Raw genomic sequence first — 56,433 nt, forward strand, 5'->3', positions numbered from 1 at the left:
CCCAAGCAGAACGGACAAAGACGATGAACTGGTCATTCCAACTCTACAGCGCCCGCAATTTCCAGCCCTGGGAGGGCGTGCTCGCCACGCTGGGCAAGCTCGGCTACACCGAGGTCGAGGGCTTCGGCGCGGTCTACGCCAATCCGAAGGCCTTTCGCGCCGAGCTCGACAGAAACGGCCTTGCCATGCCGACAGGGCATTTCTCGATCGACGCGCTCGAGGGCGATTTCGACGGCGTGCGCAGGACCGCCGACACGTTGGGCATCAAGCTGCTGATCTGCCCTTACCTCCTGCCAGACGCGCGGCCTTCCGATGCGGCCGGCTGGCGCGCCTTCGGCGAGCGCCTGGCGAAGGTCGGCGAGACCGCGAAAGCCGCCGGTTACGGCTTTGCCTGGCACAACCACGATTTCGAATTCAAGAAACTCGCCGACGGATCGATACCGCAGGATCTGATCTTCGCCGCGGCGCCCGAGATCGGCTGGGAAATGGACGTTGCCTGGGTGGTGCGCGGCGGCGACGACCCGCTGAAGTGGATCGAGAAATACGGCAAGCGCATAGCTGCCGTCCATGTCAAGGACATTGCCGGGGTAGGCGCGGGGCTGGACGAAGATGGCTGGGCCGATGTCGGCCACGGCACGATCGACTGGGCCGGCCTGATCAAGACCCTGCGCGCCGAGAGCGGTGCAAAATACTACATCATGGAACACGACAACCCGAACGACCTGGAGCGCTTCGCCCGCCGTTCGATCTCTGCCGCCAAGACCTATTAGGAGCAACGGGCATGGCAAGGAAATTAGGCATCGGCGTCATCGGCTGCGGCAACATTTCGAAGGCGTATTTTTCGCTGGCGCCGCTGTTTCGCGGCATCGAGATGCGCGCTTGTGCCGACATCAACATGGACGCTGCCAGGGCGCGGGCGAAGGAATTTGCACTGCGCGCCGAAACGGTCAACGCGCTGCTCGGGGCGGATGACATCGACATCATCGTCAACCTGACCATTCCAGCCGTTCACTATGAGGTGTCGAAGCAGGTGCTGGACGCCGGCAAGCACGTCTATTCGGAAAAGCCGTTCGTGCTGTCGCTCAAGGAGGGCCAGGATCTCAGGGCGCGGGCGCAAAAGAAGGGGCTTCGCATCGGCTCGGCGCCCGATACCTTCCTTGGGGGCGCGCACCAGCTGGTGCGTGCGCTGATCGACGAGGGCCGGCTCGGTAAGATCACCAGCGGTACCTGCCATGTCATGGGTCACGGCATGGAGCACTGGCACCCCAACCCGGATTTCTTCTTCCAGCCCGGCGCGGGGCCGGTGCTGGATATCGGGCCCTATTACATCACCAATCTGATCCAGCTGATTGGACCGGTGAAGAAGGTCGCGGCTTTCGCGACGACGCCGGCTAAGGAGCGCATTATTTCATCGAAGCCGCGCGCGGGTGAGAAAATTCCCGTCAACACACCGACGACGATCCATGGCATGATGGAATTCGAGAACGGCGCGGTGATCACGCTCAACGCCAGCTGGGATGTCTGGGCGCACGGTCACGCGCCGATGGAACTCTATGGCGAGGCCGGCACGGTGTTCGTACCGGACCCGAATTTCTTCGGCGGCGAGGTGCGCTTCACTGACGAGGGCAAGCCGGTCAAGAAGCTGCCAAACTGGAAGCATCCGTTCGGCGTACCCAACGAGATGCACGGGAATGGCATGATGGCCAACTACCGCACGGCGGGCCTCGCCGACATGGCTCTGGCGATCATGGAAAATCGCCCACACCGTTGCTCGATGGAACTGGCCTTGCATGCCGTCGATATCATGACCGGAATTCTGCGCTCCGGCGAGACTGGCAAATTCGTCGCCATGCGCACCACGTGCGAGAGGCCGGCGGCGCTCGGTGTCCAGCAAGCCAAGGAGCTGCTGGCAAGGAAGACGTAGCCATCTGTTTCGTCCCTCTCCCGGTTCCTGCCGGGACAGGCTAAGAGAGAGGAACAGAGCCTGCCCGCACCGTTTCGTCGGCGTCGGCCAACCGGCTCGCTGCGTTCGAGGATTTCCAATGCCCTATACTCCCGCCGAAAACCGCTACGAGAAAATGATCTACAATCGCTGTGGTCGCTCGGGGCTGAAGCTGCCGGCGATCTCGCTTGGGCTATGGCATAATTTCGGGGACGACACGCCGCACAAGACCAAGCAGGCCATTGTTCGCAAGGCATTCGATCTCGGCATCACGCATTTCGACCTCGCCAATAATTACGGCCCGCCGCCCGGCTCGTCGGAGACCGCTTTCGGCGAGATCCTGCGCACCGATCTTGCCGGCTACCGCGATGAACTGATCATCTCGACCAAGGCCGGCTATGAGATGTGGGCCGGCCCTTACGGCGAATGGGGCGGGCGCAAATATATGCTGGCCAGCCTGGACCAGAGCCTCAAGCGAATGGGTATCGATTATGTCGATATCTTCTATTCGCACCGTTTCGATCCCGACACGCCGCTGGAAGAAACGATGGGAGCCCTCGACCACGCCGTGCGCTCGGGCAAGGCGCTTTATGCCGGCGTGTCGTCCTACAATTCGCAGCGCACGCGCGACGCCGCCGACATACTGAAGCAGCTTGGCACGCCTTGCGTCATCCACCAGCCGAGTTACTCGATGCTCAACCGCTGGATCGAGGATGACGGTCTGCTCGATACGCTGGACGGACTTGGCGTCGGCTCGATCGTGTTCTCGCCGTTGGCGCAAGGCATGCTGACCGACAAATATCTCGGCGGCATCCCGCAAGGCAGCCGCGCCTCCCAGGGCAAGTCGCTGAAGACGGCGTTCATCAACGACAGGACCGTGGCCAACATCAAGGCGCTCGACGCCATTGCCGGCAAGCGAGGCCAGACGCTGGCGCAGATGGCGCTCGCCTGGGTGCTGCGGAGGGGCAGGGTGACCTCGGCGCTGATCGGCGCCAGCCGGCCTGAACAGGTCGAGGATTGCGTCGGCGCGCTCAAGACGCTCGACTTCAGCGACGCCGAACTCGCCGAAATCGATACCTATGCGCGCGAGTCCGACATCAACCTGTGGGCGGCTTCAGCCGAACGCAAAGGTCCGGCGAGGAAGTAGAATTCATCAGGAGCCGGCAAACAAACGGCGGGAGACGCTCCCGCCGTTTCAAGTCGATGCGCAAATATCGCGGCTCAGGGTGTCTTTGGCTTCTGGGCGGTTCCCAGGCCGGGCTTCGGCTTGACCGGCGCCGGAGCGGACGACTTCACCTTGCCCTCGATCCAGCCGGTGTAGTTGGCCAGCCGGGTGTAGATGCCATAGGCGTCCTCATGGCCGCAGGCAGCACTTCCATCGGCCGGGCCTTCGCCCCAGCTCACCACGCCGACCTGAACCGGGCTGCCCTTTACGGCCATGAACAGCGGACCGCCGCTGTCGCCGTTGCAGGCATCGCGCACGCCGCTTGTGGTGCCGGCGCAGATCATGTTGCTGGTCAGCGGGTCGTTCATGTCGGCGGCGATCGCGTTGGCGGCAGCCTCGATGCCCTTTTCCGAGTAGCGCATGCGCCGGGACAGATCGCTCAGTGCCGCCTTCAGATCACGCGCATAGATCGCCTTGATGCCGGTGTTACAGGCGCTGTTGGGCTGCAGGTCGAGATCGGCGACCATCAGGGTGGTTGGAAAGGTGCCGTCCTGCATCTTGCCCCAGCCCGTTACGGTCGTCTTACCCTTGTCAGGCGTCGCTTCATTCGCAAGCTTGATGGTCGGTGCATCGGCCGGGCCGGCAAGCCGGAGCAGGCCAAGGTCGTTGTCGAGCGTCTGTTCGCTGTAGCCCTCGTGGACGATGACCTCCACCACCTTGTGGCGCTTGCCTTCGCTGAGATCGGTCGCTCCAGTCAACACGGTGATCGAATCGGGTGAAACGGGCTCACCGTTATCCTTGAGACAGTGCGCGGCCGTTAGAACCCATTGCGGCGCGATCAGGCTGCCGCCGCAGAACTGCGCGTTTGCCTGCGACGCGGGGCTTTCGTCCAGCCTGTCGGTGGTGAGCAGCGCGACCTGGAACGGATAGGCGCCTTTCTCGGCCTCGGTGCCCCCATAGACGCGATCGGAGCCGTCGGGGTTCTCGGCCGCCGCCTTTGCTCTTGCCTCAATCACCCGCTTCATGGGCGAGACCGCGGCTTCGGGCCTGGCGGTATCGTCGGCCCGGCTGGCGTCGGGGATGGTGAGGGCCGAGACTATGGCAAGCATCGACGCGGCTACGAGCGGCCTGAACCGATTGGTTATGTGCACCTGAGACCTCCTGAGACAGTGTTTCGAGCAGGCCGGCGTCGGACAATGCGCAGCGAGGCGATGCCGGTTTCGATATCCGGACGCGCGCCGAAGTCATTCGACGCACGATCGGTCCGAACCGAATCCCACCTTTTTGCCGCCCGTGCCCGCGAGCAGAACCCGCGCAGATCCTATAGCCCCCCACGGGCTACCTGGAAGCGATTTGTCATTGCCAATCTAGGATTATTTTAGGCAGTATACCGTCGCTGGGGTTTTTTGGCGGGGGCCTTGAAATGACCTTGCAGAACAACGATCGGACTGGTGGCCGGTGAGGAAACTCATTTTCAGGTCTCACCACGATCTCGACAATATTTCTGTATTTTGATCCAGTCCTTGCTGACTTTTGGGAGAGTCTCACCATGACAAAACTGACAAACGCACTTATTGCGTCCGCATTGCTTTCCACCGCAATGTGGGCGGTTCCGGCGTTCGCCGCCGACCCTGGCTCCGCCAGTCCCGGTAATGGCGAAAGCACGCGGGACGCGGCTTCAGGCGACTACAAGCCCGGGCGGGCAAAGCCTATCGCACCACCGAAGCTGACCGACGAGGACAGCCGCGCGGCGCCGCTGGCCGACGAGGCGACGGCCGTCAAATCCTATGGCGTTGTCGGGCGTTCCGCCGATGGCAAGGAGATTAAGGTCGAGCCGACCGAGGCATTGCGGGACCTCATCATCAAGGAATTGAACGCGCCGGCCAATGGAGCAGAAGGAGCTCCTCGCAAGACCGAGGATCCAGACCTTGGCGAAGGCGAAGCCGGACGCCAGGTTTTCGGGGCCGATGACCGGGTGCAGGTCAAGAACACGAAGACCTATCCGTTCTCGGCGATCGGCTACCTCGAGGCCAAGTCGAAGAGCGGCTATGGCAGCTGCTCGGCGACGTTGATCGGTCCTCGCACTGTGCTGACCGCGGCGCACTGCCTCTACAGCAACGAGGACAAGGACTGGCTTTCCGACTATCTGTTCGTGCCTGGCCTCAATGGCAGCACCGCCGATGACGCACCGTTCGGCGCGTTCGAGTATGAAAGCGCCTATGTGCTGCAGGGGTTCATCGACAACTACCAGGGCTATTATGGTTCGGTCATCCCGTGGGATCTCGGCATCGTCACCCTGAAGCAGGATGTCGGCACCAATTTGGGCTGGCTGGGCTATGCCAATTATGAGGATCTGGGCGACTTCACCGCCAACCTCGTCGGTTATCCCGGCGACAAGCCGACGGGCACGATGTGGAAGGCGAGCTGCGAAGTGCATGCCGAAAACATCGCGCCGGAATATTTCCAGTATGACTGCGACACCTTCCCGGGGTCCAGCGGCAGCTCCGTCTATGCCTATGACAACAACTCCAAGCAGCGCATCGTCACGGGCGTCAATGTGGCTGAAAGCCCCGATGCGAACACGGCGGTCCGCCTGAACGCTGCCAACGTCGAGTGGATCAACAGCCTTTATAAATAGGCGCCGAGGCAACGCGATATCGGACAAGGGCGGCGGGTCGATCCCCCCGCCCTTTTTCGTTGCACGCATGCGATGGGGCTTCCCTTGCAAGAGGTCGGATGGCCGACTACGCTTGGCCGGCAAAGGGGTTGGGGTATCCATAGGGGGCTAGGGGATGGCGCGCGCAAGGGCAGTGTTGGGGATAGCTGCAATTCTGGGCGGACTGATCCTTTCGCCGGCCTTTGCGGACAAGGCCGGCGCACCCGCCGGCGGGACGTGGGCGCAAAGGGTCCAGATCCTGTACCAGTCCGATACGCGCTCGGTGCTGAGGAGGTCGGTCCGCGTCTGGGACTTCCATCCAGAAAGGAACCTCGACTTCATCTGGGAACCGGCGGCCGGCCAGTCACCCGACCGGACGATCGCCGAGGACGGGACGATCAACGGCAGGGGCAGGCTGGTCTGGCGCGTCCGCGGCTCCGCGAGCTACGACCCGAAGACTGTCTATTCCAGCTATTTCGGCGAGATCAGGGATGGCCGGGCGGACGGCCAGGGCCGGCTCGAGATGCGCTCCGGGGAGATTTGGGAGGGTCATTGGCGAGCCGGCGTGCTCGATGGCGCCGGGATCCATGTCGACGCCGACGGCAATCGTTATGAGGGCCAGTTCGCCGCCGGCCTGGCGAACGGGCAAGGCCGGCTGACCATGGCCACCGGCGAGATATTTGTAGGTCCCTTCGTCGACGGCCAGAGGAACGGCAAGGGCCGGACCCGGCTTGCCGGGGGGACGGTCTATGAATCGCAATGGGTGATGGGCAGGGAGGTCGACGGCTCACGCCCCGATATATTGGCCGACGCGAAGGTGGGCGGCCTGATCAAGGCGCAGACCGGCGGCGGCGCAGCCGACAAGGTCGAGATCGGTGTCGCGGTCGACCAACGCATGACGCAGCAGGCCGACATGCAGTACCAGCACGTGGTGCGCGACGAGGACATCGCGATCTATCCGCAGGCGGATGAGTACAATGACAGCTGGAACGGCACCGGGGAGATCACCACCGGCAATGTCTATGGCGGATTGGACTGGGACGACACGCCGGCCTTCGCCGAAGTCGACCTGAAGACTACGGATAGGTCCAAGGTCAAGCTCGACAGGCTGGAGATGAAGGTCGCCGCCAGCGACGCCTATCGCAAGCCGATGCTGTCGATATCCGAGCATTTCGGCTGCGTCGGCTTCCGCCCGGATTTCTCGATCATCAACAATGGCTGGGGTGACGCCAAGGACATGAAGATGTCGATCCAGTTCACAAACGTGGACGAGGAGGGCAATCCAACCGGCGACCCAAGCCGGATGTTCACAAAGGACATCGGTAGCATCGGCGACGGGGCCGACGTGTCGATCAAGAGCGTTTTGACCGAGGCCGGAGTCGATACGGCAAGCCTGGAGACGGGGCGTTTTCCGTGTCCCTCGGTCGACAGTCTCAATGTCTGCCGCAGCCAGCTGACCAACAAGATCAAGTTCGGCCAGGTTGCGGACTATCTCGGCAGCATGCAGCAGGCGCTGACGCTGAACGCGATCGGCAAGTTCGACTATTCCTGGGCCGATGACGAAGGCCATGTCTATCAGCAGAGCGAGCCGTTCCGCACGCAGATCACCATGGCCGTCTTCGAGACGCCCGAATCGATGGCCGAATGCGGCGATGGCGGCGGCGGAACTCCGGAGGCGATGCGCTACCAGAACATCGAATTTCCCATCGGCAAGCATGACTACACCATCGCCATGCCGATGCGTGGCAACAAGAACGTCAGTTCCTACACGGCGCGATTGAAAATGTGGTCGTCCATGTCATCGATCCACCGTTTCAGCATCGCGGCCCACTTCGCCGACGGCAGCGTGCGCGAAAGCAAGCCGGTGACCTTCTTCTATTTTCGACCGAAACAATCGCTGTTCGAGACCAAGACCGAACCGGCCGCCTGCTATCTGCCGCGTGAAATGCTTGGCTGCGGCTAGGGTGTATTGGATATCAGCTGATGCCCGCCTGCCGTGACTCGCAATTCGCCCAGGCGCGCGCCTACTTCCGGCCCATCTCAAAATAGTTCGGCAGCGGGATGAGCCTGGTGAAGACCGTGCCCTGGGCGAAGACGCGCAGTTCCAGCATCGAACCCGAGGAGCGCTCGGCTTTCTGGTCGAACAGGAAATTGCCGAGCGAATAGACCTCCGCGACATCGCCGCCGGCAAGCGGCACGATCGCGTCGCTCGACACATGGGGATGGCCACCGGCGATGACCAAAGCGCCGCGCAGCCGCATCTCGTCGGCCAGCATGGACTCGCGCGCCGATGGCTCGGTCTTGTATTCGCGGCCCCAGTGGACGAAAGCCACCACCGGCCGTTGCGCATTCTCGTGCAGCAGCCGGTCGAGCAGCGCCGGGGTCAGCAGGTCGGTGTTCTTGGAACCGTTGGTGTCGATGTCGGTCAGACCGATAAGATCGACATCGGCAAGCGCGAGCGTCTCGCCCTGGCCGAAATGCGGGATGCCCGCACTGTCCAGTGCGCGCAAGGTCTCGGCATAGCCGGAAGGGCCGAGATCATAGGCATGGTTGTTGGCGAGACTGACGCCGGCGACGTGCAGCCGCTTCAGCATAGTGGCAGCAAGGTCTTCCGGCATGGCCAGCGTCATATCGTCGATGGCTTCGGGCACGTTGGGCAGGATGACGCCTTCGAGATTGACGATCAGAGGCCGCGATCCGGTCAATGTGAGGATGTCCTCGACGATCCTGTCGGCAACGCCGTCGCGGATCAGGATCTTCTTCATGGCGCGGCCGAAATTCACGTCGCCAGCGAGGTAGTAGATCCTGTCCTTTGACCGGGCCGGATTGTTGAAGCCGGGACCAAAGGCGCCGAAAAACGCCACCACATAGCTCGTCGTCCGCTCGACATAGTCCGACGTGTGTTCCTGCGAGTTCTCATTGGCGACCACCAGTGGCTGGGCCCCGAACAATTCGCGTTGCAGCCTGGTCTGGATGTAGAGCGCGCCGACGGAATCTGCATGATCGGGCTGGCGAAGCACCGCTATGCCGTCAAGCGAACCGGCGGCCAGCATGGTCAGGGATTGCTGGTCGAAGCGGCGAGCCTCGTGCTGGGGCAGGTAATGCGAAAAATCCGTCGATTCGACGATCAGCGTGTCCTGGTCGACGATCGGTTTCAGCGCTTCGGCGAGCCTGTCCCAGTCGCGGCGCTTGGCCTTCACCGACATCGCCACCGGCACGATGCGCGCTTCGGGGAAATAATGGTGCAGGAACGGCAACAGAGCCCGCACGCCGTGCTCCTTGTCGAACAGGCAGGACTCCTCCACCATGTCGCCGTTCGTTTCGAGTTGGCGCACCGCCTGAATGTCGGTCACGACGGGGCCAAGCACGGTGTCGAAGCCCCGCGACGTCGTGGCGTAGAGCTTGTGCGTCTTGTGGAAATGGTCCGGCGCCAGGATGACGATGCGCTTGTAGCGATAGCCGGATGCCGCGTGGAAACCGAGCGCCACGAGGTCAGCCGCCAAAAGATGATGCGGCACGGTGATGCCGGTCAGCCGCTGGTTGGAGGGCGGGACATCGGCGACCGCTGTCATTGCACCTTTGAACAGCGCGGCGTCGTCGTAGAAGGGCGGGAAGTTTGCTGTGCTGGGTGGGCAGACGACAGGGGCGGCGAAGGCGGGCAGCGAGAGGGTGAAGACGAGGCACAGCATTGCGATAGCCGTGAAAAAACGCGCGAGAAGGCCCCCCTCTATCCTGCCGGACATCTCCCCCTCAAGGGGGGAGATTATTCTCCTCACCGGCGGGGCATCGTTGGAAGCATTGAGAGTTGGCGAAGGCTGAGGTGGCAGCCGATCTCCCCCCTTGCGGGGGAGATGTCCGGCAGGACAGAGGGGGGTGCCTGGGCGCAGCCCCCTCATGGCTCGGCGAGCACGATGTTCTCCACGCCGCCGACATAGTAGAACGGCTTCTGCTTCGAGGAGGTCAGCCGCATTACCTCGCGCGATATGAAGTCGGCGAGGCCGAAGAGGGTGACGCCGCCATCCGATGTCCTGGCCTTGCCGCGCAAGCCTTCGAGAACCGAATAGGTGAAGACGCCGTGGCCGAGTTCGGGCAGTTCGGCGGCGGTGTTGTTGGCGGCGGTGGCCGAAAACACCACGATACGGGCATCCTGCGCGTCCTTCTCCAGGCGCGGATTGAAGGCGTTGGCGGCGTGGCAGGTGTCGAGCAGCATGAAGCGCATGCCCTTGGCCCGCTCGACCGATTTCTGGATGTCTCCCCAGTCGACAAGCGAGGACCGCTTCCAGCGCTCGACGTCCTGTTTGCGGCCGTCGGTGGGGATGAAGTAATAGTCCTCGTCGATGTTGATGCCATGGCCGGCGACGAAGATGATGGTGGTGTCCTGCTCGCCCGGCCTGTCGAGGAAATCGGCAAGCTGGTCGTCGATCGTATCGGAGTCCGGCTCCATGATGTTATCGGCGCTGGCGACGGCGTAGGTCTGCCTGGCTTTGTCGGGCTTCCCGTCCAGCGCTTCGCGGTTGACCAGCACCAGGGTTTCCATCGACGAGAACAGCGGCGCCGATTTCCTGGAAATCACGTCGAGGAACTCGGTGGCGTCGTCGACGGAATAGCGCAGGTCACAGGCCCGGCCCGAGCAGGCATCGGTCAGGAACGGATATTTGTCGACGCCGATGACCGCGACATAGAGCTTGCCCTTGGCCTGCGCCTTCTCGGTCTTCCTTGCCAGGGCCGTCACGCTGCGCTCGGTCAGATATCCAAACTCGTTGGTGCCGGTAACGCGGATCGTGTTCTCGCCGTTTTCGACCGGTATCTCGACAATGGTGCGGTCGCCATCGACCGAGCGGGTCGTGATGTCGCCGACATTGCGGCTGTTGGACAGGATCGAGAAGCCGGTCACATCGGCGCCGGCCTCCTTTGCTCCCGTGATCTCGACCGCGACATAGCCATCCCGGACCTTGCTCTGGTCGTCGGCGACGCGGACCCCGAATTCCGGCGGCTTGCGCTGCAGCAGCTTGCGCAACTCGTTGTCGACCCCCGGCCGCATCTCCTTGACCGCCTGCTTGGCGCTGCGCAGGATGATCGCGCGCCGAACCATTTCCGGGCTCCAGAGGTATTTCTTCAATTGACCGGCCCGGATGAAGCGGCCTTCATGATCGCGGCCCTGGTTGACCTGCCAGCCGATCAGCTTGTCTCCCTCGTCTGAGGAGTAGTAGTAGCCCTGCGGCATCCAGGCGATCCATTCCGAGCCGGCAAAGAACATCGACACGATCAACTCGTGCGTCTTCAGGTTCCATAGCCTCAGCGTCTGATCGGCGCTGCCGGTGACCAGCAGGCCGGCCTCGGGTGAAGCGACCAAGGCGTTGATCTCGCCTGTATGGCCAATAAATTCACCGGAGACTTTTGCGGTCGCTGTCCGGTATTCAAGCAGCGTCCCATCATTGCCGCCGGTGATCAAACCGAGCCCGCCGCCGATCAGCGTATAGGCGGAATGGACAAAGCCGTTGGTGGCGTCGTTCTCAATGCTACGAACCACCTTGCCGGCATTGGCGATCTCCAGCACCGCGTTTTCAAGCGCATTCTTGCCGCCGGGGGCGGCGTCAAGCGCCCATTGGCCCTCTCCCAGGGAGGCGCGGGCAAACGAGCCGGCTCCCCCGATCGGCTGGGGCGCGTCGAAGAACCGCTCCGTTGTCGGAAGTTCCAGCTTCTTGTCCAATATGCCCTGTTCTTCGGGACAGGCCACGCGGGCGGGGCACGCGTTAGCGTTGCCCCAGGCGATGACACCATTCGACGCATCGATGCCGACGGCGGTCACTGGTTCCCCCAATCCCTGCAGCAGGGCCTTGCGTTCGCCGGTCGCCGGGTCCCAGACCTGAATGGCGTTGCGCGTCCCGCCGGCTGTCGCCACCAGCGAGCCATCGGCGTTGGCGGTGCTGGCGCGGACCGTGCCGTCATGACCGGCATAATCCCGCGCCTTCTCGCCGGTCTCGATGTTCCAGACGGTGGAGCGATGCCTGTCGGCGCAGCGGTAGCCGCAGGACGCGACCAGGCGAGCGCCCCCGGCGAAGGTCAACGAACCGATGAGAAAATCCTGCTTTGGCATGGCACGCGCCAAGGTGCCGTCGGCGGCATGCCAGATATCGACCTGCCCGTCATTGCTTCCGGTGGCGAACAGGCCGCCGTCCGGTGACACCGCCAGCGCCATGACGCTGATATCGCGCAATGGCTCGGCCTCGGCCGGCAAGGGGATCTCCTCGCCCTTTTCCACGTCCCAGAGGCGAATGCCATTGTCGGTGGTGGCGGCCGCCAGGCGCGTCCCCGCGGCGGCGAAGGCGAGCTTGTCGATGTGCCAGGAATCGGCGTCAAGTTTCTTGTCCAGGGTCCATCCAGTGGCGGACTTGTCGTCCTGTTTCCACAGGTAAACGACGCCGTCGGCGCCGCCGGCGGCCAAAATCCTGCCATCGGGAGAGAAGGCCAGGTCATAGATTGCGTAGTCCGCGGCTTTGAGCACTGCCTTGATCTTGCCTGTGGCGAAGTCGAAGAGCCTGATGTCGCCATAGGGCGGCTGGTCGCCGAGGCTGGCGCCGAAATAGCCTCCGGCGGCGATCGTCTTGCCATCGGGCGCGACGGCGACCGCAAAGATCTTGCCGTCGCTGCCATTGCCGAGATAGCCGCGAATGGTGCGCAGCGTCACCCCGCTCTGCCAGTCCCAGATGCGGATGGTCTTGTCATCGGAGGCGGAGACGATGTCCTCGCCGTCGGGCGTAAAAGCGAGGTCGGTGACCTGCGCGGTATGCCCCCCGGTATCCAGATCGAGATGGAAATCCGGCGTATCGCCGGCACGCGCAGGATTTATGGCGCCCAGGCCGAGCATCGCCAGCCAGCACACAGCAAGACAAAACGCCGGACCGGTCTTCATGGCTCGATCCTGTCGTCAGTTCGGCGAGGATGATGATGCAGTGCCGACATATTTTTCGACGGCCTTGGCGAAGGTGGTCGAGCCGGCCTTGCGCTGCCGATCGATGTAGCCGGCAAAGTAACTCCAGAACGAGACCGCGTAGTCATGGAAATAAGCGTCGGCGACCTCGCGCGAACAGACATTGCCTTCGACGCAAAAGGAGAGGCGGTTGAGGAAATAAAGGACCTTGTCGAAATCGGCGGAGAATTCCCCCAGCGGCTCGTCGCCGCCCGTGGCGGACATCGCCTCGATGCCGATGCGCTGCCGGTAAACCTTCTCCTCGGCGGCGGTCGGATTGGCGCCGAGCAGCGAGCTGTATTTTTCGTTGAGCGCCGCCAGGCGAGCTTTCAAAGACTGCTGGGCCTTCTGGTAGTCGGGCGTTTCCCAAAGCTCGACCAGGCCCATGGACTGCGAGACGCGTTGTTCCTCGCGCGATTGAAGATACTGCACCACCGAGAAAAGCGCCCCGATGATCAGAACGAAACGCACGCCAAGGCCGGCCCACGCGTCGATGATGGTGCGCCAGTCACCATCGGTGAACGGATTGGCATCCTTCTTCGGGACCTCGACCGGCGGAGGCGCCTTCTTCCGCTCCGGACGACCGGAAATCGCCAGGCTCATCTCGGGCGATGCCTGTGCGATCGGCTCGCGGGTCGACTTCGGTTTTGGCTCTTTCATCCGCAACGCCCCAGATCGATCTTGGCCGAGGGGTCGAGCACAAGGCCCGGCTCCTTGAGCTTCTGCCGCAGGCAACCGAGCTGCTGGCGCGAGATCATGAACTGTACATCCGGCTCCACGGTGCCCTTGGTGGGCGAGGGCAGGGCTTCCACCACGCCGCGCGACGCGCAATTGCTGAGATCCACCGCGACGGCCTCGTTCTTGCCCGTGGCAATCTGGTCATATTGATCGAGGAAGCAGCTCGCCAACTCGGAATTGATGACGATTTCCTTGGCGCACAATCCGCAAGGCTCTTCCGCCCACGCGTTTGACATGACGAGCATGGCGCTTAGGCCGCCAACCGCGCCAATCAGCTTCAAAATAGAGTTTCTCACGATAGGCCTCGCTTGCTTGATCGAGCTGTCATGCGTTCAGTTGGAAATGTTCACCGATCCTGCCCGCCGTGCAAGGGCTGGCACCAGATGCCACGCTCAGGCGCGTGGCACCGTCTCCATCGGAAAGATCATCACGGCTCCTTTCGGGCCGCTCTTGTCGGCAAGCCGCATCACGGATCGGGTCGCGGGCGCCATGCCGATATCGGTCAGCATGTCCGAAAAGCTGGCCGAGCCCAGGCCGCGCGTCATCGCTGCGACGCCATCCTGCGCCAGGAAGCTCAGATCTTCCTTCTCGCTCTCCGGCGGGGCCTCGGTCAGCACGGCGACCATCCGTTCCATGCCGAAGCTGGTATCCGTGAAGGCGAGCAGTCCTTCCTCGAGCGTCGCCTTGGGGGCGAGGCGTTCGGCGACGATGTGGGTGATGGAATAGTCGCTGCCGACATACAGCACGTTGATATCGACAAGTTGGTCCGAGCTGTTCCTGGCCAGCACATGCACCTCGTCACCCGGCGAGACCCGAGGGACCGTGGATGGCTGCAAGGGCTCAAGGTCGTCCCTGTCGCGGCGCTTGACCTGGAATTGCACGTCGACGTCCTCGGGCTTGTAATCGGAGGCGGCCGCCAGCCGCGACAGCCCGGTGGCGCGGAAGATGGTGCGCAAGTTCCTTGTCACCGCATCGACCAGCTTATGGCGGTCATCGGCGTGGATAATGACCAGCGGTGGTTTGCCGCCATCCTTCAGCGTCACGTCTCCCGACGCCGGCAGGAACCAGAGCGCCGGCTTGTCGGTGGCGTCCTTGGCGGCGCCCTCGATGGCGTTCTCGCGCATCACCGCCAAGCGCAACTCGGCGCTCTTGCCTGGGCCGACCAGCTCGATGTTGAAGCCCGTTTCCTTGGCACCAGCCAGTTCGTCGAGAACCGAATTGACCAGCGCGGTTTCCTGCTCGAGTCCTTTTGAGGAGGCCGGGCGCGCCACGACGAGCTTGTAGTCGACGGCGATCTCGGCGACACGGGCGTAGGCATTGGCCGGAATGTCGGCGAGCTTGAGCGGCGGTTTCTTGTCGAACTCGGCCGGTTTGAGCCGGCTTTCCAAGTTCTTGGCCGACCGCACTTCGAGATAGCCGACCGCATCGGACAATGAAGACAGCGCCGAAGGCAGGATGGCGAGCTTGCTGCCGGGCGTGAGCCTATGCAGCAGTCCGGCGCCAATCGTGATATCGCCGTCCTTGATGACAATGGGCCACTGCATGACCGCGTCCGTCCTGTCGGTGCCGAAGACGCGTGCGTCGAGTTCGCCCTCGAACAGCGGCGTCGGCCGGGTGCGGCTGTCAGCCGAATATTGCTGCAGCACGGCCTGGCCGAGCTGGCGATAGGTGACGGCGGGATTTTCGGCCAGTTTCGACAGGATGGTGAAGGTGAACAGGCCGAAGCGGGGTGCGTCCGTCACCCCCTTGGGCAACGGCATTTCCGGCGTCGTCTCGATTGTCTGGGCGGCATAGAAGGCGACCAGCTTGCCCTTGGTGATCGCCGCGGCCCCTGTCGGGCTCAGGTTGAAGGCAGGCTTGCGCGCGCCATCCTCATCCAAACCGCGCGATGCGGTGGCGACCGTGTCTTCATAGGCCTTGATGGCCGCAGCCCTGTCGGCTTCGTCGCCGCCGACCAGATCGGCGAATTCGACCTTTCGTTCCAGTTCATCGTCGACTTCGACGGCGCGTGTCGCGGTGCCGGAATGGCAGCAATCGAAGACGGCCCATACGAAGGCGCCCTTGTCGCGAATGGCGTCGAGCGCGTCGCCGATCTCGTTATCGACCAGGGCATTCGGCACGCCGGCCTCGCGATTGACCCATTTTTCGATGTCGACGGGCAGGAAGATCTCGTCGAGCCCGTCGGTTTCGTCGCCCTTGACCCGTTGCGGCTGCTGGGCCCCATGGCCCGACAGATGCAGGTAGACGAAATCGTCCCGCTGCACCTTGGCGGCTAGATCGGCCAAGGCTGCCTTGATCGCCGCATGGGTCGGCAAGCCCTTGGCGCCGGGCACGTCCTTGGCCAGCAGGGTGACGTTCTCCGGCGCAAACCGGACCGGGTCCGGCACATTCTTCAGCAGATATTCATGCACCAGGCCGGCATCGTTCTTCGGCCCGATAAGCCAATTCCTCTGCGGCAGGGCAGGATATTCGGTGCAGGCGATCAGAAGCGCATGATAGGTGCGCGATGCCGCTCGGGCACGGAATGAAACCGTGCCAGCAGCCACCAGCGCGGACGTGCCGACAAGCAGCGTCCGGCGTGTCAATTTGATCATTAGTGCTTCCCCAAGCCCGATCGAATTCCCAAGCAAGGCCACCCTTGCGGAGAATTTTGTCAGTATTTTGAATTGTGCGCCCGCGATCAAGCCCGTGCCGGGCTTTAATCCAGCCGGTCAAGCCAAATCGCTCACATTCCTTACGGGCTACGCAAGAGCAGCTAGCACTGACGTCGGCGCGCCGGACGGCATTCAGCCCAAATGACAACGGCGTCATCGCCTTTGTCAGGCGCGGACAGTAGCAAAAATACAGGTTCGTCGCTATCTGAGGAGATAGGCGATGATCGCAGGCTACGCCGGGCAGGTTGGACAGGATAATGGGCTCAAGGGAAGTTCTGACGAAGAACCAGCAGTGCGTACTCGAGAAACTCGAGGCCGCCAGTGGGCCGCTCAGCGCCTACACCTTGCTCGACCAGTTGCGCGAGCGCGGCTTCCGCGCACCGCTGCAGGTCTACCGTGCCCTCGATACTCTGGTTAAGTCGGGCTTTGTGCACCGGCTGGAGAGCATCAATTCCTTCGTCGCCTGCGCCGAGCCGCATGACCACAGCCATTCGATGACCGCATTCGCCATTTGCGACACATGCGGCCAGGTGAACGAGATGTCCGACCATGATGTCGGCCACAGGCTCGACGATTGGGTCCGCTCCACCGGATTCGCCGCCAAGAGGGCGGTCATCGAGTTTCGCGGGACGTGCGCGAAGTGTTTGGCGCAAGCGGCCTAAGGCCGCCCTTCGTTATCCTAGGGTCAGCGCTGCATTGATTGGCTCCTTGCTTCGCCCTTGGATAACGAAGCGGAGGAGCCTCAATGCGCCTCGTCCCAATTGCTGGCGGCGCGGGCGTCGACATGGAGTGGGACCGACATCGAAACCGCCGGCATTGCCGCGTTCTCCATGACATGGCGAACGACCGGGATGGTCGCCTCGATCTCCGCCTCCACCGTCTCGAAGATCAGTTCGTCATGCACCTGCAGCAGCATGCGGGCCGAAAGCTTTGCCTCTTCAAGCGCATCGTCCATGCGGATCATTGCGCGGCGGATGATGTCGGCGGCCGTACCCTGCAGCCGGGCATTGATCGAGGCCCGTTCGTTGAAGGCACGCAGGGACGGGTTGGAAGACCTAATATCGGGGTAGTGGATGCGGCGCCCGAAGATCGTTTCGACGAAGCCATGCTCGCGGGCATAGGCCTTGGTCTCCTCGATGTAGTCGCGGATGCCGGGAAAACGCTCGAAATACTTCTTGATGTAGGTGCCGGCCTCTTCGCGTGGGATTGACAGCTGGTTAGCCAGGCCGAAGGCGGAGATGCCGTAGATGATGCCGAAATTGATCGCCTTGGCGCGACGCCGGACTTCCGACGGCATGCCTTCGACCGGTACGTTGAACATTTCGGAGGCGGTGATGGCATGGATGTCGGCGCCGTCGGCGAACGCCTGCCGCAATTGCGGGATCTCGGCGACATGCGCGAGCACCCGCAACTCGATCTGGCTGTAGTCGGCCGAGACCAGCCGGTGGCTCTTGTCGGTTATGAAGGCGGTCCTGATCTTGCGACCCTCGGCCGTGCGGACCGGAATATTCTGGATGTTCGGATCGGATGATGACAGACGGCCCGTCGTTGTCGCGGCGAGGGCAAAAGACGTGTGCACGCGCTTGGTGTCGGGATGGATGAAGCCCGGGAGCGCATCCGTATAGGTCGACTTCAGCTTGGTCAGCTGCCGCCAGTCGACGATCTTGCGCGGCAGTTCATGGCCTTCGGCGGCCAGATCCTCCAACAGTTGCGCCGAGGTGGACCATTGCCCGGTCTTGGTCTTCGAGCCTCCGGGCAAGCCCATGCGCCCGAACAGGATGTCGCCGAGCTGCTTGGGCGAACCGATGTTGATGCGCTCGCCGATCAGCTGGTAGATTTCCTCTTCCAGCCGGGCAGCGCCCTGCGCCAGTTCGCCGGAGAGCCGTGACAGGATCTGCCGGTCGACCGAGATGCCGCGCTGCTCCATGCGCGCCAGCACCGGCACCAGCGGGCGCTCGAGCCGCTCATAGACCGATACGAGGCCCTTGGCGGCAAGCCGCGGCTTCAGCACCAGCCACAGCCGCAGCGCCAAATCGGCATGCCCGGCGGCGTAGGCAGTCGCCTTGTCCATTTCCACCTGTTCGAAGCCGACGGAGCTTTTGCCAGACCCGGCCAGTTCCTTCAGCGTGGTCGGCGTGTGGCCAAGCCATTTTTCCGAAAGGGCCGCCAGTCCATGGCCGCCCGACGTGCCGGCGTCGAGCACGTAGGAGATCAGCATCGTGTCGTCGAAGGGCGCGATTTCGATCCCGTGGCGGCTCATGACGACGAGGCTGGATTTCAGCTCCTGCGCGATCTTGAGAACCGACCTGTCTTCCAGCAGCGGCTTCAACAAGGCGAGCGCTTCGCGCACCGGGATTTGGTTGTCGATCGCCCCGCCGCCCAGCAGATCCCCGCTTCCGCTCCTGTGCGTGAACGGCACATAGGCGGCTCGGCCCGGCGCGATGGCCATGGCAAAGCCGACGAGTTCGGCCCGCATCGGATCCGAAGAGGTGCCTTGGGCCTCGAAGGCTAAGACACCGGCTTCCCTTGCCTCTGCGATCCATGCCTTGAGTGTCGCTACATCGCGAATGGTGGTGTAGGCAGACGTGTCGATCTTGCGGGCCGTTGCCGCTTCCAACCGCAGGGCCGCGAGCAGGGAAGGGGCGTCGCCCTGCCTCGGCGTCTCAGCACTGGCCTCATCCGGATCGGCCCCGGGCCGCGCTCCGGCCCCGACGTCCGGCCCATGCGCATTGTCGGCGCGCTCGACGGTGACGGAGACCGCCTGGACGCCGCCGGCCTCGGTGCCGGTCGCTTCCGCCACACGGCGCGTCAGCGAGGTGAATTCCATGGTTTTGAGGAAGCCGATGAGTTTTGGCCCATCCGGCGGGTGCAGGATGAAATCGTCGAGCCCTTCGCTCACGGGCACGTCGTCCTTCAACGTCACCAACTGGCGCGAAATGCGCGCCTTTTCGGCATTGGCGATGATCGATTCCCGGCGCTTTTCCTGCTTGATCTCGCCGGCCCGGGCCAGCAGCGTGTCGAGATCGCCGAACTGTTCGAGGAGCTGCGCCGCGGTCTTCGGGCCGATGCCGGGAACGCCGGGAACGTTGTCGACGGAGTCGCCGGTCAACGCCTGCAGGTCGACCATCTTTTCCGGCGTCACGCCCCATTTCTCGATGACTTCGGGGATGCCGATCTGGCGATCTTTCATCGGGTCATACATGCCGACAGTGGGGCCGACGAGTTGCATAAGATCCTTGTCGGAGGAAATGACGGTGGTGTCGCCGCCCGCTTCACAGGCGAGCTTGGCATAGGTGGCGATCAGGTCATCCGCCTCGTAGCCTTCGATCTCGACGCAAGGCAGGTTGAACGCCCTTGTCGCTTCGCGGATAAGGCCGAATTGCGGGATCAGGTCCTCCGGCGGCGCCGAGCGGTTGGCCTTGTAGTCGGGGTAGAGATCGTTGCGGAAGGTCTTTGAGGAATAGTCGAAGATCACAGCGAAATGCGTCGGCACGATGCCGACCTCGGTGTTGCGGGCATCGAGCATCAGCTTCCACAACATGTTGCAGAAGCCGGAAACCGCGCCGACCGGCAGGCCGTCGGATTTGCGGGTCAGGGGAGGCAGCGCGTGGTAGGCGCGAAAGATATAGCCGGAGCCGTCGACAAGGAAGAGATGATCGCCTTTTTTCATGCTCGCAGGGATAGCGCGGCAAGACGGCTTGGTCCATGCCAAAGGCGCCTGCGGCCGTCGGTTCGGGCAACACCCTGACACGCTCTGACAGGCCTGTTTGCTCACGTCCATGTTACGAAACTGTAATTTTCGTGCCCTTGAAACGCCACGGTCCCAGACACAAATAGACGTCATCGGCAGTTTTCGCCGAGTCCGGAGCAAGGCCCGTCCCCCGCCTATCCCGGACAATTGCGGCAGCCTATCCCCCTCTCCGGGCTGCCGCATCGTTTCGAGTAGAAGGCCGCCGTGGTTCCCCCTCCACCACGGCGGTCCTTTTTTTGATATCCGACAGCTTTGGCGGCCTTGGTCCAATCGTCCCGGGCTTTTCGTTTGCCCGCCCAGCCTTTACGGTCCGGCATCAAAAGCACCGTGTCGAAAAGGCTCCAGAATGTCCCCAGTTTCCCTCGTCCTCGATCGGCTCGACAGCAATCTCGACCAGAGTCTGGAACGCCTGTTCGGCCTGCTTCGGATCAAGTCGATCTCCACCGACCCGGCTTATGCCGCCGCCTGCCGCGAAGCTGCCGAGTGGCTTGTCGCCGATCTCAAGCAGATCGGGTTCGACGCCGCCGTTCGCGATACCTCAGGCCATCCAATGGTCGTGGCGCATCATGACGGCCCAGCCGGCGCGCCGCATGTCTTGTTCTACGGCCATTATGACGTGCAGCCGGTCGATCCGATCGAATTGTGGGAAAGCGATCCGTTCGCCCCCGCGATCAAGGAGGTCGGTCCCGGTCACAAGGTGATCACCGGACGCGGCTCGGCGGACGACAAGGGCCAGTTGATGACCTTCGTCGAGGCTTGCCGCGCCTGGAAGCAGGTGCATGGCAATCTGCCGTGCCGCATCACCATCCTGTTCGAGGGCGAGGAGGAGTCCGGCTCGCCTTCGCTGAAGCCTTTCCTGGAAGCCAATGCCGAAGAGCTCAAGGCCGACTTCGCGCTGGTCTGCGATACCGGCATGTGGGATCGCAACACGCCGTCGATCTGCGTCGGGCTGCGCGGCCTGGTCGGCGAGGAGATCACGGTCAAGGCCGCGGACCGGGATTTGCATTCCGGCCTCTATGGCGGCGCCGCTGCCAATCCGATCCGCATCCTGGCCAAGGTTCTGGCCGATATTCATGACAAGGACGGCCGCATCACTATTCCGGGCTTCTACGAGGGTGTCGAGGAAACGCCATCGCAGATCCTGAAATCGTGGGAGACGCTCGGCGAGACGGCCGAAACCTTCCTTGGGCCAGTCGGACTGTCGATCCCGTCCGGTGAAAAGGGCCGCTCGGTGCTGGAACTGACCTGGGCGCGGCCCACGGCCGAGTTCAACGGCATTATCGGCGGCTATACCGGCAAGGGCTTCAAAACGGTGATCGCGGCGGAAGCATCGGCGAAAGTGTCCTTCCGCCTCGTCCACAAGCAGGACCCCAACAAGATTCGCGACGCTTTCCAGAAATTCGTCGAGGAACGAATTCCGGCCGACTGTTCGGTGGAATTCCACCCGCATGGCGGCTCGCCGGCGATCCAGCTTTCCTACGACTCGCCGTTCCTGGCCAAGGCCAAGGATGCGTTGTCGGACGAATGGCCGAAGCCGGCCGTGACGACCGGCAGCGGCGGCTCGATCCCGGTGGTCGGCGACTTCCAGACCTATCTCGGCATGGAATCCCTGCTGGTCGGGTTCGGCCTCGACGACGACCGCATTCACTCGCCAAACGAGAAATACGAACTCAGTTCCTTCCACAAGGGTCAGCGGTCCTGGGCTCGCATTCTCGACGCGTTGACGCGCTGAGCGGCGTTTTCCTGTTGATTTTTGGGAGGATCGCAGCGAGGACGGGCCATGAGATCAAAGCATTTCGGCGTCCCTGCGTATCGCGGGACGCCGCAGGCTCGACCGGAGAAGACAATGGCCGATATCCGTTTCCACAAGCATGATCTGCCCGACCTGTCGCGCTACAATGTCGAGGCGGTGGCCATCGATACCGAGACGCTCGGATTGAACCCGCATCGCGACCGATTGTGCGTGGTTCAGATCTCGCCCGGCGACGGCACCGCTGACGTCATCCAGATCGCGCCGGGTCAGAAAGAGGCGCCGAACCTGGTCAGCCTGCTGAAGAGCCAGGGCGTGACCAAGTTGTTTCATTTCGGCCGCTTTGACCTCGCCGTGCTCTACAATGCGTTCGGGGTGATGCCCGAGCCGGTGTTCTGCACCAAGATCGCCTCGCGGCTGACCCGCACCTATACCGACCGGCACGGGCTGAAGGATATCTGCCTGGAGCTTCTCGGCGTCGGCCTTTCCAAGGCACAGCAATCCTCCGACTGGGCGGCGGAGACGCTGTCGCCCGAGCAACTCGAATATGCCGCTTCCGACGTGCTTTATCTGCACCGGCTGCGCGACGTGCTGGCCGGGCGTTTGGCGCGCGAGGGGCGAAGCAAGGAGGCCGACGCCTGCTTCCGCTTCCTGCCGACGCGTGCCAAACTCGACCTGATGGGTTGGGACGAACAGGATATCTTCGCCCACAGCTGACGGGGCAGCCAACCGTCTGCGCTGGATAGAGAAGCCGGTGAACTCCGTTCGCCCGCTTGTGATGGTCGTGAAAGGGAATGAGATGGAAGATCGAAAGCCCATGTCGAGCGCGCCGACCGATGGCTCCAAGGTCACGGTCATGTGGAAGGACGGTGACGGCGTCGTGAATGAATCCATCGCGCAATATCGCGATGGCGGCTGGTGGGTCTATACCGCCAGCGACACCCAGAAAAAGGTCGAGCCGACCAGCTGGCGACCGGCAGCCGGCGACGATGATGATCAGTAGGCGCGCCGCTGGCAAGGCCGGCCGCTTTCGCATAGCCTGAACGCGTTGTAACCGGGGCCGATTCGGAGCTTCCCGCTCCGCGCTCGCCCACTTGCTCGGAGGAACTCGCCATGGGCGTCGAAAGCCTGCTCGTCTTCATCATCATTGGTGCCATTGCCGGCTGGCTAGCCGGTCTCATCGTGTCGGGTTTCGGCTTCGGCCTGATCGGCAACATCATCGTCGGCATCGTCGGCGCGTTCATCGCCGGCTTGCTGTTCCCGCGTATCGGATTCTCCATGGGCGGAGGCGTTCTCGCCGCGATTGTCCACGCCACCATCGGCGCCATCATCCTGCTGGTGCTGGTCAAGGTCCTGAAGCGAGCGTGAGGCTCGACAAACGAAAGAGCGCGCCATGAAGCAGAACACACTCTATCTCCTCCTTGGCGCGCTTGTCGTCGTGGTCATCGCGCTCGGCATCTATGTCTACCGCGAACAGACCAAGCCCCAGGGCGTCGAACTCAAGATCGACGACAAGGGCATTTCGATCCAGCAGAACTAATTCGCCGGTGTCTGGTGGATCCGGAAGGGCGTGAGATGGCAACCTCCGATGTCCCGGAGGACGATGACGGGTCCAGGATCACCGTGGCCGAATGGGAGAGGCTGAACCGGCCGCCCCGACGCGCAGCGTTCCTGCGTTATCACTGGCGAACCTTTCGGTTCCTGAGGACACCGGCGACGGTCAGCGAATTGCGGGGGAAACAGCAGGCGTTCCGCGAGGCGGTCATCGCCAGCGTCGCCTTCAACCGGCCTGACGTGATCGAATGGCAGATCCACCTCGTGCGTCGGTATCTGGCCGAGCATGAAAGCTATATCGTCTTCGACAACAGCAAGAAGCAGCAGGCAAGGGACGCGATCCGCGACCTTTGCCGTCGCCATTCAGTCCCCTATGTCGCCCTGCCTGCCAACAGGCTGGTGGTGAGCCGATCGCACGGCCAGGCGCTCAACTGGATCGTGCGGAATTTCCTGCCGCGGTTCGGGCCGAAAGTCTTCGGCTTCATCGACCATGACATCTTCCCGAAAGAACCGTTTTCGGTGGCCGAGAAGTTGCGAGGCAAGAGCGTCTACGGCAGCGTTCGGCGCGACACGCCCACGCCCGGCGGTTGGTTCCTGTGGCCGGCCTTCAGCTTCTTCGACGGAAGCCTGCTGCGGTTGCCGCTTGATTTTGCACCGAGCTACGCGTTTCGCATGGATTCAGGCGGCGGCAACTGGCCGGTGCTCTACAGGTCGATCGATCCGGCGCTGGTTCGGTTCGCTGAAGTGACACCGGTTCGCCACGGTGTCGGAGATGATACATCCCAAGACTTCTTCATGTCGATCGATGGCTGGCTGCATGTCACCAACGCCTCGAACTGGAGACGACAGGAGATTGACAGGAGCAAACAACTTGTTGCCTTGCTGCGGCAAGCCGGCGGTCCAGACCAGCCGGACGTCAAATTCGAGCCGATTTGAAACGATCGGGGATAGGGCCTGATCTTCGATGGCAGCCAGCCTTGATAGCAAGCGTAACCAGGGACTGCGGCCCGAGATTCAAGGGTTGCGCGGCTTGGCCGTCGCGCTTGTGGTGGTGTTCCACATCTGGCCCGCAACGCTTCCCGGTGGCTATGTCGGGGTCGACGTGTTCTTCGTCATCTCTGGCTTCCTCATCACCGGCCTGCTTGCCCGCATGGCATTGCTCGAGGGCCACATCTCGCTGATGGCTTTCTATTCGCGACGTGTGCGGCGATTGCTGCCGGCGGCGCTGCTTACCCTCCTCGTCGCGCTTGCCGGAACGCTGGTCCTGCTGTCCAGCGCGCGGTGGGAGGAGACGGCCACGCAGGTCGCCGCGAGCGCTCTCTATGCGCAGAACTGGCGGCTCGCCTGGCAGGCTGTCGACTATCTCGGCGCCGAAGAGGCGGCGAGCCCGGTGCAGCATTTCTGGTCGCTGTCGATCGAGGAACAGTTCTACATCGTCTGGCCGATGCTTATGATGGCAGTGCTTTGGCTGGCAAGCCGCTTCAGACTGTCACCGAGAGGCGCATTGCTGGGGGCGCTGGCCGTGGTCTTCGCCGGATCGCTGTCGGTCTCGGTGTTCGTCACCCGCAGCGATCCGGCTGGAGCCTATTTCTTCACCCACACGCGGCTTTGGGAACTGGCGCTCGGGGGCCTGCTGGCGCTGGCGGCTCCCGATCTTAATGGGGACACCGGGCACAAGGCGGCATTGCCGCTTCGCGCCGCCATGCAGGCGGCGGGTCTTGCCGCCATTGGCGCTTCGGCGCTTTTCTTTTCCGCCGCGACGCCCTTTCCGGGTGCGTATGCATTGCTGCCGACATTGGGAAGTGTGCTGGTGATAGCGGCCGGCGACATCCACCCAGGCCGGTTCCGCGGGCTCCATTCCGCGGTGCTTCGCTTTGTCGGCGACCGGTCCTATTCGATCTACCTTTGGCACTGGCCGCTGATCGTTTTCTATACAGCGCATCGTCCCGTCATCGGGCTGGCGGCGGGCCTTGGCCTGATCGTGCTGACGCTGGCGGTCTCGCATCTGTCCTACCGGTTCGTCGAGCAGCGCTACCGCCGGCCGCGGTCGGACACGGAATGGAAGCCGCTCGCCCATGGCGCGCTCGCCGTCGCGGTCTGCGTGATGGCGGCGGGCGGTCTGAACTACGCGCTCGACAGGCAAGCCATCGATACCAGCCTGATCGGGACATCGGACTATCCGGGACCCGCGGCACTGCTTGCCAACGCTGTCGTTCCGCCCGGCGTTGAATTGCTGCCCTCGCTTGGCCAGCTGAAGCGTGACGTGCCGATCGTCTACCGGCTGAAGTGCCATCAGGAACAGAGCAGTATTAGAGCCGTAGGCTGCATGCTCGGCGATCCAAACGGCACTACCACCATCGTCGTCGCCGGCGATTCACACGCCGCGCAGTGGATTCCGGCCATCGATAGGATCGCCAAGGATCGCAAGTGGAAGCTGATCACCTTCACCAAGGCGGCCTGCCCATTTACCCGCGCGGCGGTGAAGGACAACGGCAAGCCTTACGAGGCTTGCGCGAAATGGCGCGATAATGTGCTCGCCGAGATCAGGCGACTGCGACCGGATCTGATGTTCACCAGTCAATCCCGCTATTCCAGCACTCCGGAGCCGGAGATGATCGAAGGCCTGCGCAGCATCTGGGCAGAGTTGAACGAACAGGGCGTGCGCGTCATCGCCATCCGGAACACGCCCTATGTCAAGTTCGACCCGGGCGACTGCCTTGCGGCCGATCCCGCCAAATGCGTCACGGTCCGCAAGGACGTCGAGGCAGGCAATGTGCTCGCCGTTGCCGCTGCTCCATTGCCGGGGGTTCGTGTCGTCGACCTGAACGATGCCCTGTGCAGCCGGGAGACATGCAATGCAGTCGTCGGCAACATCATTGTCTGGCGAGATGTGCATCATATGACGGCGACCTACGCGCTAGCGCTTGCGCCCTCCCTAGCGAAGGCCGCGGGCCTCTAGCGCAAGTTACTGTGCAGCGCCTCGATCTTTGTGACTTAACGCGCCTTTAAACCGCCGCATCTACTCTTCAACCCGGACGCCATTGGGATCGGGGATATCAAGCGCAGAGCATGGCGAACCGCAAAGACAGCCGCATCGAACCCAGCTTCGAAGGACCGTCGCGGGACAGGTCCTCCGGAGGGCTTTCGGTCAGCGAGGAGGATCGCGTCGTGCCGAGCAACCGCAAAGCCTCCGCGAAGCGCAAGCCCGCCAAGGCGAAGTCGTCGCGCGGCCGGCGCGCCAAAAGCCGGCGCGGGCTGATCGGCGGGATCGGCCGGCTCTTGTACTGGTGCTTCGTGCTGGCTATCTGGGGCGGCATCGCGGTGGCCGGCACGGTCATCTATTACGGCGCCAAGATGCCCGCGGCTACCACCTGGTCGATCCCCGACCGGGCGCCCAACATCAAGATCGTCTCGGCCGACAATCAGCTTCTGGCCAATCGCGGCATGAGCGGCGGCGAGGCTGTCGGCCTGCATGAGATGTCGCCCTATATCCCCGCGGCCGTCATCGCCATCGAGGACCGCCGCTTCTATTCGCATTTCGGTGTCGATCCGATCGGCCTTACGCGCGCAATGGTGACCAATCTGCTTGGCGGTCGCTTCTCGCAGGGCGGTTCGACACTGACTCAGCAATTGGCCAAGAACCTGTTCCTGACGCCCGACCGCACGCTCGAGCGCAAGGTGCAGGAGGTGCTGCTGGCGCTGTGGCTGGAGCACAAGCACACCAAGGACCAGATCCTCGAAATGTACCTGAACCGGGTCTATTTCGGGTCCGGCGCCTATGGCGTAGAGGCGGCCTCGCGGCGCTATTTCGGCAAGAGCGCGCGCGATGTGACCCTGTCGGAGGCGGCGCTGCTGGCGGGCCTCTTGAAGGCGCCGTCGCGGCTGTCGCCGGCGCGCGACCCCAAGGCCGCCGAGCAGCGCTCGCAACTGGTGCTGGCCGCCATGCGCGACGAGGGCAAGATCAGCGCCAAGGAACTGACTTCGGCGATGAGCGCGCCGGCGACCCGCTCGCCATCCTACTGGACCGGCTCGGAGAATTATGTCGCCGACACCATCATGGAGGAGCTGCCCGACCTGATCGGCGACGTGCGCGGTGACATCGTCATCGACTCCACCGTCGACCTGAACCTGCAGAAGCTTGCCGAACAGTCGATCCGCAGGCTGATCGACGACAGCGGCAAGAAGCTCAACGTCACCCAGGGCGCGTTGGTGTCGATCGACAATTCCGGGGCGGTGCGCGCCATGGTCGGCGGCTATGATTATTCGACCAGCCAGTTCGACCGCGCCTCGGAAGCGCGCCGCCAGCCCGGGTCGGCGTTCAAACCGTTTGTCTACATGGCGGCGCTGGAAGCCGGCCGCACGCCGGACAGCATCCGCAACGACGCGCCGATCAAGATCGGCAACTGGACGCCCGACAATTACGGCGGCAAGTATTTCGGCAAGGTGACGCTGGCCACCGCGCTGGCCAAATCGCTGAACTCGGTGGCCGCCCAGCTGACCATGGAGGTCGGGCCCAACGCGGTCGTCGAGGCGGCGCACCGCATGGGCATCCAGTCGGACCTGCAGTCAAACACCTCGATCGCGCTCGGCACCTCGGAAGTGACGCCGCTGGAGCTGACCTCGGCCTATGTGCCCTTCGCCAATGGCGGCTACAAGCCGGACATCCATTTCATCCGCCGCGTCACGACGGCGGACGGCAAGGTGCTCTACGACAGCGGCGGCGGCAGCGCGCCGCGTGTCGTCAAGCCCGAGATCGTTGGCATGATGAATTCGATGATGACCGGTACAGTGGAGACCGGCACGGCCAGGAAGGCGGCGTTTGCCTGGCCCTCGGCCGGCAAGACCGGCACCAGCCAGAATTCGCGAGACGCTTGGTTCGTCGGCTACACCGCCAATCTCACCACCGGCGTCTGGTTCGGCAATGATGACGGAACCGCGATGAAGAAGGTCACCGGCGGTGCGCTGCCGGCGCAGGCCTGGCATGAGTTCATGGTCGCCGCCCATGAGGGCGTGCCGGTGCGGCCGCTGCCCGGAACCTGGAAATCCACCCCGGCCGATACGATCGTGCCGGATGAGATCCCGTCGGCCAGCAACAACCATCAGGCGCCGGTCCCGTCCGTGTCCGTCGGCCAGCAAGCGCCGGCGGCGCCGCGGGCGGTTCCCGTCGCCCAGGTTCCGGTGCCGGCCCGCAATGTGGCGCGTCCGGCGCAGACCGTCGATGCCGATGGTCTCGACATGCCGTCCGACGACGGCGCCACCGGCTCGATCAAGCACCCGGTGCCCCCGGGCAATGTCGGCGGTCCGCTGAAGAGGAAGCAAACCTCGATCCTCGATATCCTTGGCGGAGGGTGAGCGGCAACTCGCCTCTCGCCTCGGCGACGGGGTTCGGCTACATCTGCGACATGGCTGAAAACGACACCCGCAAAACCATCGTGCTGACCGGCGCCAGCCGTGGCATCGGCCATGCCACGGTCAAACGGTTTTCGCGCGAGGGCTGGCGCGTCATCACCTGTTCGCGACAATCCTTCGCCGAGGACTGCCCGTGGCCGGCTGGCCCGGAAGACCACATCAAGGTCGATCTCGCCGATCAGGAGGATGTCGGCATCGCGGTGTCGGAAATCCGCCACCGGCTGGAAGCGCATGGCGGCCAGTTGCACGCGCTGGTCAACAATGCCGGCATTTCGCCGAAGCTAGAGGGCGGCAACGGCCGCATGGACTCGATCGATACCCCGATGCATGTCTGGCGCGACGTCTTCCAGGTCAACTTCTTCGCGCCCATCATGCTGGCGCGCGGGCTGTTCAAGGAACTTGCCGCGGCCAAGGGCTCGATCGTCAACGTCACCTCCATCGCCGGCACGCGCGTGCACCCTTTCGCAGGGACCGCCTACGCGACCTCGAAGGCCGCTCTCGGCTCGTTGACGCGTGAGATGGCGCATGATTTCGGGCCGCATGGCATCCGCGTCAACGCGATTGCCCCCGGCGAAATCGACACGGCGATCCTGTCGCCGGGAACGGAAAAAATCGTCGAGACGATCCCCCTGCGGCGGCTCGGCACCACGGCGGAAGTCGCCGACATCATCTTCTTCCTGTGCTCGCAGCAGGCATCCTACGTGACCGGCTCGGAAATCCACATCAATGGCGGCCAGCACGTCTGAGCTCCTGAGTTCAGGCCACCGTCAAAACAGCCTTGCCGCTGAAACTGCGCTGTCGCAGCGCCTCCAGGGCTTCGGCGATGTCCGTCCATGGCACGGTCAGGGCCACACGGGTTTCCAGCCGGCCCGCCGAAACCAAGGCGAGCAGCGAGGCAATGTCGGCACCAATGCCCGTGCCTGATGTGTAGTAAGCGAATGTCTGAAGCCTCGCCCCTTCGTGGCCTGGAACGAACTGGCGGAACCCGATCGGTGTCAGTTCGCCGCTGCTCGAGCCGAACATGACGATGGTGCCGCCCGGCGCGACGCGTTCGATCGCATGGGTGAGGCTCTGGCCGCCGACCGACTCGGTGATCAGGGAAAACGGCCCAGCGGTCAGTTCGATCGACTCGACCACCTCTCGAGCTCCAAGCTTGCGCAAATCCTCGGCATGGCGGGCGGCGGCTATCGCCGTCACCGAGGCGCCTTGTTCGCGGGCGATCTGGATCTGGAAACGACCGACCCCCCCGCTCGCTCCGGTGATCAGAACCCTCTGGCCGGCCAAGTCACCGCCATGGCGCAAGGTCCTCAAGGCGGTCGTGCCGGCGACGGGCAGGGTGGCTGCCGAGACGAAGCTGACGGCTTCCGGCAGTACGGCTAGGCGGTCGGCCGGAACCGCGACACGTTGGGCCCAGCCGCCCTCGTCGACCAAAGCCGCAACCCTGGCCCCCGCGATTGGGCCCGAGCCATCGGCTGCCGATCGTTCGACGATCCCGACGATGTCCTGGCCGGGTATCCAGCCGTCTGGGCGGATGGCGAGCAGGCGCAGTTCGCCGCGATTCAATGACGTTGCGTGGACGGCGACCAGAGCCTCGTTGGGGCGAGGCTCAGGTTCATCCACTTCGGCAAGTTTCAGTCTTGCGGCGTCGTTGGAAGAGATAGCGAGGGCGAGCATGTGGCACCTTTTGCGGCGAGGAGACGCAAGCCTAGCGATTTACCCTGGTGGATAATCCAGATATTAATTCTTCTAATCGCTAAAAATGGTCAGATATGAAACAACCTCTTCGATACCCATGGTTCGATTTCGACGTCGATGATGTGGCTGCCCCGGCGATTGCCGTGCGCGTCGACGTCACAGAAACCAAGGCCGAGGTATCGAAGCACTGGCATCGAAAGGGGCAACTCGTCTTCGCGCTGGGCGGCGGCGTCACATGCCGCGTGCCCAGCGGAATGTGGATGGTGCCGCCTCATTGCGGCGTATGGATTCCAAGCCGCATGGAGCACAGCAACATCGCGACAGCCAATGCCCGCATGGTCTTCGTCTATATCGAGCCAGGCGCGGCAGAATTGCCGGATCGGTGCTGCACGCTTTCGATCTCGCCGCTGCTGCGCGAACTCATCATCGAACTTTCGGACTGTGCGCCGGGCGATGCGAGGTGCACTTTCCTGGCAAGCGTCCTGCTTGCCGAACTGCCAGATATGCCCGTCCAGCATCTGCACCTGCCGATCTCGTCCGAACCGCGCTTGCGGAGGATCGCCGAAGCGTTGGCGGACAACCCCGCCGACCGAAGTACTTTGTCGGAGTGGGCCAACCGCGTCGCACTGAGCGAGAGCAGCCTCGCGCGTCTCGTTCTGAAGGAGACAGGTCTAAGCTTCGGACGCTGGAGGCAGCAATTGCACTTGATCGTTGCGATCAGGGAGCTGGCAGCGGGCGCCAGCGTTCAGCGGGTTTCGGGCGATCTCGGCTATGAGTCGGTCACGGCCTTCATCACCATGTTCAAGAAAGCGCTCGGCAAGCCGCCGGCGCAATATCTCAGCAGCATCGCGCAAAATGGCGGTTCCGCCTTCTTGGCATAGAGGCTTGACGTTGGTCAGGCCGCGGAGGGTTCAGCCGCTTCAGGCTTTTGCCCTAGGACTTCTTCCACAATGCCGCGCGCGATCTCGCGCTCGCCCATGATTACCGTATCTGCGCCGAGCCCTTTGAGATGCTCGACTTCGGCATCGGAATGGGCGCGGGCGATGACATTGATGCCGGGATTGGCGGCTCGCGCGCGCAGCACGATCTGGCCGGCCTCGAAGGCGTTGGGAATGGCCAGGATCAGCCGGCTGGCGCCCTCCGGATTGGCGGCGGCAAACACTTCGGAATTGGCGGCGTTGCCGGAGATGGTTTCGACGCCGTCGGCCTTCAGTCTGGCCAATGTCTTGTCGCCATCCTCGATAACGAGGAAGGGCAGGGCAGCCTGTTTTAGCGCCGCGCCAACCAGGTTGCCGACACGGCCATAGCCGATCAGAATCGTATGGTTGGCAGACGTCGTCCTGGGCGGTGGGTCGTCTTCGCCCTTGGTCGCTGCCGCGACCGAAGCCACCTGTCCCGGTGCCGTTGCGGGTCCGACCGGCTTCGCGTCATCCGGCGTTTCCTTGCGCGCGGCGCGGGCATCGAGCCATGGTTTCATCCAGTCGAGGGCCAGGAACATCAACGGATTGAGCACGATGGACAGGATGGCTCCGGCCAGGACCAGGTCGCGGCCCTGCTCAGGCAACAGTTTCAACCCGACGCCGAGTTCGGCCAGGATGAAGGAGAATTCGCCGATCTGGGCCAGGCTCGCCGAAATCATCAGCGCCGTGGTCAGCGGATAACCGAAGGCACGGACTATGACGAACGCCGCCAGCGACTTGCCGATGATGATGATGGCGAGCGTCGCCAGGATCGGCAGGCCATTGCTGAGCAGGCTGAACGGATCGAACAACATGCCGACCGAGACGAAAAACAGGACCGAGAAAGCATCGCGCAGCGGCAGTGATTCTTCCGCCGCGCGGTGGCTGAGTTCGGACTCGCTCATGATCATGCCGGCGAAGAAGGCGCCTAGTGCCAGCGAAACGCCGAAAAGCTTGGCGGCGCCGAAGGCAACGCCGAGCGCGATGGCGAGAACTGCCAGCCGGAACAGTTCGCGCGAGCCCGTATGGGCGACATAGTGCAGGATCCAGGGGATAACCCGGCGCCCGACGACGAGCATGACGACCACAAAGGCCGCGACCTTGGCGAGCGTCATGCCGACGACACCCCAGATGCCATAGGTCACGGGAAGCGACAGCAAGCCGCTCGCATGGGCGTCCGCCTGCTCCTGGCCGCCGAGGACGCCGGCTAGGGCCGGCAGCAGTACTAGCGCCAGCACCATGGCGAGATCCTCGACGATCAGCCAGCCGACGGCGATGCGGCCGCGCTCGGTCTCGATCATGCGGCGTTCCTGCAAGGCACGCAGCAGGACGACGGTGGAAGCCACCGACAGCGCCAGGCCGAAGACAAGTCCCGCGCCCATCGACCAGCCAAGCATCCAGGACAAGCCGGCGCCGAGCGCCGTGGCAAAGCCTATCTGGACGATGGCGCCCGGCACGGCGATGGCGCGCACCGACAGAAGATCCTTCAGCGAGAAATGCAGGCCGACGCCGAACATGAGGAGGATGACGCCAATTTCCGCCAATTCATTGGCAAGGCCCGCATCGGCAACGAAACCGGGCGTGTTGGGCCCGACCAGGACGCCGGCCACGAGATAGCCGACCAGCGGTGGAATGCGGAAACGGTTGGCGAGTGCGCCGAAGACGAAAGCCAGCCCCAGACCGGCGACGATGGTAGCGATAAGGGGCGTGTCATGCGGCATTGTCTATGGAGCGCCTTTCAAAATCAGTGATGTCGGATGTGCGCGCCCGAAGCCGCCGCGTGGCTGCAATATGGTGGATGGAGTGTGGGCGATGCAACCCGCAAGGAGGCGAAATCGCCCCCGATGGTGGATATACTGACCGGCGGCGCGTGAAGCCGCCGGTCAGACCTGCATGGGTGCGATGGTCCATGCCGATCTCGGCTGGCAATCGCAGGTCAAGCCGAAGATCAGGCTGCCTGCAGCAAGGTCTCGATCTCGTACAGGGCGTGATTGGTAAGCGTCTTGGGGATTTCGGCCGTGACCTTGTCCTGGACTTCCTTGTGGAGTTTCTTGCGCATGGCCCCAAGCACCAGGGGCGGAGCCACAAGGACGATGTCATCGAACTTGCCGGCGTGTGCGAGCTTGTAAAGACGTGTGGCGATCTCATCGGCGAAGCGCTCCTTGCCCAGCCTGTGCCAGTCGGTGTCCTCGACAGCGCTTCGGTGCACGGAAGGCCCATCATTGTTCCGGCCGGGGCTGTCGGTGCCCTGCTCGCGCGTCGGCGGGTTCTCCTGCTTCATCTCCTGCACCACCTCAAGGTTGGGAAATCTGTTGTCGCCGGCGTTCCTCAGGAACAGTGCTTTTTCGCCATCGGCCACCATGACCCAGATGCCATTTTTTAGATTGATCGTGTTCATGACGACTGGCTCCTTTCTTTAGACCGTCACGCAATTTCGTGAAGTGCGGTGGTCAGGTCTCGATGCAACTTAAGGACGTTTGGGCAACGCCTCGCCAACCGGTAATGTTCCAATCGAGGTGCGCGGCCGGTCCGTCATCGGGGCTAGAGTCGTTGGCGCCTTAAATCTACTAGATTGGTAGAAATTAGAAAAAACTGTTTTGCGATTTTTTTTGCAAGCGCCAAAAGATCGGAAATTCAAGGCCTGCGGCAGTGGCGCCTATCGGCGGAAAGCGCACATAGGGAATATTTTTCCCCGGCCAGCCGAGCTTACAGAAAAGCGATTGCATCCCAACAAGCGATGCGCGAGTGGGTTCCTTCTGGTTTTCCGTGCCACCGCGTAGAACTTCAATCCCATCCAGGAACTTCGCTCGCTTCATGCCTCACACCGTCCCCAAGCTCAACGCCTTCCCCGTATTCATGCGGGTTGAGGGAAAAGCCGTGGCCATCGTCGGCGGCGGCGAGGAGGCGCTTGCCAAGGCGCGGCTTATCGGACAGTCGAGCGCCGTCCTGCGCATCATTGCGCGGGACGCCGAACCGGAGCTGCTGACGTTCATAGCTCGGAGCGGTGCGACCCGCGTTGCCGCCCCTTACGAGGCCAGCCATCTTCAAGGCGCGGTGATGGTTTTTGCCGCCAGCGGCGATGAGAAACTCGACAGCCGCGTCGCGGCGGACGCACGCCGCCTCGGTATCCCGGTCAATGCCGTGGACCGGCCCGAACTTTGCGACTTCTTCACTCCGGCGCTGGTCAATCGCGCGCCGGTTGCCATTGCCATCGGCACCGAAGGGGCAGGGCCGGTGCTGGCCCAGATGCTGCGTACGCGGATCGACAGGATGCTGTCGCCTTCACTCGGATCGCTGGCAACCCTGGCTGCCGCGCTGCGCGGTGCGGCCGAGACGCTGCTGCCGAAAGGCAATGCGCGGCGGCGCTTCTGGATTGATTTCTTCACCGGTGCTCCGGCCCGCGCCGTTGAAGCCGGTGAGCTTTCGCAGGCCCATGACGCGGCTGTCGATTTGATGCTCTCCAAGGTACATGCACCAGGTCATATCGCCCTGGTCGGCGCCGGTCCTGGGGCGGAGGACCTTCTAACCCTGCGAGCGCATCGCTTGCTGATGGAGGCCGATGTCATCGTCCACGACGCACTGGTGCCGGAGCCGGTCGTCGCCATGGGCCGCCGCGATGCGGAGCGTCTGGCTGTCGGCAAGCGCAAGGGCTGCCACAGCAAGAGTCAGGCTGAAATCAATGCACTGCTGGTCGAACTCGGCCGCGAAGGCAAGCGCGTCGTGCGGCTGAAATCGGGCGACCCGCTGGTGTTTGGCCGGGCTGGCGAGGAGATGGCGGCCTTGCGCGATGCCGGCATCGCCTATGAGGTGGTCCCGGGCGTCACCGCGGCCTTTGCCGCCGCCGCCGATTTCGAACTGCCACTGACCTTGCGCGGCGTGTCGTCGTCGATGGTGTTCACGACCGGCCACGATCTCAAGGGCAATTCGCTGCCGGACTGGGCCAAGCTCGCCATCTCCGGCGCCACGGTCGCGGTCTATATGGGCCGCTCGGTGGCGGCCGAGGTAGCCAGCCGACTGATCGAAGCGGGGCTGTCAGCCGACACGGCGGTCGCGGTGGTGGAGAATGCCAGCCTCGCCAACCGGCGCCGCTTCCACGGCACGCTGGCCGATCTGCCGTCGCTGGAGGCGCGCACCGACCTGGCCGGCCCGGTGATGACCATTATCGGTGACGCGGTCGCGGGCGCCAATTTCGAGCGCTCGGAGCCGCTTGCGGCCCACAGGCACAAGGGCGCTACGGCCGTAGCCGCCGAGGGTGTCCAATCATGAAGATACTGACTGCCAATCGGCTCAGCGACGGCATTGCAGTGTGGTACGCCAATGGCGGCTGGGTCGAGACGGTGGACCATGCGGAGCTTGCCCGGGACCAGGCGGCCGAAGACCTGCTGGAGGCTATCGGCGCCAAAGCCTATGCCGACAATCAAGTGGTCGATGTCAATTTGATCGATGCGGACATCGTTGACGGCGTGGTCGAGCCGGTGCGGTTGCGCGAGAAAATCCGCGCCGCCGGCCCGACCGTCCGAGGCGATGTCGGCAAGCAGGCCGAGCGCACGGCCCAATCGGACTGAATTGAAACAGGCGGACGCGCCTTGAAAGACGAACATGTACCGCTACGATGAGTTCGACCACGATTTTGTCCAGGCCCGCGTCGCCGAGTTCAGCGACCAGGTCGAGCGCAGGCTTGCCGGCGAGATCACCGAGGACCAGTTCAAGCCGCTCAGGCTGATGAATGGCGTCTACCTGCAGCTGCATGCCTATATGCTGCGCATTGCCGTGCCCTATGGCACGCTCAGCGGCAAGCAATTGCGCATGCTGGGCCATATCGCGCGCAAATACGATAAGGGCTACGGCCATTTCACCACCCGCCAAAACATCCAGTTCAACTGGCCGGCGCTGTCTGACATTCCGGCGATCCTGGCAGACCTCGCCAGCGTGGAGATGCACGCCATCCAGACCAGCGGCAATTGCATCCGAAATGTCACGGCCGACCACTTCGCCGGTGCCGCGGCCGACGAGATTGCCGATCCGCGGCCCTATGCCGAGATCTTGCGCCAATGGTCGTCGGTGCATCCGGAATTCTCCTTCCTGCCGAGAAAATTCAAGATCGCCGTGACCGGCGCCGAGCGCGACCGCGCCGCGATCCAAACGCATGACATTGGCCTGCATCTGAAGAAGAACGCAGCCGGCGAGTTGGGTTTTGCCGTCTATGTCGGTGGCGGCCAGGGCCGCACGCCGATGGTTGCCAGGAAAATCCGCGATTTCCTGCCAGAAGCCGACCTACTGTCCTACTGCACGGCGATCCTGCGCGTTTACAATCTCAATGGACGCCGCGACAACAAGTACAAGGCGCGCATCAAGATCCTGGTCCACGAGACCGGCGTGGAGGAAATTACCCGGCAGGTCGAGGCCGAGTGGCAGGAACTGAAGGATGCGGAGCTGAAGCTGCCGGATGCCGACATCCGCGCCATCGAAGCCTATTTCGCGCCGCCGTCCCTTGCGGATCGGCCGGAAGGCGACGAGGCGGTCAAGCTTGCCCGCCTCGATTCCAAGGGTTTCTCGGAGTGGCTCGACCAGAACGTCGTGACGCATCGCCACCCCGATTACGCGGCAGTAACGATCTCGCTGAAAGGCATTGGCGAAGTGCCGGGTGACGCCTCCGCCAGCCAGATGGAAGCGGTTGCCGACATTGCCGAGAAATATGCCTTCGACGAACTGCGCGTCAGCCATGAGCAGAACCTGATCCTGCCGCATGTGGCGCGCGCCGATCTCAAGGCCGTTTATGACGCGCTCGTCGATATCGGCCTGGCGACGGCCAATTCCAACCTGATCTCCGACATCATCGCCTGCCCGGGCCTCGACTATTGCGCGCTGGCGACGGCGCGCTCGATCCCGATCGCGCAGGAGATCTCGCGCCGTTTCGCATCGCTGGAGCGGCAGCGCGAGATCGGCGAACTGAAGCTGAAGATCTCAGGCTGCATCAATGCCTGCGGACATCACCATGTCGGCCATATCGGCATCCTTGGCGTCGAGAAGAAGGGCACCGAGCTCTACCAGGTGACGCTCGGCGGCTCGGCCGACGAGAACACGTCCGTGGGAGAAATCATCGGCCGCGGCTTCAGTTCGGACGAAATCACCGACGCCATCGAGCAGATCGTCGAGACCTATCTCGGCCTTCGGCTCGACCCGCACGAGAAATTCATCGACGCTTACCGCCGTGTCGGTCCCGCGCCGTTCAAGGAGGCGCTCTATGCTGGCGAAGCCAAGGCCGCTTGACCGTATCGGCGAGGTCGATGGCGGCGCCGCCGCGAAAGCGGCGGGCCTCGACGCGCTTCACGGCCGGCTGAAGCCGATCGAGATCATCGAATTGGCTGCCGGCCATCTGTTTCATGACGAGATCGCGGCGGTCTCTTCGTTCGGCGCCGATTCTGCTGTCCTGTTGCACATGATCTCGGAGATCGACCGGTCGCTGCCGGTCCTCTTTCTCGACACCGGCAAGCATTTCGAGGAGACGCTCGATTATCGCGACGCGCTCGTCGCCGATTTCGGGCTGACCAATGTTCGGGTGATCAAGCCGGAAGAGGCGGCGCTGGAACGGATCGACCCGACAGGCAGCCTCCACCAGATCGACACCGAAGCCTGCTGCGGCATCCGCAAGGTCGAGCCGCTGGCGCGCGGCGTTGCGCCGTTCCGTGCGTGGCTCACAGGCCGCAAGCGCTTCCAGGCTTCGACGCGGGCGGCGTTGCCGGTCTTCGAGGCGGTGGGCCCGCGCATCCGCATCAATCCGCTGGCGCATTGGACGACATCCGATCAGGCCGATTACATGCGTGCGCATGCGCTGCGCGAAAATCCGCTGGTCGCCTATGGATATTTGTCGATAGGCTGCTTTCCCTGCACCCAGCCGGTGCAGCCGGGCGAGGATGCGCGCAGCGGCCGCTGGGCCGGCCATGCCAAGACCGAGTGCGGCATTCACCTGTCGGGACTGGAAGTTTCGCTGACCGACGCCTCATTGTAGTTCTTCCTGCCTGGGAATTTTTGATGACCGAGTTGACCGCGGGGACCTCCACCCGCCTCTGGACCCCGAAAGGTTTTTGCGAGGATGAGTGGGCTCATGCCGACAGTGCCGAGGCACTGTCCGGCAATGGCCGTTTCATCCTGCCGCTGCAGGCCTTTCTAGACCTGGACCCCGAGGTGCGGCGGGCAGCCAAGGAACGGCTCGGGGTCGCGTTGCAGCCCGGCGACCAGCTTGACAAGATAGCCGACCTGCTCGACCAGTTGTCGCTGGTGGCGCTGGCGTTCCCAGCCTTCAGCGACGGCCGTTCCTTCTCCAAGGCTGAATTGCTGCGCAGCCGCTATCGTTTCGAAGGGGCAGTGCGGGCAACGGGGCAGGTGCTTGTCGACCAGTTGCCGCACATGCTGCGGCTGGGGTTCGATGAGTTCGAGATCTCGAATCCCGTCCTGTTGAAACGGCTGCAGGAAGGCCGCGTCGGCGGGCTCGGACTCTACTACCAGCCGGCCGCCGTGCCGGAGCCCAAGGGACCGAAATATTCCTGGCGGCGGGTCCGAGCCGGCTGACGAAGAGGCATTCTCTCAGAAGTAGCGTTTCAGGTTACCGCGGATGCGATCCAGCACGGTGTCGCCGGAGAGGTCGGGCACGAACGCCCTGCCCGTGATCGCTTCATAGGCCCGCGCGTAGACTCGCGAGGCCTGCTCGACGATTTCGTCGGGAATGCTGGGGATCGGGTCCTTGTATGGGTCGCATTGGGCCGAGACCCACGAGCGGATGAAATCCTTGTCGAAGCTTTCCGGCCTCGCACCGCTTTCGAGCGCCTGCTGATAGCTCGCCGCGATCCAATAGCGGCTGCTGTCCGGCGTGTGGATCTCGTCGGCGAGGACGATCGTCCCGTCCTTGTCGACGCCGAACTCGTATTTGGTGTCGGCGAGGATCAGGCCGCGTTCGGCAGCGCGCCACTGGCCTCGGGCAAACAGCTGCAGGGCGTAGGTCGACACTGTCTGCCACTGCTCGGGCGTGAGAAGACCCTGGCTGAGGATCTCGGCTTCGGAGAGGGGCTCGTCATGGTTGCCGTCGAAAGCCTTGCTCGTCGGAGTGATGATCGCCTCACGCAGCTTTTCATTCGCCCGCAGCCCATCGGGCAAAGTCGTTCCGTACATGGTTCGCTCGCCGTTCCTGTATTTGGTCAGGATCGACGTGCTGGTGGTTCCCGCGAGATAGCCGCGGACGACGATCTCCACCGGCAGGATTTCGAGCCTGGTGCCGACGACGACATTCGGGTCGGGATAGTCGAGAACGTGATTGGGGCAGATGTCGGCGGTTTCCTCGAACCAATAGCGGGCGATCTGAGTGAGGATCTCGCCCTTGAAAGGGATTGAGGTCAGGATGACGTCGAAGGCGCTGATGCGATCGGTGGCGATGATGATGCGTCGCCCGTCCGGCAGATCGTAGTTTTCCCGCACCTTGCCGCTGTAGCGGTTCGGAAGTTCGGGAATGTAGGCGTCTGAAAGAACGCGCGGATTGCTCATCGTCACATGCCGTTTGCGGGTGATCCCGCAAGCTGCATAAAGCGCGAAGGGCGATCCTTCAATGCCGGCCGGCTCTAAACCGCCAGTCGTGCCTCGCGAAACGACACGAGCTTCCTGCGGTTTTCATCCCATAACGCCAGTTTGACGCAGCGCAGGCTGTCGAGAAGGGTGACGCGGCCGATGCCGCGCAGTTCCGGATAATCGCGCAGCACTTCCTGCAGGCGGTAACCGGGCACCTTGGCGGAGAGGTGGTGCACGTGGTGGACGCCAATGTTGCCGGTGAACCAGTTCAGCACCGGCGGCAGGTCATAATAGGACGAGCCGTGCAAGGCGGCATGCTGGAACTCCCATTCGGAGTCCTTCGACCATTCGGTCTCCTCGAACTGGTGCTGCACGTAGAACAGCCAGATGCCGGCCGAACCAGCGAGGATGACAATCGGCAGGTGAACCACCAGAAATGCACCCAGCCCGACGAACCAGATCAGCGCTGACGATGCGACCAGAATGGCAAGATTGGTGGTCATGGATGACACCCAGGGCGTCAAACCGCCGCGCATCATGCCGACCGGCAGCCTGTGCTCGAAGATGAAGAGCCATGTCGGGCCTAAACCGAACATCACCAGCGGATGGCGATAGAGACGATAGGCGAGACGGCCCCGCCATGACATCTGCCGGTATTCGGCAACGGTCAGCGTTCTGATATCGCCCATGCCGCGCTCGTCCAGATTGCCGGCGCTGGCGTGATGGGTGGCATGCGCCCGCCTCCAGCAATCATATGGCGTCAGCGTGAGGATGCCGAGCGCGCGGCCTATCCAGTCGTCGGCGTATCGGTTGGCGAAGAAGGAGCCGTGGCCGCAATCGTGCTGGATCATAAAAATCCGCACCAGGAATCCGGCCGCCGGGAGGATCAGAATCAGTCCCCACCAATGACCATAGGCATAGGCCGCCGAGGACAGTGCCCATAGGGTGGCAAACGGAATGAGGGTGATGGCGAGTTCGACGGCGCTACGACGCCTGTCAGGCTTCTTGTAACGCGCCAGGACCTTGAGCCAGGCGCGCTTGCTGTGGGCAGCCGCCTCCGGAGAAATCATGTTCATCAGGAAGCATAAGCGGCGCGTCACGCCGCCGCAAGGGACGGATCACGCGAAATTACTGTGCGTAATTGTCGCGCAAGATTAGAACCGCTACTGCGGACGCCAGTTGTCGTTCTCGACCTTATCGAGGCGGTCAAGCAGTTCCTTGAAGTGGTCAGGCACATCCGCATCGGCGTGGAAGGCCGGCAGATTGCGCAGGAAACGCGTCGTCGCCTCGGCGCCGAACTGACGCCTGACATCGGCGGCGAGCCTCCCTGCCTTTTCCGCTTTGTTGTGGGTCATCATCATTGAATTCCTGTGTCGGCTCCCAAACTCTCCCGGCAAGGTAATGGTTCCGCCTGCACGCCTTGGATGCAAGCAAAGGCGACCGATACGGTAAAATTTGAATTAAAATCGAATTGATGCGCCGTTCGCTGTCTGATGCGGCGACAGGCCTTCCGCAATCGCTTACCCCTTGATTTTTGGCTGCCAAACCTCGATATCGGGCTCAAAATCCATACCATTCAAGATGACGGGAAATGGCGATGAGCGACCAGGCAAAAGACGAACGCGCGCCCGAAGAACTCGAGGTGCCCCAAGCCAATGCCGAACGCATGGAAGGCACCGATGGCGACTATGAAGCGCTGGTGCGGCTGATGAAGGAAAACGAGGAATTGAAGGACCGGGCGTTGCGGGTGGCGGCCGAGATGGAGAACCTGCGCCGCCGCACCGCGCGCGACGTGCATGACGCGCGAACCTACGCGGTTGCCAATTTCGCCCGCGACATGCTGTCGGTGTCTGACAATCTGCGTCGTGCGCTCGACGCCATCCCCGCGGAAGCCAAGGCCTCGGGCGACGCCGGCTTCAAGGCCTTGATCGAAGGCGTCGACCTCACGGAGCGCGCCATGCTGTCGGCGCTCGAACGGCACGGGGTCAAGAAACTGGCACCGGAAGGCGAGAAGTTCGACCCGAATTTTCACCAGGCGATGTTCGAGGTACCAAACCCGGATGTCCCCGCCAACACCGTGGTGCAAGTGGTGCAGCCCGGCTATTCGATCGGGGAGCGCGTGCTGCGCCCGGCCATGGTCGGGGTCGCCAAGGGCGGACCAAAGTTGGCCGCCGAGGCGCCTGTCGAACCTGGCCCTGTCAATGAGCAGGCCGAGAAGGACGCTTGATAGCGAGTGGCAGATAGCGAGTAGCGGGTAGGAAAGGATACTAATCCGCGGCTTCGTGCTATTGCACCAGCTGCGTATCCCTCATCCGTACTCGCTCAGCTCATGAATCCCATCGCGCTTCTCGACTATGCCGGCGTGGCCGTCTTCGCCGCGACCGGCGCGCTTGCGGCATCACGCAAGCAACTCGACATTATCGGCTTTCTGTTCCTCGCCAGCGTCACCGGCATCGGTGGCGGTACGTTTCGCGATGTCATCTTGAATGTGCCGGTTTTCTGGGTGGGAAATCGCGACTATGTGCTGATCTGCGCGGTGGTGGCTGTGCTGGTGTTCTTCACCGCGCATCGCGTCGAATCCCGCTACAAGCTGCTGCTCTGGCTCGATGCCATCGGGCTTGCGGCGTTTTCCGTCATGGGCGCGGCCAAGGGGCTCGCTATCACCGGCTCGCCCGTTGTTTCGATCATCACCGGGATGCTGACTGCCACTCTCGGCGGCATATTGCGTGATCTGCTGGCCGGCGAGCCGTCCGTGCTGTTGAGACCCGAAATCTATGTCACGGCCGCGCTCGTCGGCGCCGCAATCTTCACGGCAGGCGATGTCGCGGGCCTGCCGCAGTTTGTTTCAGGTTTGGGCGGGTTCGCGGCGGCACTCGTGGTGCGCGGCGGCGCCTTGTGGTTCGGCTGGGCGTTTCCGGCGTATAAGAGCCGGCCTGGCCGGCGGCCGGAAGATATTCCGTAAGCGCAACGAAGAGCGAATAGTCGGTAGTCCGTGGCGAATAGGACGACGCTCGCAGGAGTGCAGTCCCCACTCACCATTCACTATCGCTACGCCGCGAAGCGTTGCGCCTCGCCGCCATAATAGTTGACGTAACGGGCGCCGATCTCCTTGACCGGCATGACGATGAAAACGTCTACGGTCGAGAATTCGCGATCGATGACGCAGCCGTCACCGATGCGCGCCCCGACGCGCAGATAGCCCTTGACCAAGGGCGGCATCGCCGCGATGGCCGCCTTTGAATTGACCGCCTCGATCGGCATCAGGTCCATCGTACAGTAGCGGCCCGACACGGCACGCACGTCCCAGGCGGAGTTCGTCCGGCAATGGTGGGCGAGATAGGAGAGCGCTTCGGCATGGGCGGCTGGCACGGTGCCGTGGAAAGACGCACAGCCGGTCATCACGCCGATCTCGTAGTGGTTGATGTAGGCCCATATGCCTTGCCACAGCGCCTCGATGGTGCGCTTGGAGCGATATTCGGGGAGAACGCAAGACCGGCCAAGTTCGAGAAAACGCTGGCCTGGGTGGCGGGCGATGAGCTTGGTCAACTCGAATTCGCCCTCAGAATAGAAGCCGCCGGCCGCAGCGGCGATTTCCTGCCGCAGCAGACGGTAGGTGCCCACGATGCGCCGGTGCTCGGGGCCGGACAGCGTCGTATCGAAAACGAGCAGATGGTCGCAGAGCGGATCGAAGCGATCGGCGTCGCGGCGATCCTGCGCCTGGAACTGTTCCTTCCTGGCGCCAAGCTCGTCGTAGAAGACCCGGTAGCGGACTTCCTGAGCGGCTGCGATCTCCGCCTCGTTTCGGGCGAGACGCACTTCGAGGTTGCCGATCCGGCCGAGTGGCGCGCCCTTTATGACGGAATCAACGTTCCGACCGGCAAGCATGGCGTTGCCGGCGTTGGGTCGAGTGTCACATTCCGGCATAACTGTATGCACGAGTGATTCTCCTTCGAGCCATCCCTCTTGGCACGGGGATACGGTGTAGGTGCAACAGGATTGTGACAGTACCGTGATACGCCGTCGCGGGCAATACTTCGTCGGCTCGCGACTAAGTCAACCGGCTATGTTACGCGCCCAGCCGTCACTCGAGGCGGCGACCTGACCCTCGACGGCGTCGACCAGTGCGTCGGGGTCGAGCGGCTTGGTGACGAAGCCGCTGGCGCCATGGGCAAGCACCGCGTGGCGCGTCTTTTCCTGGCTATCGGCCGACAGCACCATGATCGGCACCGGCGGCATCGAGGTCTCCTCCTCATGACGGCGGATGGCGGCGATCGCGTCCAATCCATCCATGACCGGCATGTGCAGATCCATCAGAATCACGTCGAAACGGTGCTTGTGAGCTGCATCGGTGACTGCTTCGACGGCGGCCTTGCCGTTGCCGACAACTTTGACGCGGTGCCCCGCCTTCAGCAGCGTGGCGCGGGCAAGCATGGCGTTGATATCGTTGTCTTCGGCTATCAGCACCGAAAGGCCGCGGTGGCGGCCGCCGGCGCGAGGCGCCGAAGATCGGCGTTTTTCTGGCTGCGGCTGAGCAAGGGCGGCGGCCTGACTGCTTAGCAGCACGCGCAGGAGCGTTGCGCCCCGCACCGGCCGGGCCAGGAAGGTCGCGTAGCCGCTGGCGCGGAACTCGCCAAGCATGCCGCGATCCGTGGGCGCGATCAGCGTGATGGCCTCGCAGTCGGGGAATCCGCCCTGGCGCAGGCGCTTGAGTAGCCTGCCGTCGCTTTCCTCGAGTGCCGCATCGACCAGGAGCACGTCGCAACCGGCGGCGAAGCGGGCGGCCTGGGCGGCGCTGGCGGCGACGTCGACGGCGCCGCCACTGGCGCGGATGGTTCGCGCTATTGCCTCAGCTTCGACGGCGTTTTTCGACACGATCACGGCGCGCCTTCCCACGAGCGCGCTTTCACGGCCACGTGGCGGCGCCGTCGGCGCTATCGCCGGAATTTCGAAGATGAATTCCGACCCCTGGCCAATTCGGCTGGAGACGGAAATCGCCCCGCCCATGGCAATTACCAGGCGTTTGGAGATGGCGAGGCCAAGCCCGGCTCCGCCATGCGTACGCGTAGAGGTGCCGTCGGCCTGCTCGAACTCCTCGAAAATGCGCTCCAAATCCTGGTCGAGCATACCGGGGCCGGTGTCGGAAATGGTGAAGCAGACGCGATCCTCGGTCTCAGTCCGCGACAGCGAGATGGCGACCAGGACGCCCCCTGCGTCGGTGAACTTTATGGCGTTGCCGATCAGGTTGAGCAGCACCTGCCTGACCTTGCCCGGATCGGCGGTGATCAGTTGCGGGACGTCGAGTTCGACATGGCAGCCAAGGCCGATGCCCTTTGCGAAGGCGCGGGCGGCGAGCAGTTCGATGATGTTGTCGGCGATCTCGCGAACCGACATGGGTTGCGGTTCCGGATCGAAGCGCCCGGCTTCTATCTTGGAATAGTCGAGCAGGTCCTCGATCAGGGCAAGCAAGGCGCTCGCCGACGTCGATACGGCGCCGACATAGGTCTGCTGCTCGGGCGACAGGCTGGTGTCGGCCAGCAACCTGGCCATGCCCATAATGCCGTTCATCGGCGTGCGGATTTCATGACTGACGGTGGCGAGAAAGCGCGATTTGGCCAGGCTGGCATATTCCGCCCGCTCGCGAGCGGTGATCAGCGAGGATTCGGCGCGTTTTCGGGCTGTGATATCGCGGGCAATGGCGCGGTGCGAAACGGCGCCGCTTTCCTTTTCGCGCACGGACAGTTCGATCCAGGAAAACCAGCGCGGACCGCTTGGCGTACGGATGGCGACATCCGTGGAACTCAGGCACTCATGGTCGGAAAAGGCGGCATCGGGCACGATGCCGACGTCTATGCCCAACTCCGCCAGGGTCTTGCCGGCAAGATCGCGTTGGTCGCTTCCGACAAGATCCGCAAACACCTTGTTGGCATAGACGATATGGCCGTCGCGGTCGCGATGGATGACAAGGTCGCCAAGCGCGTCGATCAGGCCGCGGAAACGCTCCTCGCTTTCCTGCATCTCCCACATGCGATCGGCCAGCGTCTCGATCTCGGCGCGGCTGCGGGCGGTCGTCTGGTCGAGAAGCACAGCTGTGCGATGTTCTTTCCGGCTGGTGCGCAGATGCGCGATAATGCCGGCAATGCCGGTTGCCAGCAGGCCGACGCTGATGAACACCGGTGCGCCGGTCAGATGCGCCAGGCCAGCCAGCACGATGACGACGACGAAGATCAGGAAGGGCAGGCCGTGGCCCCTTGGGGGCCGCCGCTTGGGGGCCGCCGGGGGTGACGCGACGGGAGCCCGCGTCGCCGCAGCCCCATCGACCCCGTCCCCCGTTGCCGTCAGTTGGCTGTCCGATTCCGCAGTCATAGGAACTGCTTGCCAGACAGACATTATTGAAAATTGCGGCGGATCGTTCGAATTTTACAGAAGAACATTTTTGCCCGACGATCCGAATGGTCAGGCAGAGCCACCGCACAGTCGGTCGCTTTACATGTCGACGACGACGCGGCCGCGAATCCTGCCTTCGACGATGTCGCGCGCGGCATCGATGATGCCATCGAAGCCGATGGTCGTGGAAAGCCCGGCGAGCTTGCGCGAATCGAGGTCGGTTCCAAGGCGCCGCCACGCTTCGAGGCGGATCGGCTTGGGCGCCATCACCGAATCGATACCCAGCAGGGAGACACCGCGCAGGATGAAGGGGGCAACGCTTGCCGGCAGATCCATGCCGCCAGCCATGCCGCAAGCAGCCACCGCGCCGCCATAGGAGGTCATGGACAGCACATTGGCCAGCGTCTGGCCGCCGACCGCGTCGACGCCGCCTGCCCAGCGCTCCTTAGCCAGCGGCCTGGCCGGTTGCGCGAGTTCGTCGCGGGTGATCACCTCGGCAGCACCGAGATCCATCAAATAGGAACTCTCGGCGGCGCGGCCGGTGGAGGCGATGACGTGATAGCCGAGGCCGGACAAGATCGAGACCGCGACCGAGCCGACCCCGCCGGCCGCTCCCGTCACGATGACGGGGCCGCGATCCGGCACGATGCCGTGCCGCTCCAGCGCCATGACGCACAGCATGGCGGTGTAGCCCGCAGTACCGATCGTCATCGCGTCGTGCGCGCTCATTCCCTCGGGCAAGGGAACCAGCCAGTCGCCCTTGACGCGGGCCCGGCTGGCGAATGCGCCATAGTGGGTTTCACCGACGCCCCAGCCATTGAGGATCACTTGGTCGCCCTTGCGCCAGTCGGGATGGGAAGAGGCGGTGACCGTGCCGGCCAGATCGATGCCCGGCACCAGCGGCCAGCGGCGGATCACCGGCGCCTTGCCGGTGATCGCAAGGCCATCCTTGTAGTTCACGGTGGTCGCCTCGACCGCGATGGTGACGTCGCCTTCCATCAGGTCGGCCTCGGTGAGGTCCGTCACCGCTACCGACTGTTTTTTCTCGGCGTCGCGCGAGACGAGGATGGCTTTGAAGGTGTCGGACATGTTGTCTCCTCAGTCTTGCTGGCGACATGGGACTGTGCGGCGCTCGGGGCGCGGGGTCAATCGTTCAGGCGCCGGGATCCTGTGGCTTGGGTTCACGCCGCCAGCCGAAGAATTCGTCCAGGACGACCATCGCCGCGCCGACCGAAATGAAGGCGTCGGCAAGGTTGAAGACGGCGAAGGACCACACCGGCGTGTGAAAGAGGATGTAATCGATGACGTGGCCGTGCACCGCGCGGTCGATCAGATTGCCCAGCGCGCCGCCGACAATCAGCGCGAAGCCGATGCGCGCGGCGACCTGGGACGGCGCGATCCGTGTCGCAAGGAACAGCACGAAGGCGACGACGGCCAGGGAAATGCCGATCAGGCCGATGTCGCCGAAGGACGCGAACATCGAAAAGGCGATGCCGGTGTTGTAGGTGCGAAACAGCGCCAGGAAAGGCACGAGGTCGAGCTTTTCCTGAAAGGGCAGACCGGTCTCGACGAGGTTCTTTATCCACTGGTCGAGCGCGATGGTCGCGGCGACCAGCAACGCGTAGGGAAACCATGATTTCACAGCGGGGACCTCACGGGCGGGCAAACCTTCATTGCAGGTCCACTATGGGTTCTAGCTTCAGCGCACCGCGGCGGATCTCGAACAGCATGATGCCGGTGGCGACCGCAAGATTGAGGGAATCGGCACGGCCCGCCTGGGGGATCCTGAGCAGCCTGTCGCAGCTTGCCGCCAAGGTCTCCGGCAGCCCCTGCTGCTCGTTGCCCATCATCAGCAGCACCGGACCCCGGGAAAAATCGACCGAGCGGTAGTCGACGGCCCCTTTCAGATGCGTGCCGGCGACGAGCCCTGAAAACCCGCCACGCCAGGCCAGGAAAGCTTCGGTCGTCGTCCTGGCGACCGGGACGGCGAAGATCGAACCCATGGTGGCGCGCACCGTCTCCACCGAGAACGGGTCGGTGGTGTCGCCGACCAGGATGATGCCCTTGGCGCCGACGGCATCGACGGTACGGATCACCGTGCCGAGATTGCCGGGATCGCGCACCCGGTCGAGCGCCACCCAGACATCGCCATTGTCGGCGCGGACGTCTTTCAGAGCCAGGTATCTCTGCGAAAAGACACCGACAACCATCTGCGGATTGTCGCGCCGGGTGATGGCGACAAGCACCTTTTCGGAGACTTCGAGCACCGTGCCGCCGGCCGCAACCGTGCGCGCCGCGACCTTCTCCACCGCCGGGTTGCCACGTCCGGCCTTGGCGAAAACCAGCGTCTTGATCTGCCAGCCGAGATCGAGCGCATCGATGACCAGTTTCAGGCCCTCGGCCATGAAGGCGTTCTGCTGGTCGCGGAATTTCTTCAGTGCCAGGGCCTTGATGTCCTTGATCAAGGGATTGGCGAGGCTGGTGACTTCCTTCACCTGCCCCGGCGCGCCAATATGCCGTTCATTCATTGGGCCACCCAGCGCGAAAACAGCGAGGTCGAAAGCGCCCGGCCGGCGGACTTCTCGCGGATGATCAGCTCGCCCGATTCGACCTTTCCACCCATGCCGGCGAAGGTGTCGCGCATCAGGGCGTGAATGGCGAAGAAGGAGGCGCGGATCGAATAGGCGGTCAGCACCACGGCAAGCGGCTTGGGCGTCAGGATCGAGCGGCAGAGGTCGGTCAGGTTGGGGAGATCCTCGAACAACTGCCAGACCTCCCCCTTGGGGCCGCGGCCATAGGCCGGCGGATCGAAGAGCACGATGTCGTAGCGGCTGCCGCGGCGCTCCTCGCGCTCGGCGAATTTCACCGCGTCGTCGACGATCCAGCGGATCGGCTTGCCGCCGAGCCCGGCCATTTCCTGGTTTTCGCGGGCCCAGCCGATCGCCTTCTTCGATGCGTCGACATGGGTGACCTCGGCGCCCGCGCGCGCCGCCACCAGCGAGGCAAGGCCGGTATAGCCAAACAGGTTCAGCACCTTGACGGGCCGTCTGGCGGCCGCGATCAGGCCGGCCATGTGGTCCCAATGCGATGCCTGTTCGGGGAAGATGCCGACATGGCGAAACGAGGTGAAGCGGCCGAGATAATCGATGCCGTCATGCTTCATCGGCCAGGTTTCGCCGAGCGGGGTCGCGGGGAAGCGCCAGCGGCCGATGCCCTCCTCGTCCGTATCGCCGGTAAAGACGGCGTCGGCGCGCTGCCAGTCCGTCGCCGGCAGGGCTTTTTGCCAGATTGCCTGGCCCTCGGGCCGCACGATACGGTAGGGGCCATATTGTTCGAGCTTCTGGCCTGCGCCACTGTCGAGCAACGCATAGTCGGCATTGGGAGCGACTTCCAGGATCACGGGAAGCTGCTCAGCCGGGAGGACGCCTTCGCGGCGGCTCAGGATGCGTTGGGGCGATTTGGGCTCGGCGCGGTCGTCCGCGTTTGCCTCAAGCCGATTGCGCGGTTGCGCATCGGGTCTGGCCGTAACGGAGCCGCTGCGCGGACGTGACGGGTCCGCCGCGCCCTTTGCGGATGGATGCGGACGGTTGTCGCGGCGTTTGTCGCGAAAGGACTTCAAGCGGGGGCAACTCCGAGCGGCGTGGCCGCTTTTGACATAGGGCAACCGGCTTCGCAACCAAGTCCGACATGTCGGCCTTCCCGGTTGCTGGCGACCGATGGTGGACCGACAGCAAATAAACAGGCAAATCTGCCGAATGTCCCGCTCCGAACGCCTGCTCGACCTGATCCAGACGCTGCGTCGGCACCGCCGGCCTGTGAGCGGGCGGGCGCTGGCCGATGAGCTCGGGATTTCGATCCGCACACTCTATCGCGACATCGCCACGCTGCAGGGTCAGGGCGCCCCGATCGAAGGTGAGGCGGGGCTAGGCTATGTGCTCAAGCCCGGCTTCATGCTGCCGCCGCTGATGTTCAGCGACGAGGAGATCGAAGCCATCGTGCTCGGCTCGCGCTGGGTCGCCAAGCAGCCGGACCGGCGTCTGTCGGCCGCCGCCGCCAATGCGCTGGCCAAGATCGCCGCCGTTCTGCCAGACGATCTGCGCGCGGATCTCGATGCCTCCACCTTGCTGGTGGGACCGCCGGCGAAGACAGTTGAGGGCATCGACCTTGCCGTGGTGCGGCAGGCTATCCGCCGCGAACGCAAGCTCGACCTCTTATACCGCGATGCCGGCGGTGCCGCTTCGCACCGTGTCGTCTGGCCGTTTGCACTGGCCTTTTTCGACAAGGTGCGGGTGGTGGTGGCGTGGTGCGAGATGCGGCAGGATTTCCGCCATTTTCGCGCCGACCGCGTAGTTCAACTTGAGCCGATCGATATACGCTGTCCGCGTCGCCGGCAGGTCCTGCTCAAGGAATGGCGGGCAACGCTGGATAAGCCGCGCGGCTCGTGACGGCTGCTGCCAGAAACTGACAGTGGCCAGATATAGGTTCTCCAGGTCGTTGCAAACAGCTTGGAGAGCAGACATGACCACCCCGAATTTCGTCATTCTCTATGTCGACCAGCCGCTCGAGAGCGGAGCCTTTTACAGCGCGCTGCTGGGTCGCGAGCCGGTAGAAAGCTCGGCCACATTCGTGCTGTTCGTGCTCGACAAGGGGTTCAAGCTCGGCCTCTGGTCGCGGCATACGGTCGAGCCGGCGGCGTCTGCGGCGGGTGGGGGTGTGGAGATCGTTTTTGCGCTGGAGACGGCTGACGCCGTCGACGCCGCTCATGCCGATTGGTCGGCGCGCGGACTTCAGATTCTACAAGCGCCCACCGATATGGATTTCGGCCGCTCCTTCGTTGCACTCGATCCCGATGGCCATCGCCTGCGCGTCTACTGGCTTTCCAATGAGGACCAGGCCGATGCAGAGAAGAAATGAGCGCTCACTGGATCGCGGTGGCCTCGGCCGAACATGTCCTACGCGGCCGAGCGGGCGGCTTCATGCAGGTAACCACGGCAAAGCCGCGCCTTTGCGCCGGGTCAAGCCCGGCGACCGCATCATCTATTATTCGCCCACCACCATCCTCGGCGAAAGGGACGGCCTGCAAGCCTTCACGGCGATCGGCACGATGCGGGACGGCGAGCCCTATCAGGGCGACATGGGATCAGGCTTCACGCCGTTCCGCCGCGACGTCGAGTGGGCGAGCGCGCAGGAGGCGCCGATCAAGCCGTTGCTCGACAGGCTGGAGTTCACCGCCGGTCGACCGAACTGGGGTTATCAGCTACGCTTCGGACTGTTCGAGATCAGCGATCACGATTTTGGGCTGATCGCCGAAGCGATGGGCGCCGCCGTTGGCCTTAAAGGCGACGTTGCTTGAGCGATCTATAGACGGCAATGCCGGCGGCAAGGTCCTCGAGAGCCGCGCCGACCGACTTGAACAAAGTGATTTCACTGGCGCTCTCGCGACCTTTCTTCTGGTCGCGCGCCAGCTCATGCAGGTCGGAGACGATGGCGTCCGCCTTCAACACCCCGGAGGCCAGGGGCTGGACGATGTCGCCGGCTTCCTTGGTGGCGCCGGCGCGTGTATCGACATAGACGCGGGAGCGCGCGATAGCGTCATCGTCGCTTTCGCGCATATCAGGCGTAAAGCCGCCGACGAGGTCGACATGGGTGCCGGGGCGCAGCAATGCGCCCTTGATAAGCGGGGTTGTCGTGATCGTCGCCGATGAGATGATGTCGGCCTCGCCGATCTCGGCATCGAGATCGCTTGCCGCGCTTGCCGGCAACCCTTCCGCGCGGAGCTGCGCCGCGACTTTTTCGGCATTGGCCAGTGTGCGGTTCCAGATGCGGATGCTCTGGATCGGACGCACGGCGCTGTGCGCCTTGGCGAGAAACGGCGACAGAGCACCGGCTCCGACCACCAGCAGCCGCGAGGCATCCTCACGGGCCAGATAAGACGCCGCGAGCGCCGAAGCGCAGGCGGTGCGCCATTGCGTCAGACGCTGGCCGTCGATCATGGCTTCGGGTTCGCCGGTGACGCCATTGAGCAGGAGATAGAGGCCCATGACGGCGGGTTTGCCAAGGGCATTGTTGTCGGGCGAGACGGTGACGATCTTGACGCCGATGTGGCCACCAGCCGAACTGCCCGGGCCGTGGAAATCGGTCCAGGCCGGCATCAGAAGCAGGGTGGAGGCCGCCCCGTCCGGCCGCTCGACGCTGTGATGGTGACGGACCGGCTGCACGGCCCCGTCACGAAATGCCGCACGCAGCGTTTCGACCAGTCCGGGAAAGGTCAGCGCATGATCGACCTCGGCGGCCGAAATGGTCAGCATGAAAAGCTCCGTGGATGCGAAGAGCCCCGCAGGTGGATCACGCCGTCGGCTTCGGCAATGCCGGCCCCGGTGCCTGTCCTTGGCTATGGCCGTGCTGGGTCGAGGGGGCGCGGTTGACCACCTGGCGCAGATTTTCGGCCTCGACGCCGCGCTGGCGCGCCAGCTTGCGGTAGCGGCCCTGCTTGACCCAGGTCGCCAGGCTTCCGACGATCATGCCGACGGCCAGCGCCAGGAACAGGAAGATGAACAGCGGCAAGCTCAGCGTCAGCTTCGGATTGCCGGGATTGAACGGGTCCAGCGTGAAGGCCACCAGTTCGCGATTGGCGACGGCGAGCGCGACCAGGATGATTGCCAGGGGCACGAAGATGACGATGAGGATGAAGCGATTGAACATGATGTTTTCCGTCGGAAGCTGGCGCGCGCGCCGCTTACTTGCCGCCGTTCAGCCTTTCACGCAGCTCCTTGCCGGTCTTGAAGAACGGCACCCATTTCTCCTCGACCTCGACGGATTCCCCCGTACGCGGGTTGCGCCCGGTCCGGGCAGGGCGGTTCTTCACCGAAAAAGCACCGAAACCGCGCAGCTCTACCCGGTTGCCCTCGGCGAGCGCGTCGGTGATCTCGTCGAAGATCGCGCCAACGATGTTTTCGACATCGCGCAGGAAAAGATGCGGATTGCGCGTGGCAATAATCTGAACAAGTTCGGACTTGATCATGAGACGTGTCCCCGTGAAAGCAGTTCGGTCAGAATATGAGGATGATTTTATTTGCTTTTTTCACTTGTCCCAAATGGCATCTCAAGGGTGCCAGACGGAAACGAGACCGTCAAGAAACAAGCGGTCGGCGCCCAATTCTTGCATGATGTCGCCGCTGGAGACCGGCAGGCCGAGCGCGGCGCCGATTGTCCGCACCATCGCCTTCGAGAACAGGAAGCCGCCGCGCCCTTCCTTGCTCTTCCATTCGATCACGTCGAGCTTGGCGTCGACGCCCTTCGTCGCCAGCCAGTCGACTGCTTCCTTTTCGCCACCGACGGCGTCGACCAAGCCATTGGCGAGCCCCTGGCGACCGGTGAAGATCGAGCCGTCGGCCAGCGCCAGCGCCTGCTCGTGGGTCATCTTGCGGCGCTCGGCGACGATGCCGACGAACCAGTCGTAGCTGTCGAGGATAAGCTTACGGACCATGGCGCGTTCCTCGTCATTGGTCGGCTTGAACGGCGAAGGCGCGGCTTTCAGCGGCGAGGATTTCACTTCCTCCAGCTTGACGCCGAGCTTGTCCATCAGGCCGCTGACGTCGGGATACTGGATCAGCACGCCGATGGATCCGACAATCGAGGTCTTGCGAGCCACGATATGGTCGGCTGCGCTGGCGATCATGTAGCCTGCCGATGCGGCGAGCGTGCCGACTTCCGCCACCACGGGCTTGTCGGCGGCCAGCTTGCGCACCTCTTCGAAGATCGATTCACCGCCGACGGTGGTTCCGCCGGGGGAATCGATCGACAGGATCACGCCCTGCACCTTCGACGACAGGCGAATGCTCTCCAGCCGCTCGATCAGCTCCTCGTCCTCGGTGATCGTGCCTTCGATCCTGACCTTGGCGATATGGTTGACGGCGGAGCCGTTGAATCCGTCTCCCTGGAGCCAGACTGCAAGCGCGATCACCGCCAGAGCGACAATGGCAATGGCGGCGGCGCGCCAGAATGTCAGCTTGCGGCGCAAGCGGCGGCGGTCGATGAGGTCGTCGGCTCTCAATGCCATGGTCAGCCTTTCAGTCGGCGGGAGGAAAAGCTTTTAGACCATGAACCGCGCATCGGGAAGCAATCTCTCGCCGCATGCGACGCCGCGCCCCTCGACGGTCTGGTGGAGGCAGGATCGGCCTACCGCATCGCCCCCGGGACCATTCGCCGAAGCGAGGCCAATCGCGGCTGGTTGCGATGGATGCCAGGTCGGCAGGAGTGGCCATCGCCGATAAATTTGCCGCCACGCACCGGTTTCTGCTATGAATCACGTGCAGTTGTGCCGATCTCATTTTCATCGGTACAAAGGCGGCTGTCACATTTTCGCGGTTTTCGTCGGCTTGTGCTTGCTTGGGAGCGCCGGCGTCCCACCTATAGGCGGTTAGGCGGTGCCCCGGCGGGCAGGGTTTGAAGAAAGCAGTGATGTTAGCGCGAGCGATTGAACCGACCAACGCCGAGACGGGGTTGGCTGCCCCGGCGGACGCCCCGACGCGCGGCGCCGCGTTCGACCGTGCGCGCCGCCATTCTCGCCGTGTGCGCGTTCTCAAATGGGCTGTGCCACTGACGGCGGCGGTGATCGCCATCGCCTTCCCGGTCTATTCCTACCTGGCCGCGCCGGTTTCCATCTCGATTCAGTCCGACGGCACCGGGTTTTCGAATGGCAAGCTGGTGATGTCAAACCCCAGGCTGAATGGGTTCACCAAGCAAAAGCAACCCTATTCCATGACGGCGCTGCGCGCCATCCAGGACGTCAGCACGCAAGGCATCATCGAACTTGAGGGCATAGACGCCAAGGTGCCGGTCGCGCCAAACAATGTGGTCGCGGTCAAGGCCTCGCACGGCACTTATGATCGCGACGGCAATACGATGGACCTGAAGTCCGAGGTCACGATCACTGCCAGCGACGGCTTGCAGGCAAAGTTCAAATCTGTCTTCCTCGACATGGGCAAAGGCACTATGAAGACGGACAACCCTGTCGACGTCAGCCGTGGCGGTGCACGCATCACGGCTGACTCGATGTCGGTTCAAGACAACGGCAAAGTTCTGATTTTCGAAAACAAAGTTCGCGTCAACATCGATTCCGCAGCCTTGAAGGCGGCGGAAGGAAACAGCGGAGATACCAATGCGGCTCAGTAGTTCGACGCGGCTCGTGGCCGCGGCTTCGGCGGTGCTGCTGCTGGGACTGGGGCCGGCCTTGGCGCAGTCTGGCGGCAAAGAGGTGTCGGGCCTCAAACTGTCAGGCGACCAGCCGATCCAGATCGAGAGCGACAAGCTGGAGGTTCGGCAGGCCGAAAGCGCCGCCGTTTTCACGGGCAACGTCACGGTCGTCCAGGGACCGACATTGCTCAAGGCCGGCAAGATGACGGTCTACTATGTCAAGGATCCCAAGGCCGCGACGAGTGGCGCGGAGGCCAGCGGCGCGGCGGCGATGACCGGTTCGGCCAACATCGATCATCTTGAGGTCACCAACAAGGTCTATATCAAGTCGAACGACCAGGTCGCCACCGGCGACGACGGCAAGTTCGACATGAAGACGCAGGTGCTGGTCCTGTCGGGCAAGGAAGTCGTGCTCACGCAGGGAGCCAACATCCTCAAGGGCTGCAAGATGACCGTTCAGATGAAGAGCGGCGTGGCGCAGGTCGATCCCTGCAGCGGCGGTCGGGTCGTCATGTCGATCACCCCGCCTGCCAAGTCGGGCCCGGCAAAGCAGTAATGGCCGGTGCACCATCGCTGATGGCGCGTCTGTCGGGACGCGCCGCGAGCCCGCTCGCGGCGCCGGCTACGGTGACCGTCGATGCGGGGAAGTTCAAAGGCACGCTTATCGCCAAGGGGCTGACCAAAAGCTACAAAGGACGCAAAGTCGTCAGCGGCGTCACCATCGGGGTGCGCGCCGGCGAGGCCGTCGGGCTGCTCGGCCCCAATGGCGCGGGAAAGACCACCTGTTTCTACATGGTCACAGGGCTGGTGCCGGTGGATGAAGGTACGATCGAGATCGACGGCTTCGACGTCACCTCGATGCCGATGTATCGTCGCGCGCGGCTCGGCATCGGCTATCTGCCACAGGAGGCGTCGATCTTCCGCGGCCTCAACGTGGAGCAGAATATCCGCGCCGTGCTCGAAGTGGTCGAAAAAGACCGCAAGGTGCGCGAGCGCAGCCTCGACGAACTGCTCGAGGAATTCCACATCAGCCATCTGCGCAAGGCGCCGTCCAT

At 63.4% G+C, this 56,433-nt stretch carries 52 protein-coding genes and 1 pseudogene (1 of these 53 running past the window's edge); 29 read left to right on the plus strand and 24 right to left on the minus strand.

Annotation, left to right across the window (positions count from 1 at the left end):
- Window positions 1-23: 23 nt before the first annotated feature.
- The 3 genes from LB513_RS16570 (at window position 24) to mgrA (ending at window position 3,089) form a co-directional block, all read left to right on the plus strand.
- A complete protein-coding gene (locus tag LB513_RS16570) occupies window positions 24-770 on the plus strand; it encodes a sugar phosphate isomerase/epimerase family protein (protein WP_224664580.1) in 747 nt (248 codons plus the stop codon).
- An 11-nt stretch (window positions 771-781) separates the two neighbouring features.
- Window positions 782-1,924: a Gfo/Idh/MocA family protein gene (locus LB513_RS16575; RefSeq protein ID WP_224664581.1), complete on the plus strand. Its 1,143-nt coding sequence runs from the start codon at window positions 782-784 to the stop codon at window positions 1,922-1,924.
- A gap of 118 nt (window positions 1,925-2,042) precedes the next feature.
- Window positions 2,043-3,089, plus strand: a complete 1,047-nt coding sequence (gene mgrA, locus LB513_RS16580) for an L-glyceraldehyde 3-phosphate reductase (RefSeq protein WP_224664582.1) — start codon at window positions 2,043-2,045, stop codon at window positions 3,087-3,089.
- A 74-nt stretch (window positions 3,090-3,163) separates the two neighbouring features.
- On the opposite strand, the gene LB513_RS16585 is transcribed toward mgrA, so the two are convergent.
- Window positions 3,164-4,258, minus strand: coding sequence for a serine protease (locus tag LB513_RS16585; protein WP_224664583.1), 1,095 nt, complete (start codon window positions 4,256-4,258; stop codon window positions 3,164-3,166).
- A gap of 398 nt (window positions 4,259-4,656) precedes the next feature.
- Here LB513_RS16585 and LB513_RS16590 point away from each other — a divergent pair, with 398 nt between their 5' ends.
- Both LB513_RS16590 and LB513_RS16595 read left to right on the plus strand, forming a co-directional pair.
- Complete coding sequence (locus tag LB513_RS16590) at window positions 4,657-5,745, plus strand: trypsin-like serine peptidase (RefSeq protein WP_224664584.1); 1,089 nt, start codon at window positions 4,657-4,659, stop codon at window positions 5,743-5,745.
- Window positions 5,746-5,899: 154 nt separating this feature from the next.
- Window positions 5,900-7,726 (plus strand): MORN repeat-containing protein, encoded by a 1,827-nt coding sequence (locus LB513_RS16595; RefSeq protein WP_224664585.1) that lies wholly within the window; start codon window positions 5,900-5,902, stop codon window positions 7,724-7,726.
- Window positions 7,727-7,787: 61 nt separating this feature from the next.
- Here the strand turns inward: LB513_RS16595 and amrB are convergent, their stop codons facing one another.
- The 5 genes from amrB to LB513_RS16620 form a co-directional block, all read right to left on the minus strand.
- Complete coding sequence (gene amrB, locus LB513_RS16600; RefSeq protein ID WP_224664586.1) at window positions 7,788-9,452, minus strand: AmmeMemoRadiSam system protein B; 1,665 nt, start codon at window positions 9,450-9,452, stop codon at window positions 7,788-7,790.
- A gap of 203 nt (window positions 9,453-9,655) precedes the next feature.
- On the minus strand, window positions 9,656-12,676 hold the full coding sequence (locus LB513_RS16605; RefSeq protein WP_224664587.1) for a caspase family protein: 3,021 nt from the start codon (window positions 12,674-12,676) through the stop codon (window positions 9,656-9,658).
- 15 nt (window positions 12,677-12,691) lie between these two features.
- Complete coding sequence (locus LB513_RS16610; protein WP_224664588.1) at window positions 12,692-13,393, minus strand: hypothetical protein; 702 nt, start codon at window positions 13,391-13,393, stop codon at window positions 12,692-12,694.
- The gene (locus LB513_RS16615) at window positions 13,390-13,767 is read right to left on the minus strand and encodes a VirK family protein (protein ID WP_224664589.1); all 378 of its coding nucleotides are present in this window, start codon (window positions 13,765-13,767) and stop codon (window positions 13,390-13,392) included. Before LB513_RS16615 ends, LB513_RS16610 begins: the two co-directional genes overlap by 4 nt.
- Window positions 13,768-13,863: 96 nt before the next feature.
- A complete protein-coding gene (locus tag LB513_RS16620) occupies window positions 13,864-16,065 on the minus strand; it encodes a caspase family protein (RefSeq protein WP_224664590.1) in 2,202 nt (733 codons plus the stop codon).
- A gap of 317 nt (window positions 16,066-16,382) precedes the next feature.
- Between LB513_RS16620 and LB513_RS16625 the strand changes: the two genes are divergently transcribed.
- Window positions 16,383-16,787: a Fur family transcriptional regulator gene (locus tag LB513_RS16625; RefSeq protein ID WP_224664591.1), complete on the plus strand. Its 405-nt coding sequence runs from the start codon at window positions 16,383-16,385 to the stop codon at window positions 16,785-16,787.
- Between the two features lie 80 nt (window positions 16,788-16,867).
- Here LB513_RS16625 and polA read toward each other — a convergent pair whose 3' ends face one another.
- Window positions 16,868-19,795, minus strand: a complete 2,928-nt coding sequence (polA, locus tag LB513_RS16630) for a DNA polymerase I (RefSeq protein ID WP_224664592.1) — start codon at window positions 19,793-19,795, stop codon at window positions 16,868-16,870.
- Window positions 19,796-20,222: 427 nt separating this feature from the next.
- Here polA and LB513_RS16635 point away from each other — a divergent pair, with 427 nt between their 5' ends.
- From LB513_RS16635 to LB513_RS16675, 9 genes are all read left to right on the plus strand, one after another.
- Complete coding sequence (locus LB513_RS16635; RefSeq protein WP_224664593.1) at window positions 20,223-21,608, plus strand: M20/M25/M40 family metallo-hydrolase; 1,386 nt, start codon at window positions 20,223-20,225, stop codon at window positions 21,606-21,608.
- A gap of 114 nt (window positions 21,609-21,722) precedes the next feature.
- Window positions 21,723-22,343, plus strand: coding sequence for a ribonuclease D (locus tag LB513_RS16640; RefSeq protein WP_224664594.1), 621 nt, complete (start codon window positions 21,723-21,725; stop codon window positions 22,341-22,343).
- 82 nt (window positions 22,344-22,425) lie between these two features.
- A complete protein-coding gene (locus LB513_RS16645) occupies window positions 22,426-22,629 on the plus strand; it encodes a hypothetical protein (protein ID WP_224664595.1) in 204 nt (67 codons plus the stop codon).
- A gap of 110 nt (window positions 22,630-22,739) precedes the next feature.
- Entirely contained in the window at window positions 22,740-22,994 is a 255-nt protein-coding gene (locus LB513_RS16650) for a GlsB/YeaQ/YmgE family stress response membrane protein (protein ID WP_224664596.1), read from the plus strand.
- 25 nt (window positions 22,995-23,019) lie between these two features.
- Window positions 23,020-23,166 carry a hypothetical protein gene (locus LB513_RS16655; protein ID WP_224664597.1) on the plus strand — a complete coding sequence of 49 codons (147 nt, stop codon included), beginning with the start codon at window positions 23,020-23,022 and terminating at the stop codon, window positions 23,164-23,166.
- 35 nt (window positions 23,167-23,201) lie between these two features.
- Window positions 23,202-24,116 (plus strand): hypothetical protein, encoded by a 915-nt coding sequence (locus LB513_RS16660; RefSeq protein ID WP_224664598.1) that lies wholly within the window; start codon window positions 23,202-23,204, stop codon window positions 24,114-24,116.
- A gap of 28 nt (window positions 24,117-24,144) precedes the next feature.
- Window positions 24,145-26,139, plus strand: coding sequence for an acyltransferase family protein (locus tag LB513_RS16665; RefSeq protein ID WP_224664599.1), 1,995 nt, complete (start codon window positions 24,145-24,147; stop codon window positions 26,137-26,139).
- A gap of 110 nt (window positions 26,140-26,249) precedes the next feature.
- Window positions 26,250-28,532, plus strand: a complete 2,283-nt coding sequence (locus LB513_RS16670; protein ID WP_224664600.1) for a transglycosylase domain-containing protein — start codon at window positions 26,250-26,252, stop codon at window positions 28,530-28,532.
- Window positions 28,533-28,582: 50 nt separating this feature from the next.
- Entirely contained in the window at window positions 28,583-29,335 is a 753-nt protein-coding gene (locus LB513_RS16675) for an SDR family NAD(P)-dependent oxidoreductase (RefSeq protein ID WP_224664767.1), read from the plus strand.
- Between the two features lie 10 nt (window positions 29,336-29,345).
- On the opposite strand, the gene LB513_RS16680 is transcribed toward LB513_RS16675, so the two are convergent.
- The gene (locus tag LB513_RS16680; protein WP_224664601.1) at window positions 29,346-30,263 is read right to left on the minus strand and encodes a zinc-binding dehydrogenase; all 918 of its coding nucleotides are present in this window, start codon (window positions 30,261-30,263) and stop codon (window positions 29,346-29,348) included.
- Window positions 30,264-30,358: 95 nt separating this feature from the next.
- Here LB513_RS16680 and LB513_RS16685 point away from each other — a divergent pair, with 95 nt between their 5' ends.
- Entirely contained in the window at window positions 30,359-31,165 is an 807-nt protein-coding gene (locus tag LB513_RS16685) for an AraC family transcriptional regulator (protein WP_224664602.1), read from the plus strand.
- 14 nt (window positions 31,166-31,179) lie between these two features.
- Here the strand turns inward: LB513_RS16685 and ybaL are convergent, their stop codons facing one another.
- From ybaL to LB513_RS16700, 3 genes are all read right to left on the minus strand, one after another.
- Entirely contained in the window at window positions 31,180-32,964 is a 1,785-nt protein-coding gene (gene ybaL, locus LB513_RS16690) for a YbaL family putative K(+) efflux transporter (protein ID WP_224664603.1), read from the minus strand.
- 227 nt (window positions 32,965-33,191) lie between these two features.
- Window positions 33,192-33,641 carry a host attachment protein gene (locus tag LB513_RS16695; RefSeq protein ID WP_224664604.1) on the minus strand — a complete coding sequence of 150 codons (450 nt, stop codon included), beginning with the start codon at window positions 33,639-33,641 and terminating at the stop codon, window positions 33,192-33,194.
- 184 nt (window positions 33,642-33,825) lie between these two features.
- Window positions 33,826-34,059, minus strand: coding sequence for a hypothetical protein (locus tag LB513_RS16700; protein ID WP_224664605.1), 234 nt, complete (start codon window positions 34,057-34,059; stop codon window positions 33,826-33,828).
- Here LB513_RS16700 and cysG point away from each other — a divergent pair.
- The 5 genes from cysG to LB513_RS16725 are packed head-to-tail and all read left to right on the plus strand — an operon-like array spanning window position 34,058 to window position 38,812.
- On the plus strand, window positions 34,058-35,509 hold the full coding sequence (gene cysG, locus LB513_RS16705) for a siroheme synthase CysG (RefSeq protein WP_224664606.1): 1,452 nt from the start codon (window positions 34,058-34,060) through the stop codon (window positions 35,507-35,509). The two genes, LB513_RS16700 and cysG, sit on opposite strands and share 2 nt — an antisense overlap.
- Entirely contained in the window at window positions 35,506-35,808 is a 303-nt protein-coding gene (locus LB513_RS16710; protein ID WP_224664607.1) for a DUF2849 domain-containing protein, read from the plus strand. The genes cysG and LB513_RS16710 overlap by 4 nt, the downstream gene beginning before the upstream one ends.
- A 34-nt stretch (window positions 35,809-35,842) precedes the next feature.
- Window positions 35,843-37,513: a nitrite/sulfite reductase gene (locus tag LB513_RS16715; RefSeq protein ID WP_224664608.1), complete on the plus strand. Its 1,671-nt coding sequence runs from the start codon at window positions 35,843-35,845 to the stop codon at window positions 37,511-37,513.
- Window positions 37,488-38,252, plus strand: coding sequence for a phosphoadenylyl-sulfate reductase (locus LB513_RS16720; protein ID WP_224664609.1), 765 nt, complete (start codon window positions 37,488-37,490; stop codon window positions 38,250-38,252). Before LB513_RS16715 ends, LB513_RS16720 begins: the two co-directional genes overlap by 26 nt.
- 23 nt (window positions 38,253-38,275) lie before the next feature.
- Entirely contained in the window at window positions 38,276-38,812 is a 537-nt protein-coding gene (locus LB513_RS16725) for a DUF934 domain-containing protein (RefSeq protein ID WP_224664610.1), read from the plus strand.
- 15 nt (window positions 38,813-38,827) lie between these two features.
- On the opposite strand, the gene LB513_RS16730 is transcribed toward LB513_RS16725, so the two are convergent.
- The 3 genes from LB513_RS16730 to LB513_RS16740 all read right to left on the minus strand — a co-directional run bounded on the left by LB513_RS16730 (window position 38,828) and on the right by LB513_RS16740 (window position 41,154).
- Window positions 38,828-39,778: a phosphoribosylaminoimidazolesuccinocarboxamide synthase gene (locus LB513_RS16730; RefSeq protein ID WP_224664611.1), complete on the minus strand. Its 951-nt coding sequence runs from the start codon at window positions 39,776-39,778 to the stop codon at window positions 38,828-38,830.
- Window positions 39,779-39,852: 74 nt separating this feature from the next.
- A complete protein-coding gene (locus tag LB513_RS16735) occupies window positions 39,853-40,875 on the minus strand; it encodes a fatty acid desaturase (protein WP_224664612.1) in 1,023 nt (340 codons plus the stop codon).
- An 87-nt stretch (window positions 40,876-40,962) separates the two neighbouring features.
- Window positions 40,963-41,154 carry a hypothetical protein gene (locus LB513_RS16740; RefSeq protein ID WP_411962713.1) on the minus strand — a complete coding sequence of 64 codons (192 nt, stop codon included), beginning with the start codon at window positions 41,152-41,154 and terminating at the stop codon, window positions 40,963-40,965.
- Window positions 41,155-41,396: 242 nt separating this feature from the next.
- Here LB513_RS16740 and grpE point away from each other — a divergent pair, with 242 nt between their 5' ends.
- Both grpE and LB513_RS16750 read left to right on the plus strand, forming a co-directional pair.
- Complete coding sequence (grpE, locus tag LB513_RS16745; protein ID WP_224664614.1) at window positions 41,397-42,026, plus strand: nucleotide exchange factor GrpE; 630 nt, start codon at window positions 41,397-41,399, stop codon at window positions 42,024-42,026.
- Between the two features lie 102 nt (window positions 42,027-42,128).
- Complete coding sequence (locus LB513_RS16750) at window positions 42,129-42,761, plus strand: trimeric intracellular cation channel family protein (protein WP_224664615.1); 633 nt, start codon at window positions 42,129-42,131, stop codon at window positions 42,759-42,761.
- An 86-nt stretch (window positions 42,762-42,847) separates the two neighbouring features.
- On the opposite strand, the gene LB513_RS16755 is transcribed toward LB513_RS16750, so the two are convergent.
- The 6 genes from LB513_RS16755 to LB513_RS16780 all read right to left on the minus strand — a co-directional run bounded on the left by LB513_RS16755 (window position 42,848) and on the right by LB513_RS16780 (window position 49,802).
- Window positions 42,848-43,723, minus strand: coding sequence for a GNAT family N-acetyltransferase (locus LB513_RS16755; RefSeq protein WP_224664768.1), 876 nt, complete (start codon window positions 43,721-43,723; stop codon window positions 42,848-42,850).
- A gap of 129 nt (window positions 43,724-43,852) precedes the next feature.
- The gene (locus LB513_RS16760) at window positions 43,853-46,162 is read right to left on the minus strand and encodes a PAS domain-containing hybrid sensor histidine kinase/response regulator (RefSeq protein WP_224664616.1); all 2,310 of its coding nucleotides are present in this window, start codon (window positions 46,160-46,162) and stop codon (window positions 43,853-43,855) included.
- Between the two features lie 120 nt (window positions 46,163-46,282).
- Complete coding sequence (locus tag LB513_RS16765) at window positions 46,283-47,272, minus strand: MDR family oxidoreductase (RefSeq protein WP_224664617.1); 990 nt, start codon at window positions 47,270-47,272, stop codon at window positions 46,283-46,285.
- Between the two features lie 64 nt (window positions 47,273-47,336).
- Window positions 47,337-47,825 carry a signal peptidase II gene (lspA, locus tag LB513_RS16770; RefSeq protein WP_224664618.1) on the minus strand — a complete coding sequence of 163 codons (489 nt, stop codon included), beginning with the start codon at window positions 47,823-47,825 and terminating at the stop codon, window positions 47,337-47,339.
- 28 nt (window positions 47,826-47,853) lie between these two features.
- Window positions 47,854-48,711 carry a TrmH family RNA methyltransferase gene (locus LB513_RS16775; protein WP_224664619.1) on the minus strand — a complete coding sequence of 286 codons (858 nt, stop codon included), beginning with the start codon at window positions 48,709-48,711 and terminating at the stop codon, window positions 47,854-47,856.
- Window positions 48,708-49,802: a class I SAM-dependent rRNA methyltransferase gene (locus tag LB513_RS16780; RefSeq protein ID WP_224664620.1), complete on the minus strand. Its 1,095-nt coding sequence runs from the start codon at window positions 49,800-49,802 to the stop codon at window positions 48,708-48,710. The genes LB513_RS16775 and LB513_RS16780 overlap by 4 nt, the downstream gene beginning before the upstream one ends.
- A gap of 136 nt (window positions 49,803-49,938) precedes the next feature.
- Here LB513_RS16780 and LB513_RS16785 point away from each other — a divergent pair, with 136 nt between their 5' ends.
- The 3 genes and pseudogenes from LB513_RS16785 to LB513_RS16795 all read left to right on the plus strand — a co-directional run bounded on the left by LB513_RS16785 (window position 49,939) and on the right by LB513_RS16795 (window position 51,536).
- The gene (locus LB513_RS16785; RefSeq protein WP_224664621.1) at window positions 49,939-50,628 is read left to right on the plus strand and encodes a helix-turn-helix transcriptional regulator; all 690 of its coding nucleotides are present in this window, start codon (window positions 49,939-49,941) and stop codon (window positions 50,626-50,628) included.
- Window positions 50,629-50,701: 73 nt separating this feature from the next.
- On the plus strand, window positions 50,702-51,097 hold the full coding sequence (locus LB513_RS16790) for a VOC family protein (protein WP_224664622.1): 396 nt from the start codon (window positions 50,702-50,704) through the stop codon (window positions 51,095-51,097).
- Window positions 51,094-51,536: pseudogene (locus LB513_RS16795) on the plus strand (EVE domain-containing protein). Before LB513_RS16790 ends, LB513_RS16795 begins: the two are co-directional and overlap by 4 nt.
- Here LB513_RS16795 and LB513_RS16800 read toward each other — a convergent pair.
- From LB513_RS16800 to sppA, 4 genes are all read right to left on the minus strand, one after another.
- Window positions 51,517-52,491, minus strand: a complete 975-nt coding sequence (locus tag LB513_RS16800; RefSeq protein WP_224664623.1) for an ornithine cyclodeaminase family protein — start codon at window positions 52,489-52,491, stop codon at window positions 51,517-51,519. The pseudogene LB513_RS16795 and the gene LB513_RS16800 overlap by 20 nt on opposite strands.
- Window positions 52,492-52,528: 37 nt before the next feature.
- Entirely contained in the window at window positions 52,529-52,885 is a 357-nt protein-coding gene (locus LB513_RS16805; RefSeq protein ID WP_224664624.1) for a DUF1049 domain-containing protein, read from the minus strand.
- A gap of 34 nt (window positions 52,886-52,919) precedes the next feature.
- Window positions 52,920-53,204 (minus strand): integration host factor subunit beta, encoded by a 285-nt coding sequence (locus tag LB513_RS16810; RefSeq protein WP_006200394.1) that lies wholly within the window; start codon window positions 53,202-53,204, stop codon window positions 52,920-52,922.
- 81 nt (window positions 53,205-53,285) lie between these two features.
- A complete protein-coding gene (sppA, locus tag LB513_RS16815) occupies window positions 53,286-54,242 on the minus strand; it encodes a signal peptide peptidase SppA (protein WP_224664625.1) in 957 nt (318 codons plus the stop codon).
- Between the two features lie 401 nt (window positions 54,243-54,643).
- On the opposite strand from sppA, the gene lptC reads away from it, so the two are divergent.
- The 3 genes in view from lptC to lptB are tightly spaced (each overlapping or abutting the next) and all read left to right on the plus strand, a layout consistent with a single transcriptional unit that may run on beyond the window.
- On the plus strand, window positions 54,644-55,357 hold the full coding sequence (gene lptC / locus LB513_RS16820) for an LPS export ABC transporter periplasmic protein LptC (RefSeq protein WP_224664626.1): 714 nt from the start codon (window positions 54,644-54,646) through the stop codon (window positions 55,355-55,357).
- On the plus strand, window positions 55,344-55,934 hold the full coding sequence (locus LB513_RS16825; RefSeq protein WP_224664627.1) for an LptA/OstA family protein: 591 nt from the start codon (window positions 55,344-55,346) through the stop codon (window positions 55,932-55,934). Before lptC ends, LB513_RS16825 begins: the two co-directional genes overlap by 14 nt.
- Window positions 55,934-56,433, plus strand: partial view of an LPS export ABC transporter ATP-binding protein gene (gene lptB / locus LB513_RS16830; RefSeq protein ID WP_224664628.1) — the 5' portion only. The gene runs 319 nt beyond the window's last position; 500 of the gene's 819 nt are visible here — the first part of the coding sequence; its start codon is at window positions 55,934-55,936; its stop codon lies beyond the right edge, outside the window. The genes LB513_RS16825 and lptB overlap by 1 nt, the downstream gene beginning before the upstream one ends.

It is taken from the genome of Mesorhizobium sp. ES1-1 (genome assembly GCF_020164785.1).
Lineage (GTDB): Bacteria > Pseudomonadota > Alphaproteobacteria > Rhizobiales > Rhizobiaceae > Mesorhizobium.

Excerpts from the sequence above, each read along its gene's own strand:
- LB513_RS16655 (WP_224664597.1), top strand. The coding sequence starts at position 23,020 with ATGAAGCAGAACACACTCTATCTCCTCCTTGGCGCGCTTGTCGTCGTG.
- LB513_RS16765 (WP_224664617.1), bottom strand. The coding sequence starts at position 47,272 with ATGTCCGACACCTTCAAAGCCATCCTCGTCTCGCGCGACGCCGAGAAA.
- LB513_RS16645 (WP_224664595.1), top strand. The coding sequence starts at position 22,426 with ATGGAAGATCGAAAGCCCATGTCGAGCGCGCCGACCGATGGCTCCAAG.
- LB513_RS16650 (WP_224664596.1), top strand. The coding sequence starts at position 22,740 with ATGGGCGTCGAAAGCCTGCTCGTCTTCATCATCATTGGTGCCATTGCC.
- LB513_RS16590 (WP_224664584.1), top strand. The coding sequence starts at position 4,657 with ATGACAAAACTGACAAACGCACTTATTGCGTCCGCATTGCTTTCCACC.
- LB513_RS16575 (WP_224664581.1), top strand. The coding sequence starts at position 782 with ATGGCAAGGAAATTAGGCATCGGCGTCATCGGCTGCGGCAACATTTCG.
- LB513_RS16695 (WP_224664604.1), bottom strand. The coding sequence starts at position 33,641 with ATGAACACGATCAATCTAAAAAATGGCATCTGGGTCATGGTGGCCGAT.
- LB513_RS16715 (WP_224664608.1), top strand. The coding sequence starts at position 35,843 with ATGTACCGCTACGATGAGTTCGACCACGATTTTGTCCAGGCCCGCGTC.
- grpE (WP_224664614.1), top strand. The coding sequence starts at position 41,397 with ATGAGCGACCAGGCAAAAGACGAACGCGCGCCCGAAGAACTCGAGGTG.
- LB513_RS16635 (WP_224664593.1), top strand. The coding sequence starts at position 20,223 with ATGTCCCCAGTTTCCCTCGTCCTCGATCGGCTCGACAGCAATCTCGAC.
- LB513_RS16710 (WP_224664607.1), top strand. The coding sequence starts at position 35,506 with ATGAAGATACTGACTGCCAATCGGCTCAGCGACGGCATTGCAGTGTGG.
- LB513_RS16610 (WP_224664588.1), bottom strand. The coding sequence starts at position 13,393 with ATGAAAGAGCCAAAACCGAAGTCGACCCGCGAGCCGATCGCACAGGCA.
- LB513_RS16730 (WP_224664611.1), bottom strand. The coding sequence starts at position 39,778 with ATGAGCAATCCGCGCGTTCTTTCAGACGCCTACATTCCCGAACTTCCG.
- lptC (WP_224664626.1), top strand. The coding sequence starts at position 54,644 with ATGTTAGCGCGAGCGATTGAACCGACCAACGCCGAGACGGGGTTGGCT.
- LB513_RS16595 (WP_224664585.1), top strand. The coding sequence starts at position 5,900 with ATGGCGCGCGCAAGGGCAGTGTTGGGGATAGCTGCAATTCTGGGCGGA.
- polA (WP_224664592.1), bottom strand. The coding sequence starts at position 19,795 with ATGAAAAAAGGCGATCATCTCTTCCTTGTCGACGGCTCCGGCTATATC.
- LB513_RS16625 (WP_224664591.1), top strand. The coding sequence starts at position 16,383 with ATGGGCTCAAGGGAAGTTCTGACGAAGAACCAGCAGTGCGTACTCGAG.
- LB513_RS16805 (WP_224664624.1), bottom strand. The coding sequence starts at position 52,885 with ATGTTCAATCGCTTCATCCTCATCGTCATCTTCGTGCCCCTGGCAATC.
- mgrA (WP_224664582.1), top strand. The coding sequence starts at position 2,043 with ATGCCCTATACTCCCGCCGAAAACCGCTACGAGAAAATGATCTACAAT.
- LB513_RS16760 (WP_224664616.1), bottom strand. The coding sequence starts at position 46,162 with ATGACTGCGGAATCGGACAGCCAACTGACGGCAACGGGGGACGGGGTC.
- LB513_RS16670 (WP_224664600.1), top strand. The coding sequence starts at position 26,250 with ATGGCGAACCGCAAAGACAGCCGCATCGAACCCAGCTTCGAAGGACCG.
- LB513_RS16685 (WP_224664602.1), top strand. The coding sequence starts at position 30,359 with ATGAAACAACCTCTTCGATACCCATGGTTCGATTTCGACGTCGATGAT.
- LB513_RS16675 (WP_224664767.1), top strand. The coding sequence starts at position 28,583 with ATGGCTGAAAACGACACCCGCAAAACCATCGTGCTGACCGGCGCCAGC.
- LB513_RS16810 (WP_006200394.1), bottom strand. The coding sequence starts at position 53,204 with ATGATCAAGTCCGAACTTGTTCAGATTATTGCCACGCGCAATCCGCAT.
- LB513_RS16800 (WP_224664623.1), bottom strand. The coding sequence starts at position 52,491 with ATGCTGACCATTTCGGCCGCCGAGGTCGATCATGCGCTGACCTTTCCC.
- LB513_RS16790 (WP_224664622.1), top strand. The coding sequence starts at position 50,702 with ATGACCACCCCGAATTTCGTCATTCTCTATGTCGACCAGCCGCTCGAG.
- amrB (WP_224664586.1), bottom strand. The coding sequence starts at position 9,452 with ATGCTGTGCCTCGTCTTCACCCTCTCGCTGCCCGCCTTCGCCGCCCCT.
- LB513_RS16665 (WP_224664599.1), top strand. The coding sequence starts at position 24,145 with ATGGCAGCCAGCCTTGATAGCAAGCGTAACCAGGGACTGCGGCCCGAG.
- LB513_RS16640 (WP_224664594.1), top strand. The coding sequence starts at position 21,723 with ATGGCCGATATCCGTTTCCACAAGCATGATCTGCCCGACCTGTCGCGC.
- LB513_RS16720 (WP_224664609.1), top strand. The coding sequence starts at position 37,488 with ATGCTGGCGAAGCCAAGGCCGCTTGACCGTATCGGCGAGGTCGATGGC.
- LB513_RS16775 (WP_224664619.1), bottom strand. The coding sequence starts at position 48,711 with ATGAATGAACGGCATATTGGCGCGCCGGGGCAGGTGAAGGAAGTCACC.
- sppA (WP_224664625.1), bottom strand. The coding sequence starts at position 54,242 with ATGGCATTGAGAGCCGACGACCTCATCGACCGCCGCCGCTTGCGCCGC.
- LB513_RS16570 (WP_224664580.1), top strand. The coding sequence starts at position 24 with ATGAACTGGTCATTCCAACTCTACAGCGCCCGCAATTTCCAGCCCTGG.
- cysG (WP_224664606.1), top strand. The coding sequence starts at position 34,058 with ATGCCTCACACCGTCCCCAAGCTCAACGCCTTCCCCGTATTCATGCGG.
- LB513_RS16605 (WP_224664587.1), bottom strand. The coding sequence starts at position 12,676 with ATGAAGACCGGTCCGGCGTTTTGTCTTGCTGTGTGCTGGCTGGCGATG.
- LB513_RS16740 (WP_411962713.1), bottom strand. The coding sequence starts at position 41,154 with ATGACCCACAACAAAGCGGAAAAGGCAGGGAGGCTCGCCGCCGATGTC.
- ybaL (WP_224664603.1), bottom strand. The coding sequence starts at position 32,964 with ATGCCGCATGACACGCCCCTTATCGCTACCATCGTCGCCGGTCTGGGG.
- LB513_RS16785 (WP_224664621.1), top strand. The coding sequence starts at position 49,939 with ATGTCCCGCTCCGAACGCCTGCTCGACCTGATCCAGACGCTGCGTCGG.
- LB513_RS16700 (WP_224664605.1), bottom strand. The coding sequence starts at position 34,059 with ATGAAGCGAGCGAAGTTCCTGGATGGGATTGAAGTTCTACGCGGTGGC.
- LB513_RS16620 (WP_224664590.1), bottom strand. The coding sequence starts at position 16,065 with ATGATCAAATTGACACGCCGGACGCTGCTTGTCGGCACGTCCGCGCTG.
- LB513_RS16660 (WP_224664598.1), top strand. The coding sequence starts at position 23,202 with ATGGCAACCTCCGATGTCCCGGAGGACGATGACGGGTCCAGGATCACC.
- LB513_RS16750 (WP_224664615.1), top strand. The coding sequence starts at position 42,129 with ATGAATCCCATCGCGCTTCTCGACTATGCCGGCGTGGCCGTCTTCGCC.
- LB513_RS16735 (WP_224664612.1), bottom strand. The coding sequence starts at position 40,875 with ATGAACATGATTTCTCCGGAGGCGGCTGCCCACAGCAAGCGCGCCTGG.
- LB513_RS16825 (WP_224664627.1), top strand. The coding sequence starts at position 55,344 with ATGCGGCTCAGTAGTTCGACGCGGCTCGTGGCCGCGGCTTCGGCGGTG.
- LB513_RS16755 (WP_224664768.1), bottom strand. The coding sequence starts at position 43,723 with ATGCCGGAATGTGACACTCGACCCAACGCCGGCAACGCCATGCTTGCC.
- LB513_RS16725 (WP_224664610.1), top strand. The coding sequence starts at position 38,276 with ATGACCGAGTTGACCGCGGGGACCTCCACCCGCCTCTGGACCCCGAAA.
- LB513_RS16680 (WP_224664601.1), bottom strand. The coding sequence starts at position 30,263 with ATGCTCGCCCTCGCTATCTCTTCCAACGACGCCGCAAGACTGAAACTT.